This is a genomic window from Dryocola boscaweniae, assembly GCF_025215095.1.
Classification (GTDB): domain Bacteria; phylum Pseudomonadota; class Gammaproteobacteria; order Enterobacterales; family Enterobacteriaceae; genus Dryocola; species Dryocola boscaweniae.
The window spans coordinates 1-57,671 of sequence record NZ_JALHAP010000070.1; the positions used below are offsets into that span (position 1 = coordinate 1).

At 53.0% G+C, this 57,671-nt stretch carries 52 protein-coding genes (1 of these 52 running past the window's edge); 16 read left to right on the forward strand and 36 right to left on the reverse strand.

The features are described from left to right. Positions 1 to 292 precede the first annotated feature (292 nt). A complete protein-coding gene (gene gmhB / locus MUA00_RS03480) occupies positions 293 to 853 on the reverse strand; it encodes a D-glycero-beta-D-manno-heptose 1,7-bisphosphate 7-phosphatase (protein WP_271121940.1) in 561 nt (186 codons plus the stop codon). Positions 854 to 1,041: 188 nt separating this feature from the next. On the opposite strand from gmhB, the gene metN reads away from it, so the two are divergent. The 6 genes from metN (at position 1,042) to proS (ending at position 6,632) form a co-directional block, all read left to right on the forward strand. Continuing rightward, positions 1,042 to 2,073 carry a methionine ABC transporter ATP-binding protein MetN gene (gene metN / locus MUA00_RS03485; protein WP_271121939.1) on the forward strand — a complete coding sequence of 344 codons (1,032 nt, stop codon included), beginning with the start codon at positions 1,042 to 1,044 and terminating at the stop codon, positions 2,071 to 2,073. Continuing rightward, complete coding sequence (locus tag MUA00_RS03490; RefSeq protein WP_271121938.1) at positions 2,066 to 2,719, forward strand: methionine ABC transporter permease MetI; 654 nt, start codon at positions 2,066 to 2,068, stop codon at positions 2,717 to 2,719. The genes metN and MUA00_RS03490 overlap by 8 nt, the downstream gene beginning before the upstream one ends. A 44-nt stretch (positions 2,720 to 2,763) precedes the next feature. Next, positions 2,764 to 3,579, forward strand: a complete 816-nt coding sequence (metQ, locus tag MUA00_RS03495; protein WP_271121937.1) for a methionine ABC transporter substrate-binding lipoprotein MetQ — start codon at positions 2,764 to 2,766, stop codon at positions 3,577 to 3,579. A gap of 114 nt (positions 3,580 to 3,693) precedes the next feature. Continuing rightward, the gene (gene rcsF / locus MUA00_RS03500; protein WP_271121936.1) at positions 3,694 to 4,098 is read left to right on the forward strand and encodes an Rcs stress response system protein RcsF; all 405 of its coding nucleotides are present in this window, start codon (positions 3,694 to 3,696) and stop codon (positions 4,096 to 4,098) included. Next, on the forward strand, positions 4,095 to 4,802 hold the full coding sequence (gene tsaA, locus MUA00_RS03505; protein ID WP_271121935.1) for a tRNA (N6-threonylcarbamoyladenosine(37)-N6)-methyltransferase TrmO: 708 nt from the start codon (positions 4,095 to 4,097) through the stop codon (positions 4,800 to 4,802). Before rcsF ends, tsaA begins: the two co-directional genes overlap by 4 nt. 111 nt (positions 4,803 to 4,913) lie before the next feature. Continuing rightward, positions 4,914 to 6,632 carry a proline--tRNA ligase gene (gene proS / locus MUA00_RS03510; RefSeq protein WP_271121934.1) on the forward strand — a complete coding sequence of 573 codons (1,719 nt, stop codon included), beginning with the start codon at positions 4,914 to 4,916 and terminating at the stop codon, positions 6,630 to 6,632. Positions 6,633 to 6,679: 47 nt separating this feature from the next. Here the strand turns inward: proS and nlpE are convergent, their stop codons facing one another. From nlpE to MUA00_RS03525, 3 genes are read right to left on the reverse strand one after another with little or no spacing between them, the layout of a single operon-like run. After that, positions 6,680 to 7,375 (reverse strand): envelope stress response activation lipoprotein NlpE, encoded by a 696-nt coding sequence (nlpE, locus tag MUA00_RS03515; protein WP_271121933.1) that lies wholly within the window; start codon positions 7,373 to 7,375, stop codon positions 6,680 to 6,682. Between the two features lie 37 nt (positions 7,376 to 7,412). Next, positions 7,413 to 7,832, reverse strand: coding sequence for an alternative ribosome rescue aminoacyl-tRNA hydrolase ArfB (gene arfB / locus MUA00_RS03520; RefSeq protein WP_271121932.1), 420 nt, complete (start codon positions 7,830 to 7,832; stop codon positions 7,413 to 7,415). Beyond that, positions 7,829 to 8,374 carry a YaeQ family protein gene (locus MUA00_RS03525; RefSeq protein ID WP_271121931.1) on the reverse strand — a complete coding sequence of 182 codons (546 nt, stop codon included), beginning with the start codon at positions 8,372 to 8,374 and terminating at the stop codon, positions 7,829 to 7,831. The genes arfB and MUA00_RS03525 overlap by 4 nt, the downstream gene beginning before the upstream one ends. 203 nt (positions 8,375 to 8,577) lie before the next feature. On the opposite strand from MUA00_RS03525, the gene MUA00_RS03530 reads away from it, so the two are divergent. Both MUA00_RS03530 and rof read left to right on the forward strand, forming a co-directional pair. After that, a complete protein-coding gene (locus tag MUA00_RS03530) occupies positions 8,578 to 8,778 on the forward strand; it encodes a YaeP family protein (RefSeq protein WP_271121930.1) in 201 nt (66 codons plus the stop codon). After that, positions 8,765 to 9,025 carry a Rho-binding antiterminator gene (rof, locus tag MUA00_RS03535; protein WP_271121929.1) on the forward strand — a complete coding sequence of 87 codons (261 nt, stop codon included), beginning with the start codon at positions 8,765 to 8,767 and terminating at the stop codon, positions 9,023 to 9,025. Before MUA00_RS03530 ends, rof begins: the two co-directional genes overlap by 14 nt. A gap of 62 nt (positions 9,026 to 9,087) precedes the next feature. Here the strand turns inward: rof and MUA00_RS03540 are convergent, their stop codons facing one another. The 21 genes from MUA00_RS03540 to rpsB all read right to left on the reverse strand — a co-directional run bounded on the left by MUA00_RS03540 (position 9,088) and on the right by rpsB (position 33,019). Next, on the reverse strand, positions 9,088 to 9,399 hold the full coding sequence (locus tag MUA00_RS03540) for a c-type cytochrome (RefSeq protein WP_271121928.1): 312 nt from the start codon (positions 9,397 to 9,399) through the stop codon (positions 9,088 to 9,090). Further along, positions 9,396 to 10,706, reverse strand: a complete 1,311-nt coding sequence (tilS, locus tag MUA00_RS03545) for a tRNA lysidine(34) synthetase TilS (RefSeq protein ID WP_271121945.1) — start codon at positions 10,704 to 10,706, stop codon at positions 9,396 to 9,398. Before tilS ends, MUA00_RS03540 begins: the two co-directional genes overlap by 4 nt. 63 nt (positions 10,707 to 10,769) lie before the next feature. Further along, entirely contained in the window at positions 10,770 to 11,159 is a 390-nt protein-coding gene (locus MUA00_RS03550; RefSeq protein ID WP_271121927.1) for a VOC family protein, read from the reverse strand. Between the two features lie 55 nt (positions 11,160 to 11,214). Then, positions 11,215 to 13,356, reverse strand: coding sequence for a lysine decarboxylase LdcC (locus MUA00_RS03555; RefSeq protein WP_271121926.1), 2,142 nt, complete (start codon positions 13,354 to 13,356; stop codon positions 11,215 to 11,217). A 116-nt stretch (positions 13,357 to 13,472) separates the two neighbouring features. Then, positions 13,473 to 14,432: an acetyl-CoA carboxylase carboxyl transferase subunit alpha gene (gene accA, locus MUA00_RS03560; RefSeq protein WP_271121925.1), complete on the reverse strand. Its 960-nt coding sequence runs from the start codon at positions 14,430 to 14,432 to the stop codon at positions 13,473 to 13,475. Between the two features lie 12 nt (positions 14,433 to 14,444). Then, on the reverse strand, positions 14,445 to 17,927 hold the full coding sequence (gene dnaE / locus MUA00_RS03565) for a DNA polymerase III subunit alpha (RefSeq protein WP_271121924.1): 3,483 nt from the start codon (positions 17,925 to 17,927) through the stop codon (positions 14,445 to 14,447). Between the two features lie 38 nt (positions 17,928 to 17,965). Then, entirely contained in the window at positions 17,966 to 18,562 is a 597-nt protein-coding gene (gene rnhB, locus MUA00_RS03570; protein WP_271121923.1) for a ribonuclease HII, read from the reverse strand. Further along, the gene (gene lpxB / locus MUA00_RS03575) at positions 18,559 to 19,707 is read right to left on the reverse strand and encodes a lipid-A-disaccharide synthase (protein ID WP_271121922.1); all 1,149 of its coding nucleotides are present in this window, start codon (positions 19,705 to 19,707) and stop codon (positions 18,559 to 18,561) included. The genes rnhB and lpxB overlap by 4 nt, the downstream gene beginning before the upstream one ends. Next, the gene (gene lpxA, locus MUA00_RS03580; RefSeq protein WP_271121921.1) at positions 19,708 to 20,496 is read right to left on the reverse strand and encodes an acyl-ACP--UDP-N-acetylglucosamine O-acyltransferase; all 789 of its coding nucleotides are present in this window, start codon (positions 20,494 to 20,496) and stop codon (positions 19,708 to 19,710) included. It abuts the gene before it with no gap. A gap of 3 nt (positions 20,497 to 20,499) precedes the next feature. Next, on the reverse strand, positions 20,500 to 20,955 hold the full coding sequence (gene fabZ / locus MUA00_RS03585; RefSeq protein WP_271121920.1) for a 3-hydroxyacyl-ACP dehydratase FabZ: 456 nt from the start codon (positions 20,953 to 20,955) through the stop codon (positions 20,500 to 20,502). Positions 20,956 to 21,068: 113 nt separating this feature from the next. Beyond that, complete coding sequence (lpxD, locus tag MUA00_RS03590; protein WP_271121919.1) at positions 21,069 to 22,094, reverse strand: UDP-3-O-(3-hydroxymyristoyl)glucosamine N-acyltransferase; 1,026 nt, start codon at positions 22,092 to 22,094, stop codon at positions 21,069 to 21,071. Positions 22,095 to 22,097: 3 nt separating this feature from the next. Further along, complete coding sequence (skp, locus tag MUA00_RS03595) at positions 22,098 to 22,598, reverse strand: molecular chaperone Skp (RefSeq protein WP_271121918.1); 501 nt, start codon at positions 22,596 to 22,598, stop codon at positions 22,098 to 22,100. Between the two features lie 120 nt (positions 22,599 to 22,718). Continuing rightward, the gene (bamA, locus tag MUA00_RS03600) at positions 22,719 to 25,124 is read right to left on the reverse strand and encodes an outer membrane protein assembly factor BamA (protein ID WP_271121917.1); all 2,406 of its coding nucleotides are present in this window, start codon (positions 25,122 to 25,124) and stop codon (positions 22,719 to 22,721) included. Between the two features lie 33 nt (positions 25,125 to 25,157). Next, entirely contained in the window at positions 25,158 to 26,510 is a 1,353-nt protein-coding gene (rseP, locus tag MUA00_RS03605) for a sigma E protease regulator RseP (protein WP_271121916.1), read from the reverse strand. An 11-nt stretch (positions 26,511 to 26,521) separates the two neighbouring features. After that, positions 26,522 to 27,379: a phosphatidate cytidylyltransferase gene (cdsA, locus tag MUA00_RS03610; protein ID WP_271121915.1), complete on the reverse strand. Its 858-nt coding sequence runs from the start codon at positions 27,377 to 27,379 to the stop codon at positions 26,522 to 26,524. An 18-nt stretch (positions 27,380 to 27,397) separates the two neighbouring features. Further along, positions 27,398 to 28,150: a (2E,6E)-farnesyl-diphosphate-specific ditrans,polycis-undecaprenyl-diphosphate synthase gene (ispU, locus tag MUA00_RS03615; RefSeq protein ID WP_271121944.1), complete on the reverse strand. Its 753-nt coding sequence runs from the start codon at positions 28,148 to 28,150 to the stop codon at positions 27,398 to 27,400. A gap of 186 nt (positions 28,151 to 28,336) precedes the next feature. Further along, entirely contained in the window at positions 28,337 to 29,536 is a 1,200-nt protein-coding gene (ispC, locus tag MUA00_RS03620) for a 1-deoxy-D-xylulose-5-phosphate reductoisomerase (RefSeq protein ID WP_271121914.1), read from the reverse strand. 155 nt (positions 29,537 to 29,691) lie between these two features. Continuing rightward, positions 29,692 to 30,249 (reverse strand): ribosome recycling factor, encoded by a 558-nt coding sequence (gene frr / locus MUA00_RS03625; RefSeq protein WP_271121913.1) that lies wholly within the window; start codon positions 30,247 to 30,249, stop codon positions 29,692 to 29,694. Between the two features lie 171 nt (positions 30,250 to 30,420). Next, the gene (gene pyrH / locus MUA00_RS03630; RefSeq protein ID WP_034460858.1) at positions 30,421 to 31,146 is read right to left on the reverse strand and encodes a UMP kinase; all 726 of its coding nucleotides are present in this window, start codon (positions 31,144 to 31,146) and stop codon (positions 30,421 to 30,423) included. A gap of 145 nt (positions 31,147 to 31,291) precedes the next feature. Beyond that, positions 31,292 to 32,143 carry a translation elongation factor Ts gene (tsf, locus tag MUA00_RS03635; RefSeq protein WP_271121912.1) on the reverse strand — a complete coding sequence of 284 codons (852 nt, stop codon included), beginning with the start codon at positions 32,141 to 32,143 and terminating at the stop codon, positions 31,292 to 31,294. Between the two features lie 150 nt (positions 32,144 to 32,293). After that, positions 32,294 to 33,019, reverse strand: a complete 726-nt coding sequence (rpsB, locus tag MUA00_RS03640) for a 30S ribosomal protein S2 (protein WP_167610893.1) — start codon at positions 33,017 to 33,019, stop codon at positions 32,294 to 32,296. Between the two features lie 310 nt (positions 33,020 to 33,329). Here rpsB and map point away from each other — a divergent pair, with 310 nt between their 5' ends. The 4 genes from map to MUA00_RS03660 all read left to right on the forward strand — a co-directional run bounded on the left by map (position 33,330) and on the right by MUA00_RS03660 (position 38,353). Next, positions 33,330 to 34,124 carry a type I methionyl aminopeptidase gene (gene map, locus MUA00_RS03645; RefSeq protein WP_271121911.1) on the forward strand — a complete coding sequence of 265 codons (795 nt, stop codon included), beginning with the start codon at positions 33,330 to 33,332 and terminating at the stop codon, positions 34,122 to 34,124. Between the two features lie 66 nt (positions 34,125 to 34,190). Beyond that, positions 34,191 to 36,863, forward strand: coding sequence for a bifunctional uridylyltransferase/uridylyl-removing protein GlnD (gene glnD / locus MUA00_RS03650; protein ID WP_271121910.1), 2,673 nt, complete (start codon positions 34,191 to 34,193; stop codon positions 36,861 to 36,863). 164 nt (positions 36,864 to 37,027) lie between these two features. Next, positions 37,028 to 37,852, forward strand: a complete 825-nt coding sequence (gene dapD / locus MUA00_RS03655; protein ID WP_271121909.1) for a 2,3,4,5-tetrahydropyridine-2,6-dicarboxylate N-succinyltransferase — start codon at positions 37,028 to 37,030, stop codon at positions 37,850 to 37,852. A gap of 111 nt (positions 37,853 to 37,963) precedes the next feature. Then, on the forward strand, positions 37,964 to 38,353 hold the full coding sequence (locus MUA00_RS03660) for a DUF3461 family protein (protein ID WP_271121908.1): 390 nt from the start codon (positions 37,964 to 37,966) through the stop codon (positions 38,351 to 38,353). A gap of 43 nt (positions 38,354 to 38,396) precedes the next feature. On the opposite strand, the gene cdaR is transcribed toward MUA00_RS03660, so the two are convergent. The 3 genes from cdaR to dgt form a co-directional block, all read right to left on the reverse strand. Further along, positions 38,397 to 39,554 (reverse strand): DNA-binding transcriptional regulator CdaR, encoded by a 1,158-nt coding sequence (cdaR, locus tag MUA00_RS03665; protein ID WP_271121907.1) that lies wholly within the window; start codon positions 39,552 to 39,554, stop codon positions 38,397 to 38,399. 171 nt (positions 39,555 to 39,725) lie between these two features. Next, on the reverse strand, positions 39,726 to 41,165 hold the full coding sequence (gene degP / locus MUA00_RS03670) for a serine endoprotease DegP (RefSeq protein ID WP_271121906.1): 1,440 nt from the start codon (positions 41,163 to 41,165) through the stop codon (positions 39,726 to 39,728). A gap of 140 nt (positions 41,166 to 41,305) precedes the next feature. Next, positions 41,306 to 42,820: a dGTPase gene (gene dgt, locus MUA00_RS03675; protein WP_271121905.1), complete on the reverse strand. Its 1,515-nt coding sequence runs from the start codon at positions 42,818 to 42,820 to the stop codon at positions 41,306 to 41,308. Between the two features lie 94 nt (positions 42,821 to 42,914). Here dgt and mtnN point away from each other — a divergent pair, with 94 nt between their 5' ends. From mtnN to MUA00_RS03690, 3 genes are read left to right on the forward strand one after another with little or no spacing between them, the layout of a single operon-like run. Then, positions 42,915 to 43,613 (forward strand): 5'-methylthioadenosine/S-adenosylhomocysteine nucleosidase, encoded by a 699-nt coding sequence (gene mtnN, locus MUA00_RS03680; protein WP_271121904.1) that lies wholly within the window; start codon positions 42,915 to 42,917, stop codon positions 43,611 to 43,613. Beyond that, positions 43,606 to 44,406: a vitamin B12 ABC transporter substrate-binding protein BtuF gene (btuF, locus tag MUA00_RS03685; protein ID WP_271121903.1), complete on the forward strand. Its 801-nt coding sequence runs from the start codon at positions 43,606 to 43,608 to the stop codon at positions 44,404 to 44,406. Before mtnN ends, btuF begins: the two co-directional genes overlap by 8 nt. A gap of 23 nt (positions 44,407 to 44,429) precedes the next feature. Beyond that, positions 44,430 to 45,050 carry a TRIC cation channel family protein gene (locus MUA00_RS03690; RefSeq protein WP_271121902.1) on the forward strand — a complete coding sequence of 207 codons (621 nt, stop codon included), beginning with the start codon at positions 44,430 to 44,432 and terminating at the stop codon, positions 45,048 to 45,050. A 137-nt stretch (positions 45,051 to 45,187) separates the two neighbouring features. Here the strand turns inward: MUA00_RS03690 and erpA are convergent, their stop codons facing one another. Then, positions 45,188 to 45,532, reverse strand: coding sequence for an iron-sulfur cluster insertion protein ErpA (gene erpA / locus MUA00_RS03695; protein ID WP_271121901.1), 345 nt, complete (start codon positions 45,530 to 45,532; stop codon positions 45,188 to 45,190). Between the two features lie 81 nt (positions 45,533 to 45,613). Then, positions 45,614 to 47,035: a H(+)/Cl(-) exchange transporter ClcA gene (clcA, locus tag MUA00_RS03700; protein ID WP_271121900.1), complete on the reverse strand. Its 1,422-nt coding sequence runs from the start codon at positions 47,033 to 47,035 to the stop codon at positions 45,614 to 45,616. Positions 47,036 to 47,173: 138 nt separating this feature from the next. Here clcA and hemL point away from each other — a divergent pair, with 138 nt between their 5' ends. Then, entirely contained in the window at positions 47,174 to 48,454 is a 1,281-nt protein-coding gene (gene hemL, locus MUA00_RS03705; protein ID WP_271121899.1) for a glutamate-1-semialdehyde 2,1-aminomutase, read from the forward strand. A gap of 43 nt (positions 48,455 to 48,497) precedes the next feature. Here hemL and fhuB read toward each other — a convergent pair whose 3' ends face one another. The 6 genes from fhuB to hrpB all read right to left on the reverse strand — a co-directional run. Next, a complete protein-coding gene (gene fhuB / locus MUA00_RS03710) occupies positions 48,498 to 50,483 on the reverse strand; it encodes a Fe(3+)-hydroxamate ABC transporter permease FhuB (RefSeq protein ID WP_271121898.1) in 1,986 nt (661 codons plus the stop codon). After that, positions 50,480 to 51,370 (reverse strand): Fe(3+)-hydroxamate ABC transporter substrate-binding protein FhuD, encoded by an 891-nt coding sequence (gene fhuD, locus MUA00_RS03715; RefSeq protein ID WP_271121943.1) that lies wholly within the window; start codon positions 51,368 to 51,370, stop codon positions 50,480 to 50,482. The genes fhuB and fhuD overlap by 4 nt, the downstream gene beginning before the upstream one ends. A gap of 8 nt (positions 51,371 to 51,378) precedes the next feature. Continuing rightward, the gene (gene fhuC / locus MUA00_RS03720) at positions 51,379 to 52,176 is read right to left on the reverse strand and encodes a Fe3+-hydroxamate ABC transporter ATP-binding protein FhuC (RefSeq protein ID WP_271121897.1); all 798 of its coding nucleotides are present in this window, start codon (positions 52,174 to 52,176) and stop codon (positions 51,379 to 51,381) included. Between the two features lie 48 nt (positions 52,177 to 52,224). Continuing rightward, positions 52,225 to 54,408 carry a ferrichrome porin FhuA gene (gene fhuA / locus MUA00_RS03725; protein ID WP_271121896.1) on the reverse strand — a complete coding sequence of 728 codons (2,184 nt, stop codon included), beginning with the start codon at positions 54,406 to 54,408 and terminating at the stop codon, positions 52,225 to 52,227. Positions 54,409 to 54,620: 212 nt separating this feature from the next. Then, entirely contained in the window at positions 54,621 to 57,161 is a 2,541-nt protein-coding gene (gene mrcB, locus MUA00_RS03730) for a bifunctional glycosyl transferase/transpeptidase (protein WP_271121895.1), read from the reverse strand. Between the two features lie 80 nt (positions 57,162 to 57,241). Beyond that, positions 57,242 to 57,671: the 3' end of an ATP-dependent helicase HrpB gene (gene hrpB, locus MUA00_RS03735; RefSeq protein ID WP_271121894.1), read on the reverse strand. It continues 2,003 nt past the right edge of the window; the window shows 430 of its 2,433 coding nt (coding positions 2,004-2,433); its start codon lies off the right edge, out of view; the stop codon is at positions 57,242 to 57,244.

A 57,671-nucleotide genomic window follows, 5' to 3' on the forward strand; every position in this document is an offset into this window, starting at 1 on the left:
TGTACCCGAAGGTACTGAGATATCAATCCTGCGAGTGCCCACACAGATTGTCTGATAAATTGTTAAAGAGCAGTGCAATCAGCGGCTAAGCCTGCTGTTGCGAGGTGGCGTATATTACGCTTTCCTCCTGCAGAGTCAAGCGTTTATTTTCGCTTTCGTCCGCCTGACGGGCCGGTTTGTAAGCCGTTGTGCCGTGTCAGTGGAGGCGCAGTATAGGGATTTTTCGGAAGCTGACAACCCCTATTTTCAAAATAATTTCCAACCGCGCATTTTTTAATCGCAAAGCCGATTTTTAGCGCGTTTTAATCGCTTTTGGCAGGTCTGCAAGGCTATTAATGACCAGATCGGCTGCCGCTTCGCCTTCTGCTGTTACAGGCTTACCGCTACGCACCAGCACTTTTGTCCCCACTTTTGCCGCCGCCGCCGCCTGCATGTCTTCTAATTTGTCGCCAACCATATAAGAAGCGGCCATATCAATGTGCAAATACTCAGCGGCGGATAACAACATGCCCGGTTGCGGCTTGCGACAATCGCAGCTCTGACGAAACTCTTCTACTACTGCTTGCGGATGGTGAGGACAATAATAGATACCATCGAGATCTACACCACGGTCAGCCAGGGACCAGTCCATCCATTCGGTCAGATTCTCAAAATCATCTTCTGTGAACATGCCGCGGGCAATCCCCGACTGGTTGGTGACCAGCACCAGCGCATAGCCCATGTCTTTTAATTCACGCATGGCGTCGATTACGCCGTCGATAAACTCAAACTGGTCGACTTCATGAACGTAGCCATGATCAACATTAATAGTGCCATCGCGGTCGAGAAAAATAGCGGGAACTGACTGTGCCACCTGGGAACTCCTGATAATGGATATTTACATCTAGTATCGCATGATTTAACGCGCTGGAGAGAACAGACATCACGCCCTCATTGATTTAGACGTCTGGATGCCTTAACATCCATATTGATGACGGTCATCGCCCGTTATCGGCAGTAGAAAATGCCACGGCTAACTCTTATACGATAATAAATAACCTAATGATTAAACTTTCAAACATCACCAAAGTGTTTCAGCAAGGGAACCGCACCATACAGGCGTTGAATAACGTCAGTCTGCACGTTCCTGCTGGGCAAATTTATGGCGTGATTGGCGCATCCGGGGCGGGTAAAAGTACCCTGATCCGTTGTGTGAACCTGCTTGAACGTCCAACCCAGGGTTCCGTTTTGGTCGATGGCCAGGAACTGACGACGCTGTCTGAAGGTCAATTGACGAAAGCACGCCGCCAGATTGGCATGATCTTCCAGCATTTTAATTTACTCTCTTCCCGTACAGTTTTCGGCAACGTTGCTTTACCGCTGGAGCTGGACAACGCCCCGCGCGAAGAAATTAAGCGCCGCGTAACCGAGCTTCTGGACCTCGTAGGCTTAAGTGAAAAGCATGATGTCTACCCGGCTAACCTTTCCGGCGGGCAGAAACAGCGTGTCGCTATTGCGCGTGCGCTTGCCAGCAATCCGAAAGTTCTGCTGTGCGATGAAGCCACCAGCGCGCTCGATCCGGCCACAACCCGTTCTATTCTTGAATTGCTGAAAGACATTAACCGTCGCCTTGGCTTAACCATTCTTCTTATTACCCATGAAATGGATGTAGTGAAACGCATCTGCGACTGCGTAGCCGTTATCAGCGATGGCGAATTAATAGAACAGGACACCGTAAGCGAAGTGTTCTCTCATCCGAAGACACCGCTTGCCCAGCAGTTTATTCAGTCCACGCTGCATCTGGATATTCCGGAAGATTATGCTCAACGCCTGAGCGCTGAAAAACGCGATGAAGTCGTTCCTTTATTGCGTCTGGAATTTACCGGTCAGTCAGTTGACGCGCCGTTACTTTCCGAGACGGCTCGCACCTTTAATGTAAACAGCAACATTATTAGTGCGCAGATGGATTACGCCGGCGGCGTGAAGTTCGGCATCATGCTGTGCGAAATGCATGGGGAACATCACAACACGGAAGCTGCCATCGCCTGGCTGCAAGAACAACATGTAAAAGTAGAGGTGCTGGGTTATGTCTGAGCCAATGATGTGGTTACTCCTTAAAGGAGTCTATGAAACGCTGGCGATGACCTTTGTGTCTGGCTTCTTTGGTTTTGTTCTCGGTCTGCCGGTGGGCGTGCTGCTTTATATCACTCGTCCGGGCCAGATTAGCGCGAACGCGAAGCTCTACCGCGGCATGTCCGCGCTGGTAAATATCTTCCGTTCGATTCCTTTCATTATCTTGCTGGTATGGATGATTCCCTTCACTCGTGCGATCGTCGGTACGTCCATTGGCCTGCAGGCGGCTATCGTGCCGCTGACCGTCGGTGCCGCGCCGTTCATCGCACGTATGGTGGAAAACGCGCTATTGGAAATTCCATCAGGTCTGATTGAAGCCTCCCGCGCTATGGGCGCCACGCCTATGCAGATTATCCGCAAGGTACTATTGCCTGAAGCGCTACCGGGTCTGGTTAATGCCGCCACTATCACCTTAATCACGCTGGTAGGTTACTCTGCTATGGGCGGTGCGGTCGGCGCCGGCGGCTTAGGCCAGATTGGTTATCAGTATGGTTATATCGGTTATAACGCTACCGTAATGAATACGGTATTAGTGTTATTGGTGGTATTGGTGTATCTAATTCAGCTATCTGGCGATCGTATCGTTCGGGCTGTGACTCACAAATAAGACGTTCAACACAACATCGTTTTTTACTCAAGTAAGGAAGGGATATGTCTTTTAAATTTAAAACCTTTGCGGCAGTTGGTGCTTTGATTGGTTCACTGGCTCTGGTGGGTTGTGGTCAGGACGAAAAAGATCCGAACCATATTAAAGTTGGCGTTATTGTGGGTGCTGAGCAGCAGGTTGCTGAAGTCGCGCAGAAAGTTGCCAAAGAGAAGTATGGCCTCGACGTAGAACTGGTGACCTTCAACGATTACGTGCTGCCAAACGAAGCGCTGAGCAAAGGCGATATCGATGCTAACGCTTTCCAACACAAACCTTATCTCGATCAGCAGATTAAAGATCGCGGCTACAAGCTGGTTTCCGTGGGCAATACTTTCGTTTACCCAATTGCGGGCTACTCCAAAAAAATCAAATCTCTGGATGAGCTGCAAAATGGCGCGCAGGTAGCCCTGCCAAACGATCCAACTAACCTTGGCCGTTCTCTGCTGCTGCTGCAGAAACAGGGTCTGATCAAACTGAAAGACGGCGTTGGTCTGCTGCCAACCGTGCTGGATGTTACTGAGAATCCAAAAAACCTGAAACTGGTTGAGCTGGAAGCGCCTCAGTTGCCACGTTCCCTTGACGATGCTCAGATTGCACTGGCGGTAATCAACACCACTTATGCAAGCCAGATCGGCCTGACCCCGGCAAAAGACGGCATCTTTGTTGAGGATAAAGAATCCCCGTACGTAAACCTGATCGTTACTCGCGAAGATAATAAAGATGCAGAGAACGTGAAGAAATTCGTTGAGGCTTACCAGTCCGACGAAGTTTATGATGCGGCAAATAAAGTCTTCAACGGCGGCGCTGTTAAAGGCTGGTAAATTTCCCTTTTGCAATTTTTACGTAAATAATCTAAGGCGGGCTTATGCCCGTCTTGTTATTTGTGCAAGAGCTTGATTCAATATTCCCGATTTATCATTCATTGAGGAAAAATTATGCGTGCTTTACCGATCTGTTTATTAGCAGTCATGTTGAGCGGCTGTTCTATGCTAAGCAGATCCCCCGTTGAACCCGTTCAAAGCACTGCAACGCCAGCAAAAGCTGAACCTGCTAAACCTAAGGCACCCCGCCCGGCTCCGGTAAAAATTTATACCAACGCCGAAGATTTAGTCGGCAAACCATTCCGCGATCTGGGTGAAGTCAGCGGCGAATCCTGCCAGGCAAGCAATCAGGACTCTCCTCCGAATATCCCAACCGCACGTAAGCGACTGCAGATTAACGCATCAAAAATGAAAGCGAACGCGGTTCTGTTACATAGCTGCGACGTCACCAGCGGTACGCCCGGTTGCTATCGTCAGGCGGTTTGCGTCGGTTCCGCGCTGAATGTTTCGGCGAAATGACAGCATTTTCTTTTGAACAAATTGGTGTAATTCGTTCCCCGTACAAAGAGAAGTTTGCCGTCCCGCGCCAGCCTGGTCTGGTGGCGGATGGAGGCGGCGAACTTCATTTGCTGCCGCCTTTCAATCTGGCCGATGCCGTGCGTGGCCTCGAAGGCTTTAGCCATCTGTGGCTGCTATTTGTCTTCCATCAGACAATGGAAGGCGGCTGGCGGCCAACCGTGCGCCCTCCCCGCCTTGGCGGCAATGCCCGTATGGGCGTTTTTGCCACACGCTCAACCTTCCGCCCGAATCCAATCGGTATGTCGCTGGTTGAATTGAAAGGAATCCGCTGCGTGAAAAACCAGGTGATTCTGGATCTCGGCAGTCTGGATTTGGTTGATGGCACACCGATTGTGGACATCAAACCTTATCTCCCCTTTGCCGAGGCATTACCGGATGCCGTTGCGGGCTACGCCCAGAACGCCCCCGATGCCGATATGCCGGTTTATTTCACCAGGGATGTGCAACAGCAGTTCGCGCGACTCGATAATGCCTACCCAAATATTGCGCGCTTTATTCAACAAGTGTTAGCCCAGGACCCTCGTCCAGCCTATCGTAAAGGCGAAGTTGCGGGCAAAACCTATGCCGTAGCGCTGCTTGATTTTAATGTACGCTGGCGCGTTACAGAGCAGGGTTCTGAAGTGTTTGCCGTCGAAGAGCGCTAATTTATCACCCCTCTCTTTTGACATCCCTGCCACACTGGTAAACTAAACCACTTTTTTGAAGCAGGCTGCCTTGCAGCCGGTTATCAGCCGTTCAAATGGAACCGTAACAACATGCGTACTAGCCAATATCTGCTCTCCACTCTGAAGGAGACACCTGCCGACGCCGAAGTCATCAGCCATCAACTGATGCTGCGCGCCGGGATGATCCGCAAACTCGCCTCCGGTTTATACACCTGGTTGCCGACCGGTTTGCGCGTCCTGAAAAAAGTCGAAAATATCGTGCGTGAAGAGATGAACAACGCCGGTGCAATCGAAGTCTGTATGCCCGTTGTTCAGCCCGCAGATTTGTGGCAGGAGAGCGGCCGTTGGGACCAGTATGGCCCGGAGTTGCTGCGTTTTGTCGATCGTGGCGATCGTCCGTTTGTTCTCGGCCCAACCCACGAAGAGGTCATTACCGATCTGATTCGTAACGAGCTGAGCTCTTACAAACAACTGCCGCTGAACTTCTTCCAGATCCAAACCAAATTCCGTGACGAAGTGCGCCCACGTTTCGGCGTTATGCGTTCCCGCGAATTCCTGATGAAAGACGCCTATTCTTTCCATACAACCCAGGAATCCCTGCAGGAAACTTACGATGCGATGTATCAGGCCTACAGCAAAATCTTCACCCGTATGGGTCTGGATTTCCGTGCTGTTGAAGCTGATACCGGCTCCATCGGCGGCAGCGCTTCCCATGAGTTCCAGGTGCTGGCTCTAAGCGGCGAAGATGATGTGATTTTCTCTACAGAATCAGATTACGCAGCTAATATCGAATTCGCTGAAGCTGTAGCGCCGGCTGGCGGTCGTGCCGCGCCAACGGTAGAAATGACGCAGATAGACACCCCGAATGCGAAAACCATTGCTGACCTGGTAGAACAGTTCAATCTTCCGATTGAGAAAACCGTGAAAACTCTGCTGGTCAAAGCGACCGAAGGCAGCGCTTATCCGCTGGTCGCTCTGCTGGTTCGCGGCGATCATGAACTGAACGAAGTGAAAGCAGAGAAACTGCCGCAGGTTGCAAGCCCGCTGACTTTCGCCACCGAAGCAGAAATCCGCGCCGTAGTTAACGCAGGCCCAGGTTCTCTTGGCCCGGTAAACCTGCCAATCCCGGTAGTCATTGACCGCACCGTAGCGGCAATGAGCGATTTCGCCGCTGGCGCAAACATCGATGACAAACACTTTGTGGGTATCAACTGGGAGCGCGATGTCGCTCTGCCGCAGGTTGCGGATATCCGTAACGTGGTGGAAGGCGATCCAAGCCCGGATGGCAAAGGCACGCTGCTGATTAAACGCGGAATCGAAGTAGGTCACATCTTCCAGCTTGGTACTAAATATTCTGAAGCGATGAAAGCTTCCGTGCAGGGCGAGGATGGTCGTAACCAGACGCTGACCATGGGCTGTTACGGTATCGGTGTTACACGAGTTGTGGCTGCGGCAATTGAGCAGAACAACGACGAACGCGGCATTCTGTGGCCAGATGCGATTGCGCCTTTCCAGGTCGCTATCCTGCCAATGAATATGCATAAATCTTTCCGCGTGAAAGAGCTGGCGGAAGAGCTTTACTCTACTCTGCGCGCCAAAGGCATTGACGTGCTGATGGATGACCGTAAAGAGCGCCCGGGCGTCATGTTTGCGGATATGGAGCTGATCGGCGTTCCGCATACGGTAGTTATCGGCGATCGCAACCTTGATAGCGAAGAAGTCGAATACAAAAACCGCCGCGTCGGTGAAAAGCAGATGATTAAAACCGGTGAAATCATTGATTTCTTACTGAGTCAGATCCAGCGCTAATTTTACCTAAACGCATAAAAATGCCCTGCTTTGCAGGGCATTTTTTATCAGTTGGAACAGTCTTTACCTGATTCGAACTTCGCTGATTTATCCGCCACCAGCGTTTTTTGCAGCTCGCCGCTGTCTGGAGAAGCCTGCAGCGTAAAGTGCGCTTCAATCTTCAGCAGCACCGGCTGCATGTCTTTGCCGCGAGCGGCAGCATAGCCACGCTCCAGTTCGGCATTACTGGCGACGGCGAAGGTGCGGCCGGTTGCGCAATCCTGGAAAATCGCCGCGTCTGCCATGTATTTATACATGCCCTTCATCGCCATTGGCGTAGCGGGAAGCGCGTCGTTTGTTGGTTTCAGCGTATAGTTGAACTGCGACTCGACCGGGTTTCCTTCGCGGTCGAGCATCTCAAGCCCGTCGCCTTTTGGGCGAAAATAAAGTTTCTCGCCGTCGCTTTCTGTCAGCACCAGCTTATCGGCCGTACGTGCCCAGGAGCCATAAGAAGCAAAGACCGACGGTGAGTTCGCGCTCAGGTAGCGCTGATTCATTACCCATGTACCGTCTTTCTCAAGGAATAACGATGTTTCGATGCCTTCGCAATCTGCACAAGGCAGCACGCCCTTGTAGCTCTGCTGCATCGGTTTTAATTCCGCTGCCTGCGTAGGCTGCAGCGTCTGCACTTCAGCGCGATTGTTACACCCAAAAAGGGCAAAAAGGCTGCAAATCGCCCCTGCTGATAATAAAAGTTTCTTCACCGTCTGTTCCTTATGCTGGTTAACTTTGCACCCTTTCTTACTCAGGGCGACGGACCTTTCCGCGTAGCGATTTCGTTGTGGATTTCTGTGCTTTTGACGCCAGACGACGCTCTTTTGAAGCTCGCGTCGGTCTGGTTGCCCGGCGGCTTTTTTGCTCAGCGGTTAATTCTTTAATCAAGGAGACTAAACGTGCAACGGCAGCTTCACGGTTCATCTCCTGGCTGCGGTATTCCTGCGCCTTTATTACCACCACGCCATCGGGCGTTATCAGATGATGGCTCGCCGCAAGTAGCCGCTCCTTGTAATATTCTGGCAAGCTGGAAGCCCGGATGTCAAAACGCAGGTGAATAGCCGTTGAGGTTTTATTCACATGCTGGCCACCCGCGCCCTGCGCCCGAATCGCTGTAATCGTCACTTCTTGATCGGGTATGTCAACCGATCGGGAAAGGCTAATCATGAATGGCGAAGCCACGCGGTAAAGTGAATTTCAACGTTGTTTTCAGCATCCGACAGCCAGATTGCGCCATCCTGAATGGTTGCCTGCAAATTCATGCTGCGGGTACCGAATTCGCTTAACTTAGCCAGTTGCTCATCGTCCAGATACCAGATGCTGAGGTTTTTAAACTGGCTCAGTTTGTTCTGATTTTGCTGCCACCAGATCTGGGCTGCACGACTATTGTAGGTAAACAGCGCGACTTCCGCAGACTGGCTGCAGGCTTTTTTCACCCGACGCTCTTCGGGCAGACCCAGTTCAATCCACAGGTCGATGCCCAGATGATCGTTGCGCTGCCAAACTTCAGGCTCTTCTTCCGCGCTCAGACCGCGGGTAAATTGCAAACGCTCGTCCGCATATTTAATCCACGCCAGTAAGCGTAGCATCATACGTTCTTGCGTTTCAGAAGGATGGCGCGCAAGCGTCAGGTTGCTGTCCAGGAATTTATTGCGATCGAGATCGGCAACATTCACCATCGCTTTATAGATCGTCGCTTTTAACGCCATCACACTTCTCCAGATTTATTTGGCGCTCATTGTAACGAAAACCTCGCTAAAACGCTGTTATGTATTCACAAGGGCAGCTATTCACACTGCTGATATCGGTTTCATGCCTGTGGTATAGTCACCTTGCTAAACAGAGTTTATCTTCGTAGGCTTAAGTTCCATCCACAATTAAGTCTGAAGTCGAGACTCTGACAGGAGGGCATGTGGAAAAGTATTGTGAACTGGTTCGACAACGCTACGCGGAGATCGCGAGCGGGGATTTAGGTTACATTCCGGATGCATTAGGTTGCGTTCTGAAGGCGCTGGATGAGGTGGCCGATAACGAAGCACTGCCAGAATCAATCAGGGAACAGGCGGCGTATGCTGCCGCGAACTTACTGGTGAGCGATTATGTCTTTGAATGATGCCTATCAACCCATCAATTGTGATGACTATGACAATCTCGAGCTCGCCTGCCAGCATCACTTGTTACTGACGCTGGAACTAAAGAGCGGAGAGGTTTTGAAAGCGAAAGCAAGCGACCTTGTGTCTCGTAAAAACGTCGAATATTTGATTATTGATGATGCGGGGAGCACGCGCGAAGTTCGCCTCGATAAAATCACCAGCTTCAGTCATCCTGAAATTGGAACCGTCGTCGTTAGCGAAGAATAGCGGTTAGCGAATCCTGACGCGATAAATGCAAATAAGCGGGCAGCCAGTGGCTGCCCGTTTTTTTATGGTTTCATGGAAGCATAATATGCAGCCAGATTGCTGATGTCTTCATCAGACAGGCCGCTGACATAAGCTTTCATGATTTCCGCCTGTCCGCCGCTGCGCTCACCTTTTTTGTAAGCCTGAAGCGAGTGCTCAAGATATTTTTCGTTTTGCCCGGCGAGGTTTGGGTACATCGGTACGGATACTTTACCGTTCGCGCCATGACAGGCCACGCACATCACTGCTTTTTGCTCCCCCGCCTGCGCATCGCCGTTTGCAAACGCAGGCAAGCTGCACGCCATCAGCCCGACCAGAACTATCGCTTTTTTCATTGCTCATTCTCCTTTTGCCAGTCTATATGCCAGCATGATTGATCCGTTGCCTGCCCCTCACGAGTAACGAAAATGCCCGGAGCGGTAATTAACTGCTCGCCATAAAATATCAGCGGCGTGATATTGCGCTGCCATGATGGGATCTGCAACTCCTGCCAGATTTTCTTCAGGCTTCTGCCCCGATCGCGCCCAACGATATGATGATTACCGCCTGCTTTAAAACGAATAGTGACCGGTTCGTCATGGCGTGGCGCACGAACGGCCTGCCCGTCAGCCGTAAGTTTCAACGTACCGAGACCTGCAGGAAGACTTAGTGGAGCGTAAGGCGCCGCCCAATGCAGAACAGAATCGCCCTGCTCGCTTACCGAGGGCACCCGGTAAAGCGCCCCCTGAAAACGGCGAACTTCGTGGTCACCAAATTTCAGTCGAGGATTGGCATCCTCACGGCTTGACGCAACCTCGTCCCAGACGCGCTGTAATGCAGCCCGTGATGGCATTGCCGCTTTATGGAAAGCAAACCAGCGCCGCAGCAACGCAGCGCGACGGGTTTCGCTCAGGCTGGCCAGCGGTGCGATACGCAAAGCGCCATCTTCCAGCATTAGCGCGGCAAGCTGCTCCGCCAGCAATTCATCCAACAGCGCTTCCTGCTCGCCACAAAGCTCAGCGCTGCGGGCTACGCTGCGGGCAAAATGCGGCCAGCGCTGTTGTAAAACTGGTACAACGCGCAAACGCAGAAAATTTCTGTCGTAAGCGTCGTCCTGATTACTTTCATCTTCAATCCAATTCAGTTGATGAAGCTTAGCCCACTCTTCTAACCTTTCCCGGCTCTGCCCAAGTAAAGGGCGCAGCAAAGTTGTTCCTGAAAAATCGAGGCTCGCCGGCATAGCCGCAAGCCCGGCCGGGCCGCTGCCTCGCTTTAACGCCAGTAAAAAAGTTTCGCACTGATCGTCCAGATGCTGCGCCGTTAGCAATATTTCGCAAGGCCGCAGCTCCTGAGCTAATGCCTGATAGCGAGCCGCACGCGCCTGCGCTTCAATGCCTTTTCCATCATCCGTCAAATGTACATAAGCCACCTGCAGAGATACATTCCACCGCGCGCAAAGCCGCTCGCAATGCTTTACCCATTCATCAGCATTAGGGCTAATGCCATGATGAACATGCATGGCGCGCAGTTGCAGCTCGGGTGCGATAGTTTCGCGCAGCGTGACAAGTTGATGCAGCAAAACCGTAGAATCCAGCCCACCGCTAAACGCCACCAGCAGGTTGCGGTGCGGATGAAGTAATGACAGTAGCGGATGGAGATCCATAATCAGTAACTTACGTGAGGGTTTGCCCGGCACGTTACCGGGCAACGATGAGAGAGGCAAGAGTTACTGCTGGTAAAGTTCCAGCGGCAGGCCGTCAGGATCGGCAAAAAAAGTGAAGCGCTTATCGGTAAACGGGTCAATGCGAACGGGCTCGCAGGTGACGCCGTGCTTTTCCAGATGCTCAATTGCCCGATCAAGATTTTCAACGCTAAACGCCAGATGGCGCAGGCCACAAGCTTCCGGGCGGCTTGGACGCGCGGGTGGGAATGGGAAGGAAAAAAGCTCAATGACATACTGACCGTTCAGAGCCAGATCGCCTTTCCAGGAGTCCCGCTCCTCGCGGTACGCTTCCGCCTGCAAAGTAAAGCCCAGAATATCGCAGTAAAACTGCTTACTCATTTGATAATCCGAGGCGATGATCGCAATGTGATGAACCTGCTTTAAACCCAACATATGAACTCCTTTGTCTTTCGGGCACGTTACCAGCATGCCCCGGCAATTCAAGGCGCTATACCGTTTTTAAGACTCGTACCCGGTATATGCCATCTTCTCCAAGCGTCGCACCGTGTATATCTGTTTCAAATCCGGGGTAATGCTCGCCAACGGAACAAAGCATTAACAGGAAATCCAGCACCGCGCGGCTTTCCGCCGTTATCATCTCACCCGGCATCACAACCGGCACGCCTGGCGGATAAGGCAGGATCATATTCGCCGAAACCCGGTTTAAGAGCTGTTCGATTTCAACCGTTTCAACATGACCTTTTACCTGCTGCTGGTATGCCTGATGCGGCGTCAATTTCATTTCCGGCAGGACATCAAAAGCTCTCAGCATCAGGTCAGGTAAATTATGCTGCCTGATTAACTTATGGATCCCCTGAGCAAGATCCTGAATACGCATGTTGCGGTAGAAATCAGGATCTTCGGCATAAAGATCCGGCAGCATATTTTTGACCCGCAGATTAAGATCGTAGGAACGTTTAAACTCCGTCAGGCCGCGCAACAGGCTGAGCGCTTTGGTTTTGTCTATACCGATACTGAACAGGAACAGCAGGTTATATGGCCCGGTTTTCTCAACCACCACGCCGCGCTCATCAAGAAACTTCGCTACCAGCGCCGCAGGTATCCCTTCGTCAGCCATGTCTCCCAGCTCGCTCATGCCTGGCGTGAGAATAGTGACTTTGATCGGATCAAGGTACATATGGTCGGCATCAGTATCCTTAAAGCCATGCCAGTCCTCATCGCCTGGTGAAATTGGCCAGCAGGCGGCTTCGTCGATATGTTCCGGCTGCCAGATATCAAAGAACCAGTCTTCCGACTCTTCGCGCAGGCGCTGAACCTCACGGCGAAAATGCAGCGCCCGTTCCACGGAGCGGTTAATCAAACGCTTACCCGGATTGCCGCGCAGCATAGCGGCCGCCGTTTCTATCGATGCCACCAGCGGGTAGCTCGGCGAAGTGGTGGTATGCATCATGTAGGCTTCATTAAAGGTTTGCTCGTCATAATCACCTTTAATGTGAATCAGAGATGCCTGGGAAAGGGCCGCCAGTAATTTATGGGTGGACTGCGTTTCGTAAATTACTTTACCCGGCACCCGCTCCCCGCTCATGCCGCTTTTCCCCTGATAAATAGGGTGAAAATTGGTATAGGGAACCCAGGCAGAATCAAAGTGGATTGAGGGAACGTCCAGCTCATGCTTAATGAATTCGGTGTTGTAGAGCAGCCCGTCATAAGTTGAATTGGTGATAACGGCATGTACCGGCCACTGGGCGTCTTTTGTGGCAGCCACTTTTTCTTCAATGCTTTCGCGCAGGAATTCGCGCTTCGGAATACCGCCCAGAATACCTAAGGCATTACACGTGGGCTTTAACCAGATGGGCACCAGATCGGTCATCATCAGCAAATGCGTCAGCGACTTATGACAGTTACGATCGATTAAAACGGTGCTGCCCGAAGGTGCTGCGTACATCCCGACAATTTTATTTGATGTGGACGTGCCGTTGGTGACCATATAGCTTTGCTCCGCGCCAAAGGTACGGGCAATGTATTCTTCGGCTTCCAGGTGCGGGCCGGTATGGTCGAGTAAAGAGCCCAGCTCGGTCACTGAGATCGACACGTCCGCTTTTAACGTATTCCCGCCAAAGAAATCGTAAAACAGGCAGCCTACCGGGCTTTTTTGATAAGCCGTACCCGCCATGTGGCCCGGCGTGCAGAAGGTATATTTACCTTCCTTAACATAGGTGAACAGCGCTCTGGTAAACGGCGGCGTGATATTGTCGAGATACTCGTTGGTGTATTGCTTGATACGCACGGCGATGTCGTCCGCGGCACTGAGGGCATACTCAAAGAACCACAGCGCCATGCGCATCTCATTAACGCTGACGTCCAACGAAGAATGGGTGTTGATAAACGCATACAGCGGCAGATATTCATTCAGCAGATTGATTTCGCTGCACAAATCGAGGCTGTATTCGTCCCAGTCGAAAATCACTCCGCAAATTCTGGGGTTGTGTTCAATGAGCTTCAGCAGGTCGGTGCTGTTGGTTGGATAGATGAGCTGGAAACCCTGTTTCTCCAGTTCCTGGTGCAGCTCTTTAATCGGCTCGTCTTTATAAAAAACGCCCTGCGGTCCCATGATGGCGATAATATTCACAGCTTACCTCCTGGCAAAAGTCTCAGGTAAGCATAGCGCAATGCGTTTTTCAGTGAAGCGATAAACGCAAAAAGGGCCGGAAAATCCGGCCCTTATCGTCAATGTGGAACAAGCAATCAGGCGTAGCCGTAGCTCATCAAACGCTGATAACGGCGGTTAAGCAGTTCGTCTTTGTTCAGCACGTCCAGATCGGCAAGGTCCGCCAGCAACTGAGCTTTTAACGACGCAGCCATCGTTTCCGGATTACGATGCGCGCCGCCCAGAGGTTCAGGGATAACGGTATCGACAAGCTTCAGCTCTTTCAGACGCGGCGCGATAATACCCATAGCTTCAGCAGCCAGAGGCGCCTTATCAGCGCTTTTCCACAGAATGGAAGCGCAGCCTTCCGGAGAGATAACGGAATAGGTGCTGTACTGCAGCATATTCACTTTATCGCCAACGCCGATTGCCAGTGCGCCGCCGGAACCGCCTTCACCAATTACCGTACAGATGACCGGCACTTTCAGGCGAGACATTTCACGCAGGTTGCGTGCAATAGCTTCTGACTGGCCACGCTCTTCCGCACCCACGCCCGGATATGCTCCTGGGGTGTCGATAAAGGTGATGATTGGCATATTGAAACGCTCAGCCATTTCCATCAGACGCAGCGCCTTACGGTAGCCTTCTGGTGCAGGCATACCAAAGTTACGGCGAATCTTTTCCTTGGTTTCACGTCCCTTCTGATGACCAATGACCATTACCGGGCGGCCTTCAAGGCGTGCTATACCGCCGACGATAGCTTTATCATCAGCGTAGGCACGGTCACCCGCCAGTTCGTCAAACTCGTCAAAAGCAAGACGAAGGTAATCGAGCGTATACGGGCGCTGTGGATGGCGCGCCAGTTGGGCAATTTGCCATGCCCCTAAATCGGCGAAGATTTTACGCGTGAGTTCTACGCTTTTTTCACGCAGACGCTGCACTTCTTCGTCCAGATTAATATCCAATTTTTCATCCTGACGGCTAACGGCGGTCAGGGAATCGATTTTCGCTTCCAGCTCTGCAATCGGCTGTTCGAAATCAAGGAAATTCAGACTCATAGTATTCCTGTATTAGTCAAACTCCAGTTCCACCTGCTCCGAACCTATCAGGGTACGCAAATCGTTGAGTAAACGATCGCTGGGTGAAACACGCCATGCTGCGCCAAAGCGCAACCGCGCGCGTGCATCTTCCCTCTGATAGTAGAGATGTACCGGAATCGTCCCCGAACGATGGGGTTCCAGAGACTGACGGAGACGGTTTAAAAGCTGGTCATCAATTTGCCTGTCCGTCAGCGAGATAGCAAGCCCGCGCGCATACTTTTCACGGGCTTCGTCAATGTCCATCAATTCACGAGCGGTCATTTTAAGGCCGCCGCTAAAGTCATCAAAGCTGACCTGTCCGCTGACGATCAGGATACGGTCTTTTTCCAGCAGATGCTGGTACTTTTCTAACGCATCTGTGAATAACATCACTTCCAGACGACCGGAACGATCGTCAAGAGTACAGATGCCAATGCGATTGCCTCGTTTGGTCACCATGACCCGTGAAGCAATCACCAGACCCGCAGCCGTGGTCATTTTACCACGTTCTGTCGGGTGCATCTCTTTCAGGCGCATGCCGCCGACATAGCGCTCAATTTCTTTCAGATACTGGTTGATGGGGTGCCCGGTAAGGTACAGCCCCAGCGTTTCACGCTCGCCTTCCAGTACCGTGTGTTCCGGCCACGGCGTTACGCTTGCGTAGGATTGTTCAATCTGCTCCGGCTCTTCAGCCAGCACGCCAAACATATCCGCCTGACCAATCGCTTCTGCTTTTGCATGCTGATCGGCGGCTTTCAGAGCATCGCCAAGCGCGTTCATCAGCGCGGCACGGTGCGGCCCAAGCCTGTCGAATGCGCCGGACATAATCAGTTTTTCCAGCACCCGGCGGTTTAGTTTCTTCGTGTCCGTGCGGGCACAGAGATCGAACAGCTCGCGGAAATAGCCGTCTTTGTTGCGGGCTTCCAGAATCGCTTCAATGGGGCCTTCGCCCACGCCTTTAATCGCGCCGATGCCGTAAACAATTTCGCCATCGTCATTAACGTGGAAATGGTACAACCCGGAGTTGATGTCCGGCGGCAGGATTTTCAGCCCCATGCGCCAGCATTCGTCCACCAGTCCTACGACTTTTTCGGTGTTATCCATATCGGCGGTCATTACCGCCGCCATGAACTCTGCCGGGTAGTGCGCTTTGAGCCACAGCGTCTGGTAGGAAACCAGCGCATAGGCGGCGGAGTGAGATTTGTTAAATCCATACCCGGCGAATTTCTCTACCAGATCGAAGATTTTAATCGCCAGTTCGCCGTCAATACCGTTCGCTTTGGCTCCATCTTCGAAGCTCGAACGCTGCTTAGCCATCTCTTCCGGTTTCTTTTTACCCATCGCACGACGCAGCATATCCGCGCCGCCAAGGGTGTAACCGGAAAGCACCTGGGCAATCTGCATAACCTGTTCCTGATACAGGATGATGCCATAGGTAGGTTCAAGCACCGGCTTCAGGCTTTCGTGCTGCCACTGAATATCCGGATAGGAAATCGCTTCGCGGCCATGTTTACGGTCGATAAAGTTATCAACCATGCCGGACTGCAAAGGACCCGGACGGAACAGGGCCACCAGGGCTATCATATCTTCGAAGCAGTCGGGCTGCAGACGTTTGATCAGGTCCTTCATGCCGCGGGATTCAAGCTGGAATACCGCTGTGGTCTCCGAGCGCTGCAGCATGTCGAAGCTTTTTTTGTCGTCAAGCGGGATGGCGGCGATATCAATCGGCTCAAGCCCCTGCTTCGCCCGACGCGGGTTAATCATTTTCAGCGCCCAGTCGATAATGGTGAGCGTACGTAAACCCAGGAAGTCGAACTTCACCAGGCCCGCATATTCCACATCGTTTTTATCGAACTGGGTAACCGGGTTTTGCCCCTGGTCATCGCAATAGAGCGGTGCAAAATCGGTGATTTTAGTCGGCGCGATAACCACACCGCCTGCGTGTTTACCGGCGTTACGCGTCACACCTTCCAGCTTGCGCGCCATGTCGATCAGCGCTTTAACTTCTTCGTCCGCTTCGTAAATTTCAGGTAGCTGAGGCTCAGCTTCGAACGCTTTTGCCAGCGTCATGCCAGGATCGGGCGGAATCAGCTTGGAAATACGATCGACAAAGCCGTACGGGTGGCCCAGTACACGGCCCACGTCGCGGATAACCGCTTTTGCAGCCATCGTACCGAAGGTGATGATCTGCGATACCGCGTCGCGCCCGTACATTTCAGCCACGTGATCGATAACCCGATCGCGCTTTTCCATACAGAAATCGATGTCAAAGTCAGGCATCGACACACGTTCCGGGTTCAGGAAGCGTTCGAACAGCAGGTCAAACGCCAGCGGGTCCAGATCGGTAATTTTCAGCGCGTAGGCCACAAGCGATCCCGCGCCTGAACCACGTCCGGGACCTACGGGCACGCCGTTATCCTTCGACCACTGGATAAACTCCATAACGATCAGGAAGTAGCCCGGGAACCCCATCTGGTTAATAACCTGAAGTTCGATATCCAGACGTTCATCGTACGGCGGACGTTTTTCGGCACGCACTTCCGGGTCCGGGAACAGGAACTCTAAACGTTCTTCCAGTCCTTCTTTGGATTTCGCAACAAGAAAATCTTCGGTGGTCATATCGCCTGTCGGGAACTGCGGCAGGAAATACTCGCCTAGCCTGACGGTAACGTTACAACGTCGGGCAATCTCTACGCTGTTTTCTAGCGCTTCCGGGATATCCGAGAACAGCTCGCACATCTCATCTTCGCTGCGCATATACTGCTGCGTGGAATAATTGCGCGGACGTTTTGGATCGTCGAGCGTGAAACCATCGTGGATAGCGACACGGATTTCATGAGCGTCAAAGTCGGTGGCATCAATGAAACGTACGTCGTTGGTGGCGACGACCGGCAGGCCTCGCTCTTCGGCCAGGGCGACGGCGGCATGCAGATAGTTCTCTTCGTCAGCACGGCCTGTACGAATCAGTTCAAGATAAAAGCGATCGGCAAAATATTGCTGGTAGAACGCCAGGCACTGATCGACCTGGGCATGATTGCCACGCAACAAGTTTTTGCCAATATCCCCCATCCGCCCACCGGAAATCAGGATCAAACCTTCGTTTAGTTCAGCCAACCAGCCGCGATCGATAATCGGACCTGCTATGCCGTAACCGCGTTGATAGGCTTTAGATATCAGTAAGGTCAGGTTCTGGTAGCCGACATTGTTGGCGGCAAGGACGGTTAACTGGCTGAGTTCATCGCCCAGCAGTTCGTTGGCGACGTTAAAGTCTGCGCCAATGATCGGCTTAATCCCGGCGCCGTGCGCGCCGCCGTAGAATTTCACCAGGCCACAGAGGTTGGTAAAATCGGTAATAGCTAAAGCTGGCATATTCAGCGCCGCGGCTTTTTTCACCAGCGGCCCGATTTTCGCCAATCCATCAATCATGGAATAATCACTGTGCACCCGCAGGTGAACGAAACGTGGTTCAGCCATTTCTCATTCCGATTAAATGTGTACCCGATACCCGCAGGTCAGGACGCCAGCCCAAGAGCGCGTCTGACCGGAGCAAAACTACGACGATGATGCTCAGTGGCACCGTGTTCAGCCAGCTTTTCGAGGTGAAAAGCCGTTGGGTAGCCCTTATGCCGGGCAAAGCCGTACTGCGGGAAGCTCAAATCCAGCGTGGCCATTTCGCGGTCGCGCGTAACTTTAGCAAGAATTGAAGCGGCGCTGATCTCAGCGACCCTGCTGTCCCCTTTCACTACCGCAAGGGCAGGTACAGGCAGAGCAGGGCAACGATTTCCATCAATAAGCACGTATTCCGGCGCAATGGCCAGGCCCGCAACGGCTCGCTGCATGGCAAGCATGGTTGCGTGCAAAATATTTAACTGGTCGATCTCTTCCGGCTCGGCGCGCCCAAGGCTCCAGGCTAACGCTTTTTCAATGATTTCATCGTAAAGCGCGTTACGTCTTTTTTCCGACAGTTTCTTCGAATCCGCAAGGCCAACGATAGGCTTTGCCGGATCGAGGATGACGGCGGCCGTGACAACGGCGCCGACCAAGGGGCCGCGGCCCACTTCATCCACACCCGCAACCAGGTGCGTGTGCGGATAGATAAATTCCATCATTGTGCTAACTCCAGCACGGCATCTGCCGCCTGAACGTCCGCATTACAGCGAATTTGCTCATGCAGAGCGCGGAAGGTGTCATGCATTTGATGACTTTGCGCGCCGTCTTCAAGCAGCGGTTCGAGTGCGGCCGCTAATGCGACAGGCTCACACTCTTCCTGAAGCAACTCCTTAACTAATTCGCGGCCAGCAAGCAGGTTTGGCAGCGAAACATAATCGGTTTTCACCAGGCGCTTCGCCAGCCAGAAGGTGAACGGTTTCATGCGATAACCAACCACCATCGGACATTTAGCCAGCATACACTCAAGCGCTGCCGTCCCGGATGCCAACAGCGCAGCGTCGCTTGCTACCATCGCCTCGCGGCCCATTCCATCTAATAAATGGACGTGAAGCTCAGGGGCGACTTCGGTTTTAATTTTCTCAAACTGTTCACGCCTTTTGGCGTTCACCAGCGGCACGACGATCTCGAGATCCGGGAAACGACGACGAAGAAGCTGCGCGGTTTTCAGAAAATCGGCGCTTAGCATCTCAACTTCTGCCCCGCGGCTGCCCGGTAACAAAGCCAGGCACTTCACATCAGGCGAAATACCAAGCGTAGCGCGGGCTGCGTTTTTATCCGGGTCCAACGGCATGGCATCCGCCATTGTATGCCCGATAAAACGGCATGGAACGTTAAACCTGTCGTAAAACGCTTTTTCGAAAGGCAGAAAAGCAAGGACGAGATCGGTCGCTCTGCCAATTTTGAAAACGCGTTTTTGCCGCCACGCCCAGACCGATGGGCTGACGTAATGAATAGTGCGGATACCCTGCTTTTTAAGATTGCCTTCCAGGGTGATATTGAAATCAGGCGCATCAATACCGACGAACACATCTGGCTGCAGCTCGGTGAAGCGGCGGGTTAAATCGGCGCGGATATGCAACAAACGACGCAGGCGACCAAGCACTTCAACAATGCCCATGACCGCCAATTCTTCCATTTCATACCAGGCTTCACAGCCTTCGGCCTGCATCCGTGGCCCGGCGACGCCCACAAACCGGGCATCCGGGTGACGCTCTTTCAGAGCGCGGATTAAGCCTGCACCAAGAATATCGCCGGAAGTTTCTCCGGCGACCAGGGCAATCGTAAGGGGACGACCAGGCTTCATTTAGCGAATCAAACCGCGCGTGGAGCGCGCAAAGAATTCAATAAATGCGTTTACTTCCGGATGCTGTTTTGCAAGTTCAGCAATTTCCGGTTTCGCCTCGTCGAGGGTTTTGCCGCTGCGGTACAACAATTTGTAAGCGTTACGAATAGCGTGCAGCGCTTCTTTACTGAAACCACGGCGTTTCAACCCTTCGAAATTAACGCCAAACGGCGTCGCATGGTTGCCCTGCGCGATAACGTACGGCGGAACATCCTGTGCTACGCCGGAGCAGCCGCCAACCATCACGTGCGCACCGATGATGCAGAACTGGTGCACCGCGGTCATGCCACCAATGATCGCGAAATCATCGACGGAAACGTGACCGGCAAGCGTTGCGTTATTAGCGAGGATACAGCGATTCCCGACGGTACAATCGTGCGCCACATGGGCGTTGATCATTAACAGGTTATCGCAGCCCACCTTCGTCAAGCCACCGCCCTGTTCTGTTCCACGATGGATGGTGACGCTTTCGCGAATGCGGTTGCGATCGCCAATTTCCACGCGAGTGGGTTCACCCGCATATTTAAGGTCCTGGTTAACTTCACCAATAGAGGCGAACTGATAAATCTCATTATCACGGCCAATGGTCGTATGACCATTCACCACAACGTGAGACTTCAGCACGGTTCCCTCACCGATCTCAACATGCGGACCAATCACACAAAACGGGCCAATGTGAACGTTGGCACCGATATCGGCGCCTTCTTCCACAATGGATGATGGATGAATAAAGGCGGATTTATCAATCACGTATCAGCTCTCCCGGCTGCGGGCACACATCATGGTTGCTTCGCAGACAATTTTACCGTCAACGGTAGCCACGCCTTTAAAGCGAGTCAGACCACGGCGGGTTTTTTCGAAAGTTACTTCCATGATCATTTGATCACCCGGCACGACAGGACGCTTGAAACGCGCTTCGTCGATACCAGCAAAGTAATAAAGTTCGCCAGGCTCCAGTTTTCCTACGCTTTTGAACGCCAGGATACCGGTGGCTTGCGCCATTGCTTCAAGAATCAAAACGCCCGGGAAAATGGGTTTACCAGGGAAATGCCCCTGGAAAAACGGCTCGTTTACAGAGACATTTTTTACTGCGCGTAGAAAACGACCTTCTTCAAAATCCAGAACACGGTCAACCAGCAAGAACGGGTAACGGTGCGGCAGAAGCTCTAAAATCTCTTCAATGTGCAGAGTATGAGTGTCGGTAGTCAAAATACTCTTCCTGTCCAAATGTACAAAATGACAATAATAACACGGCCTGCGGCTATCACGAGATAGCTTGCAGGCCGCAAATCAGAAGCACTACGCTCAAGGGCTGGCGATGATTAATCTTGTTGATTAACCTTACGTTCGATGGTTTTTAAGCGTTTGCTCATTTCATCGATATTCATCACCAGCGCGGCGGTTTTGCGCCACACTTTATTCGGCTGTAACGGAATACCTGAAGAATAGACTCCAGGCTCAGTGATCGGACGCATTACCATGCCCATGCCAGTTACGGTGACCTTATCGCAGATCTCCATGTGGCCGTTAATCACGCTGGCGCCGCCAATCATGCAGTAACGCCCAATTTTGAGGCTACCGGCCATGATGACGCCGCCCGCGACGGCGGTATTGTCGCCAATCACAACGTTATGCGCAATCTGGCACTGGTTATCAATGATAACACCATTACCAATAATCGTGTCGTCCAGTGCGCCACGGTCAATCGTCGTACAGGCGCCGATTTCAACGCGATCGCCAATGATCACGCGTCCTAACTGAGGGATTTTCACCCAGTTTCCGCGATCGTTGGCATAACCAAAACCATCCGCGCCGATAACCGTGCCTGACTGGATTAAGCACTGCTCGCCAATCTGGATTTCATGGTAAATCGAAACATTCGCCCACAGGCGAGTGCCGGCACCAATGTTGGTATTTTTACCAACAAAGCAGCCAGGGCCGATAATGACGTTATCGCCCAGCACAACGCCGGATTCTATAACAGCATTAGCGCCAATCGCTACATTGTTGCCTAACGACGCAGTCGCATCGACCACCGCGCTTGGCGCGATGTTTTGTGCAGGTTGTGGCGTGGAATCAAGAATTTGCGCCATAAGGGCATACGTCAGGTAAGGATTTTTCACTACCAGCGCTGCGCTTTTGGCAAAAGGGAGGTCGGCTTGAGTCATCACGACGGCAGAAGCCTGGCAAGTTGCCAGTTGTTCATGATAACGAGGGTTAACAATGAACGTGATATGGCCTGCCTGGGCCGAATGCATGGACGCAACGCCGGTGATGACGATATCGCCATCACCGTGCAATTCTGCATCCAACTGCTGGGCTAAATCAGCCAGTCGAATTGAAGACATTACTTATTTAACCTGTTTCAGTACATCTGCAGTGATGTCTTTTACGCTGCTACCGGCATAGGCAACAGTGTTGGTGTCCAGCACGACATCGTAGCCTTTGTCGTCAGCGACTTTCTTCACTGCGCTCTGGATACGAGTAACCAGTTTGCCGCGCTCTTCGCCGGAGCGACGTTGACGATCCTGTTCAAAAGCTTGCGCCTTAGTAGAGAAAGTCTGGCGGCTTGCCATTACGTCTTTTTCCAGTTTGCTACGGTCGCTGGCTTTCATGGTGGAGCCATCACGCTGCAGACGCTGCATCTTAGCTTGCAGATCGTTTTCCATTCCCTGAAGTTCACTGGCACGGCCTTTGAACTCGTTTTCCAGGGTTTTAGAGACGCCAGTATTTTGTGCAACTTGCTGGAACAGGTTGCCCATGTTTACAACGGCGATACTTTCAGCTGCCTGAACGCTGGCTGATGCAGCCATAGCGATGCCAAGACCTGCGGCAAATAACCACTTTTTCACAATAAACTCCTTACCATCCCATATGTGTCCGAAGACACTGTCTTTTGCGTGAACCAGTCCAGCGTTCGTCGGACTGGTATCATCGCGTCACTGCTTATTGCATTCCTTCGCGCAAAACAATTACCAGGTTTTACCAATGTTAAACTGGAACTGTTCTGCTTTGTCGCCATCGTATTTCTTGAACGGCTGGGCATAGGAGAATACCAGCGGCCCCAATGGTGACATCCATTGCAATGCTAAACCTGCAGACATACGAATGTTGCCTGGGTCACTGTAATCTGGCACCCCAGCGGCTTTCATATCGGCGGTATTTTCCCAGTTGGTATCCCAGACGGTACCGGCATCCACGAACAAGGAAGTACGAACGGAGTTTGCGTACTTCTCGCTCAGGAACGGCGTAGGGGTAATCAGCTCAAGGCTTGCCACACCCATGGCGTTACCGCCTACCGCATCGTCGGAACCACAGATATTACCCGTTCCACAGTTATCCTGATTCGGTCCGTAATAAACCGCTTTCGGACCGATGTTGTTTGACTGGAAACCACGAACCGTGCTGGAACCACCGGCATAGAAGTTTTCATAGAACGGCAATTCTTTGCCGCCGAAACCATCGCCGTAACCCCAACGGGTACGACCCAACACAACCCACGTATGGTCGTCATTAATTGGGAAATAGCTCGCTGTATCCAGCGTAACTTTATAGAACTCGTTATCTGAGCCCGGCACGGTGACTTTACCGTTCAGGTTGACACGCGAACCGTCCGTCGGGAAGAAACCGCGATCCAGTTTGTTGTATGTCCAACCATAGTTCAGGGTGAAGTCATCTGCAGCAAAACCATTGTCATCAGATGTTTTAGATGTGTTCTGACCCACAGAATCCAGATAACGCCACATGGCAACCTGCGGCTGCATATTGGACAGGTCGTTATGCACGTAACCTAAGCCCAGACGCAAGGTGTTGTATTCATTAACCGGGAAACCAAGCGTGCCGTCCACACCGTAACTGGTGTTGGTATAGTCGGACAAATCCGCGTCGTCAGCTTTAAAGTCGTTATAGAACAGACGACCGCCGAGGCTCACGCCATCAACGGTGAAGTACGGATCGGTAACGGAAAGTTCAGCGTAGGTCTGATAGTCGTTTTTAGTCCCGTTGATGCCAACAGAGTAACCGGTACCTAACCAGTTATCCTGCTGCACGCCCACCTGGAAGCTCACGCCGCTTTCAGTACCGTAACCGACGCCAAAGTTGAAGCTGCCGGTGTTGCGCTCTTTAACTTTGTAAACGACGTCTACCTGATCAGGGCTTCCGGATACGCGTTGCGTATCCACATCGACCGTTTCAAAGTAGCCGAGACGATTCAGACGCTCTTTACCTTGATCGACGAGATCGCTGCCTAACCAGGCCCCTTCCATCTGGCGCATTTCGCGACGCAGAACGGAATCTTTACTGGTGTCATTGCCTTCAAAACGAACTTTACGCACGTAGTAACGGTTGCCGGAATCAACGCTTACATGCAGTTTTACGGTTTTATCTGCATCGTTGATTTCAGGCTGAGTCTGCACGCGTGGATAGGCATAACCATAGCGACCCAAGAGTTTCTTGATGTCGTCTTCCATCTTGGTCACTTTGGTGCCGTTATAGAGCTCACCTGGCTTGAGTTTGGTCAGGCTCTCGATTTCCGCAGAGTGGCCCGCCAGGTTGCCGTTCACCGTCACGCCAGCAATCTTGTACTGATCGCCTTCGGTGATGTTAACCGTCACGTAAATGCTTTTCTTATCCGGCGTCAGGCTAACCTGAGTGGAATCGATGTTAAAACGGGCGTAACCACGATCCAGATAGTAGCTACGCAACGTTTCGAGGTCGCCCGCCAGCTTCTGTTTCTGATATTTACGATCGCCCACCACGTTCCACCACGGCACTTCATCGCGTAGCTGGAAGTGGGAGATTAACTCTTCGGTAGAGAACGCGTGGTTACCGACGATGTTGATCTGCTGAATTTTGGCGGAAACGCCTTCCTGGAATACCAGTTTCAGGTCAACACGGTTACGCGGCAGTGGCGTAACCACGGCTTTAACGCTGGCGCTGTATTTGCCAACGCTGTAGTAGAAGTCTTCCAGCCCTTTCTCGATATCCGAGAGGGTGGTGCGGTCCAGTGATTCACCGACACGTACGCCAGAAGCCTCAAGGTTCTGCTTAAGCATGTCGTCCTTCACGGACTTGTTACCAGAGAATGTAATACTCGCGATTGTTGGACGTTCTTTTACCTGAACGACCAACGTTTCACCGTCACGCAACACGCGAACATCTTCGAAGTTCCCGGTAGCAAACAGTGAGCGGATAGTATTACTGATATCCTCGTCAGAGACAGTGTCGCCTACGCGAACCGGCATGCTGAGGAGGGCCGCACCGACGGCGACTCGCTGCAGGCCTTCGAAATGAATGTCTTTCACTACGAACCCGTCTGCACCGTATACGGTGGCGCTGCTAAACAGCAGCGACGCTATGAGCAACTTTTTCATCGCCATCGTTGTTATGCGTTCTTCCTAACCTAATTCTCTCTAAAACCGAGAGAAATCATTGAAAAGTGCAAGCCCCATTAACAGCACCAGCAAGATAGAGCCAATGCGATAACTAAAGTCTTGAACTCGCTCGGAAACCGGTCCGCCCTTCAGTTTTTCAATCGCCAAAAAGAGCAGATGCCCGCCGTCCAGAACGGGGAGCGGAAACAGGTTGATAATTCCTAAGTTGACGCTGATAAGCGCCAGGAACATCAGATAGTAAATCAACCCGAATTCCGCCGACATACCTGCCCCTTGAGCTATGGAGATTGGCCCACTGAGGTTGTTCAGTTTTACGTCACCGGTTATTAATTTCCCCAGCATGTTGACCGTCAGCTTCATCAGTTGCCAGGTTTTACCCGTGGCTTCCGCTACAGCGACAAACGGCCCATACTGGCGCACTGTCTTGTACTCATCCGGCAGCGGGATAACCTTTGGTACTACACCCGCAAACCCTTCAGCCTTTGCTTTACCCGGTTTTGTATCCGGTATCAGCGTTAAAGACAAGGGCCGTCCCTGTCTTTCGACTTCAACAGCCAGAGACTGGCCTGGGTTATCACGCACCAGGCTGACAAAATCTGTCCACTGGGCAATAACCGCACCGTTGACTTTAACGATCCTGTCCCCGGCTTGCAAACCTGCCTTGTTGGCTGCTGATTCAGGTTGTACTTCTTCGAGCACCGTCTCAATTTGCGGACCACGCGGCTTGATGCCTAACGAGACGACAGGATCTTCTCTGTCTGGTTCAAACTGCCACTGCCGTAAATCGAGAGTTTTCTCGCTGGTCTGATTGGTGCCAAAAGGCGCCAGACTAACTCGCGCATTTTCATCGCCAATCTTCGCTACCAGAGCAAGACGAACTGCATCCCAATCAGGCGTTTCGATACCATCTATCGCTTTAAGTTCCGTGCCTGGTGCAATTTGTGCCGCCGCCGCTATCGAGTTGGGCGTTATTTCACCAACAACCGGACGAACGGCAGGGACACCGATGATAAACACCAGCCACCAGGCAAACACCGCGAAGATAAAATTGGCAATCGGACCGGCGGCGATAATAGCCGCACGCTGGGAAACAGTTTTGTTGTTGAAGGCGTAATGGCGCAGTTCCGGGCTAACCGGTTCAACACGCTCATCAAGCATTTTGACATAGCCGCCCAGCGGGATGAGGGCGATAACAAACTCAGTGCCGTGGCTGTCTAAACGGCGCCAAAGCGCTTTACCAAAACCAATGGAAAAACGTTCAACGCGCACACCACAACGGCGGGCAACCCAGAAATGGCCGAACTCGTGCACGGTTATCAAAACGCCCAGTGCAACGATAAATGCTGCCAAATTCCAGAGTATGCTCAGCATAAAACCTTCCGTTAAATCGTCCTGAAAACGAGCAAAAGCAGACAGGCAAACACCGGCACCGCCGCTGTCAGACTATCAATGCGATCCAGAATACCACCATGGCCGGGGATCATGTGACCGCTATCTTTAATCCCTGCTTCACGCTTGAACATACTTTCGGTCAAATCACCCAGTACTGACGCAAGCGCTGCGATAACTGAGCACACCAGCAGGATAGTGGGCGCCACTTCCAGATTCGCCCACATGCCGAACATCAATGAGATGACAGCCGAGGTAAACAGCCCGCCGATAAAACCTTGCCAGGTTTTGCCGGGAGAAACTTTTGGCGCGAGCTTATGCTTACCGAACATTTTACCAAACAGGTAAGCGCCGGAATCAGCTCCCCAAACGAGGATCATAACGTACAGCAGCCACAGCGAACCCGTATAGTGGTTGATGTCGTAATGCCAGCTACGTAGCGCAATCATACCCCAGAAAAATGGCACGATAGTCAGTAAACCAAAGATCAGCCGCAACGTTCTGGAGTTACGCCAGATAGCCGCAGAAGCCGGATAGAATAACACTAATAGCAACGCAGCAACCCACCAGACGAGTGACGCCCAAAGCGAAAACTCTATCAAGGGGATATGTACCGTGCGGTGGTATTCCGGTAATGCAAAAAGCATCGCCGCCAACAGCAGCCCACAAAGTACCGCCAACCATACCCGCTGGGATCGCGCTTTAAATCCAGCCAGTTGCCCCCATTCCCACGCGGCCAGCATGCACACGACAAGGGTGGTAATAGCAAAGCCGACCGGCGGAAGCAGGAACAGCGCGGCAATGACAACAGGTATTAAAATAAACGCAGAAATCAGGCGATACTTCAGCAAAAGTGACCCCCAACAGGCTTATTCGCCACCAGGTGCTGTGCCGCCAAAACGACGCTCTCGATTTGCAAAAGCATTTAGCGCACCTTCAAAGTCTTGTTCATCGAAATCAGGCCAAAGAACATCTGTAAAGTAAAGCTCTGCATAGGCGATCTGCCAAATCAGAAAGTTACTGATGCGATGCTCCCCTCCTGTCCTAATTACTAAATCCACGGGGGCCAGTTCATTCATGCAGATCTGCTGACTGAGCAACTCTTCATCAATCTGGTCCGGGCGCAACAACCCTTCCTGCACCTGCTCGGCGAGATGCCGAACTCCCTGAATAATATCCCAACGACCGCCATAATTCGCGGCGATGTTGAGCGTCAAGCCAGTATTTTGACTGGTCAGCGCTTCAGCTTTATTAATACGTTCTTGCAGGCGCGAGTTAAATCGGCTGGTGTCGCCAATGATTCGCAGACGAACATTGTGACGGTGTAAGCTTTTGACTTCGCTGTCTAAAGCCCACACAAACAGCTCCATCAACGCACTCACTTCCTGAGCCGGACGATTCCAGTTTTCACTGCTAAAGGCATAAAGCGTGAGCGCCTCAATACCATTATTTGCCGCAAAACTGACGGCACGGCGGACGGATTTCGCTCCCGCTTTATGACCAAAGACCCTCATTTTCCCTTGTCGTTTAGCCCAACGACCATTGCCATCCATAATAATGGCAACATGGCGCGCGCCATGTGCGGATGCGGTTTCGCTTAATTGTTGGTTTGCTGACAACATAACGCGTAATAATTCCCTGATAAGGATTAAGCGGTACTCGAGAATGACTTCGGTCTTTACACAAAAAAGCCGTGTTTTGACACGGCTTTCCGCCTTTCTATCAGCCATATCCGATGGAAAGGTGGCGCAGACTATATCACTGAAGCACAACGCTAACAAATGGCGGGACGCCAGCCGATTGAATTATCACCGGTAAGCGACACGCGTCACTAGATTTTTGGCGACCTCACGCGCGGTTGCATCTATCACCTGTACCTCTTCGACACTTTGTGGTTCAGTCAGATCGACTTGCTCCAGCACCGCGCGGTTAAGTGCTGCGATATCCGTAAATCGCAGGCGATCGTGCAGGAAAGCATCCACTACGATCTCGTTCGCCGCGTTAAGTACGGTTGTCGCAGCCTGCCCCTGCTCGAAGGCTTCCATCGCAAGCTTAAGGCACGGATAGCGGTGATAATCTGGCTCCATAAAGGTAAAGGTGCCAATCTTACAGAAATCCAATGGCTCAACACCTGAGACTACGCGTTCCGGAAACGCCATCGCGTGAGCGATAGGAGTTCGCATATCCGGCGCGCCTAGCTGAGCCAGCACGCTACCGTCCCGGTAACGCACCATCGAATGAATAACTGACTGCGGATGAATCAGCACTTCCATTTGTTTCGCGTGAGCATTAAACAGCCAACGGGCTTCAATGTACTCGAGACCTTTGTTCATCATGGTGGCTGAATCGACGGAGATTTTTCGCCCCATCGACCAGTTCGGATGGCAACATGCCTGGTCCGGCGACATTGCCGCCAGCTCGCCAATCGGCGTTTCACGAAATGGACCACCAGATCCGGTGAGGATAATGGATGAAACGCCATTATCTTCCAGTTCAGCGTATCCCAGGTTTTGTTGAATTGTTTCCGGTAAACTCTGAAAAATCGCGTTATGTTCGCTATCGATCGGCAATAATTGCGCCCCGCTGCGTTGTACCGCGTCCATAAACAGTCGCCCGCAGGTGACCAGCGATTCTTTATTTGCCAGCAGAACCTGCTTACCCGCAGCGATAGCGGCGAGCGTTGGCAGCAAACCGGCAGCGCCAACGATCGCCGCCATTACCTGATCGACCCCATCCAGCGCAGCCATTTCACAGGCGGCCTTCTGACCCGCCAGCACCTGGGTCGCACTGCCCTGCCCGCGCAGGATTTCACGCAACCGCTGAGCAGAAGCCTCGTCATCCATCACAGCCCAGCTCGGACGAAACTCCAGACACTGCTCCGCCATGCGCGCGACATTTTTCCCGGCAACCAGCGCCGTAACGGAAAACTGCTCAGGATTATGGCGAACAACGCTAAGGGTGCTGGCGCCGATAGAACCGGTGGAACCGAGGATGGTGAGCTGCTTCATGGAGGACTCTGGATTGTAATATTAATAAGGACAAATAAGTGTGCGGCGGCAAACAAAGCTTGTCGATGCCTTTGAGCTAAAAGCAAAACGCCGTAAACAAAACCCGTGAAGCGAATCACGGCCTGTGTACGGCGTTTTATTTGTCACGATGACAATTAGAACTGCATCAGCTCGGCTTCTTTCTCTGCCAGAACTGCATCAACTTTCTTGATAGCAGCATCAGTCATTTTCTGAACGTCATCCTGGGAACGACGATCGTCATCTTCACTGATTTCTTTGTCTTTGAGCAGAGCTTTCACTTTATCATTCGCGTCACGACGCACGTTGCGGACCGCAACGCGTGCACCTTCAGCTTCACCGCGAACAACTTTGATCAGATCTTTACGACGTTCTTCCGTCAGCGCTGGCAGCGGAACACGAATGTCGCTACCGGCAGAGCTTGGGTTCAGACCAAGATCGGAAGCCATAATAGCTTTCTCAACGGCCGGGCCTAAAGAACGATCGAAAACGTTAATCTTCAGCGTACGTGAATCTTCAACCGTCACGCTTGCCAACTGGCGCAGCGGGGTCGGCGTACCGTAATATTCCACGACGATCCCGTCCAGCAGGGCCGGAGAAGCGCGGCCGGTACGGATTTTACCGATTTGGTTTTTGAATGATTCTACGCATTTTTCCATACGCACTTCAGCGTCTTTTCTGATATCGCTAATCACGTTACGAATCCTTGAAAGCAGGTATTAGGGCAGACCACACGTTGCACCGCGAGGTTTACGCTGCGTACTAAGTATAGCCCTGTTTGTTCATGGCGCCCTTTGCAGGGCAACCTGGTCATTTAATGTTTGGGTAGAAAGCCAAATCTTACCCTGAATAAGCCATCACGGACATTACTCAGTGATCAGAGTGCCTTCTTTTTCACCCATAACCACGCGGCGCAGCGCGCCTGGCTTATTCATGTTGAACACACGAATCGGTAATTTGTGGTCACGAGCCAGGGTAAAGGCGGCCAGATCCATAACTTTCAGCTCTTTATCCAGCACTTCCGTGTAGGTCAGTTGCTCATAAAGGGTTGCTGTAGGATCTTTAACCGGATCCGCTGTGAATACACCGTCTACTTTGGTGGCTTTCAGTACCACATCCGCTTCAATCTCGATTCCGCGCAGGCAAGCGGCAGAATCCGTAGTGAAGAATGGGTTGCCGGTACCGGCCGCGAGGATCACCACGCGGTTGTTGCGCAGCAGGCTGATTGCTTCAGCCCAGCTATAGTTGTCGCACACGCCGTTCAATGGAATAGCGGACATCAGGCGGGCGTTCACATAGGCGCGATGGAGCGCGTCGCGCATCGCCAGGCCGTTCATCACGGTCGCCAGCATGCCCATGTGGTCGCCCACAACACGGTTCATGCCGGCTTTCGCCAGACCCGCACCGCGGAATAAGTTGCCACCGCCGATTACCACCCCGACCTGAATACCCAGTTCAACCAGCTCTTTAATTTCCTGAGCCATACGGTCCAGTATGCTAGCATCAATACCGAAACCTTCGGTGCCCTGCAGGGCCTCGCCACTCAGTTTAAGTAGAATGCGTTTATAGACGGGTTTTGCATTGGTAGCCATGTTTCTTTCCTGAGAACAGTAAACGTTTGGGGATGGATAAATCTGGCGACATTGTGCCGCATATCAGCAAGAACTGTATCGGATCAAACTGATATTTGAGGCTGGATAAAAAGGAACCGCCAACTGGCGGCTCCTTTTTTAAAAATTAAGACTGTTTGGACATTGCAGCAACTTCTGCTGCGAAGTCAGTCTCAACTTTCTGGATGCCTTCGCCCACTTCAAAGCGGATGAAGTTAGTCACATCGGCATTGTGCTCTTTCAGGAACTGACCAACGGTTTTGCTTGGGTCAATAACGAAAGGCTGGCCAGTCAGAGAAACTTCGCCGGTGAATTTCTTCATGCGGCCTTCAACCATTTTCTCTGCGATTTCTTTTGGCTTGCCAGACTGCATAGCGATGTCCAACTGAACCTGGTACTCTTTTTCTACCACTTCAGCAGACACATCTTCAGGCTTAACGAATTCTGGCTTGCTTGCAGCAACGTGCATTGCAATTTGCTTAACCAGATCTTCGCTTGCGCCTTTAGCAGCAATCAGAACGCCGATGCGCGCGCCGTGCAGGTAAGAACCCAGCACTTCGCCTTCAAGGGAAGCCACGCGACGGATGTTGATGTTCTCACCGATTTTAGCAACCAGCGCAACACGCTCTTCTTCAAACTGAGCTTTCAGTACTTCAACGTCGGTGATTTTGCCAGCAACAGCGGCATCCAGCACTTTGTCAGCGAACGCCTGGAAACCACCATCTTTAGCAACGAAGTCAGTCTGGCAGTTCACTTCCAGAATCACACCGTAGTTGCCTTCAATCTTGGTTTTGATCACGCCGTCAGCAGCTACGTTGCCTGCTTTCTTAGCAGCTTTGATCGCGCCAGATTTACGCATGTTTTCGATTGCCAGCTCGATGTCGCCGTTAGCTTCAGTCAGTGCTTTTTTGCAATCCATCATGCCTGCGCCAGTACGCTCACGCAGTTCTTTTACCAGAGCAGCGGTAATTTCAGCCATTCTTTAATCCTCGGTTATCTCGTGAAGAGAGATAAGCCCTGGTTCACGTGTTGACGAACCCTGGCTCAAAATAAAAAGGGGGCCTGAGACAGGCCCCCTAACCAAACTATGCAATACCTGGTTAATAAGGGCTCAGGAGAGCGAACCTTATTATTCAGCTTCTACGAAGCTTTCTTCTGCCTGAGCAGCCAGATCCTGAGAACGGCCTTCACGCACGGTAGCTGCAACAGCACCCAGGTACAGGGTAACAGCGCGGATTGCGTCGTCGTTACCTGGGATTACGAAATCAACGCCATCTGGATCGGAGTTGGTATCAACGATAGAGAACACTGGGATGCCCAGGTTGTTAGCTTCTTTGATAGCAATGTGTTCGTGATCTGCATCGATAACGAACAGTGCATCCGGCAGGCCGCCCATGTCTTTGATACCGCCCAGGCTGTTTTCCAGCTTGTCCAGTTCACGGGTGCGCATCAGCGCTTCTTTCTTGGTCAGTTTGTCGAAGGTACCGTCCTGAGACTGAGTTTCCAGATCTTTCAGACGTTTGATGGACTGACGAACGGTTTTCCAGTTAGTCAGCATACCGCCCAACCAGCGATGGTTCACGAAGAACTGATCGCAGCTCAGAGCAGCTTCTTTCACTGGTTCGCTTGCAGCGCGCTTAGTACCAACGAAAAGGATTTTACCTTTACGAGAAGAAATCTTGCTCAGCTCAGCCAGGGCTTCGTTGAACATTGGAACAGTTTTCTCAAGGTTGATGATGTGAACTTTGTTACGTGCGCCGAAGATGAAAGGCTTCATTTTCGGGTTCCAGTAACGGGTCTGGTGACCAAAGTGAACACCAGCCTTGAGCATGTCGCGCATGGAAACAGTTGCCATGTTTAAAACCTCTATATAGTGATTGGGGTTAAGCCTCCACGTATCCCATATTACCGACCCCTAAGGGCACCCCGGAATATGTGTCGATACGTGTGTGTTATTTACACAAAGTGAGAGTGTTGGCCATGCACCGAAAAATCGGCAGCACAGTCCGGCGCGCTTTATACCACAAAAGAGACTCAGATTCCAATAGTTGTTAGCTGACGCGGCGACTGGCCATTCTCAATTTGGCAGCGATCGTACGCCCTGATACCATTAACGTACTCCTGCTCAATTATCGTCGAAAAGTCGACACCTGCGGACCAAATTAATGGCTATCTCAATTAAAACACCTGAAGAAATCGAAAAAATGCGCGTCGCGGGCGCGCTTGCCGCCGAAGTGCTGGAAATGATCGAAGCCCACGTCAAACCCGGCGTGACAACCGGCGAGCTTGACCGCATCTGCGATGATTACATCGTAAATAAGCAACATGCAGTTTCTGCGTGCCTGGGCTATCACGGCTTCCCGAAATCCGTATGCATCTCTATTAACGAGGTGGTTTGCCACGGTATTCCGGACGACGAAAAAGTCCTCAAAGACGGCGATATCGTCAATATCGACGTGACCGTTATCAAAGACGAATATCACGGCGACACCTCTAAAATGTTCATCGTCGGCAAGCCAACTATTCTGGGCGAGCGCCTGTGCCGCATTACCCAGGAAAGCCTGTATCTGGCGCTGCGTATGGTGAAACCAGGCATCCGTCTGCGTACCCTGGGCGCGGCAATTCAGAAATTCGTGGAAGCAGAAGGCTTCTCGGTTGTTCGCGAATACTGCGGGCACGGCATTGGCCGCGTTTTCCACGAAGAACCACAGGTTCTGCATTACGATGCCGATGATGGCGGCGTGGTGCTGCAACCGGGCATGACCTTCACCATTGAACCAATGGTTAACGCCGGCGACTACCGCATTCGCACCATGAAAGACGGCTGGACGGTGAAAACCAAAGATCGCAGCTTGTCTGCACAATACGAGCATACTATTGTGGTGACAGATAACGGCTGCGAAATTCTTACGTTGCGCAAGGATGACACCATCCCGAACGTCATTTCGCATAACGAGTGATTCGCCTGGCGCAAGTCAGCAATCAAAGCCGGCATATAAGCCGGCTTTTTTTATGGATGTCGGAACATGACCCAGAGTTTACCCGAGCAGTTTGCCAACACCGTGCTTCCTGAGATTTCCGGGCAACCTGATTACCCCGCCAGTTGGCCCGAGGCCGATCTCACCTGCGCCCAAATTAAAACCCATCTCGACATTTTTCAGCGCTGGCTGGGCGAGGCTTTTGATAACGGCGTATCAGCCGAGCAGTTAATCGATGCCCGAACCGAATTTATCGACCAGCTATTGCAGCGTCTCTGGCTGTTCTATGGTTTCGGCGAAGTTCCGGATGCCGCTCTGGTCGCCGTCGGCGGCTACGGACGAGGTGAACTGCATCCGCTTTCAGACATCGATTTATTAATTCTCAGCCGTAAAAGATTGACCGACTCGCAGGCGCAAAAAATCGGCGAGCTGCTCACTTTGCTGTGGGATGTGAAGCTGGAAGTCGGCCATAGCGTGCGCACGCTCGAAGAATGCCTGCTGGAAGGGCTGTCGGATTTAACCGTCGCCACCAATCTGATTGAAACCCGCTTGCTGATTGGCGACGTCGCCCTGTTCCTCGAGCTGCAAAAACACGTCTTCAGCGATGGCTTCTGGCCGTCGGCCAAGTTCTTTGCGGCCAAAATTGACGAACAGGAAGAGCGCCACCGGCGCTATCACGGCACCAGCTACAATCTGGAGCCGGATATCAAAAGCAGCCCCGGCGGCCTGCGCGACATCCACACGCTGCAGTGGGTAGCGCGCCGTCACTTTGGGGCGACGTCCATGAGCGAAATGGTCGGCTTCGGCTTTTTAACCGAGGCGGAGCGCAAAGAACTGGATGAGTGCCAGCACCTGCTGTGGCGCATCCGTTTTGCCCTGCATCTGGAGTTGAATCGCTACGACAACCGTCTGCTGTTCGACCGGCAGCTTAGCGTCGCCCGGCGCCTTAACTACAACGGCGAAGGTAACGAACCCGTTGAGCACATGATGAAAGACTTCTATCGCGTCACACGACGCGTCGGCGAGCTTAATCAGATGCTTCTGCAGCTTTTCGATGAGGCAATTCTCGCTCTGGATGCGAGTGAAAAGCCCCGTCCTCTGGACGATGATTTCCAACTGCGCGGCACGCTTATCGACCTGCGCGACGAAACGCTGTTTATGCGCGAACCCCAGGCCATTCTGCGTATGTTTTATATGATGGTGCGCAACCGCGATATCACCGGGATTTACTCCACAACGCTGCGTCACCTGCGCCATGCTCGCCGCCATTTAACGCAGCCTTTGTGTTACATCCCCGAGGCGCGTGAGCTGTTCCTGGTAATACTGCGTCATCCGGGAGCCGTAAGCCGCGCGCTGGTGCCAATGCACCGTCACAGCGTGCTGTGGGCGTACATGCCGCAGTGGTCGCATATCGTCGGCCAGATGCAGTTTGACCTTTTTCACGCCTATACCGTTGATGAGCACACCATCCGCGTACTGCAAAAACTGGAAAGCTTCTCGAAAGAAGAGACGCGTCAGAAACACCCGCTGTGCGTCGATCTCTGGCCACGCCTCTCCCACCCGGAACTTATTCTGATTGCCGCCCTGTTCCACGACATCGCCAAAGGGCGAGGCGGCGACCATTCGGTACTGGGCGCGCAGGACATATTAAAATTTGCCGAGCTGCATGGTCTGAACTCACGAGAAACCCAGCTTGTCGCCTGGCTTGTTCGTCAGCACCTGCTGATGTCCGTTACCGCGCAGCGCCGTGATATTCAGGATCCGGAAGTCATCAAGCAGTTTGCCGAAGAGGTTCAAACGGAAAACCGCCTGCGCTATCTGGTTTGCCTGACGGTGGCGGATATCTGCGCCACCAACGAAACCCTGTGGAATAGCTGGAAACAAAGCCTGCTGCGCGAGCTGTACTTCGCTACAGAAAAGCAGTTGCGCCGTGGGATGCAAAACAGCCCGGATATGCGCGAGCGCGTGCGTCACCACCAACTCCAGGCGCTCGCTCTGCTGCGTATGGATAATATTAATGAGGAAGCGTTGCATAATATCTGGCGACGCTGCCGCGCAAACTACTTTGTTCGCCACACGCCAAACCAACTGGCCTGGCATGCGCGCCATCTGCTCAAGCACGATCTTAATCAGCCGATGATTCTGCTAAGCCCACAGGCTACGCGCGGCGGTACGGAGATCTTTATCTGGAGCCCGGATCGCCCTTACCTGTTTGCCGCAGTTTGCGCCGAACTGGACAGGCGTAACCTGAGCGTTCACGACGCGCAGATCTTTACCACCCGCGACGGAATGGCGATGGACACCTTTATCGTGCTTGAGCCAGACGGCAGCCCTCTTTCCGGCGATCGCCACGAATTAATTCGTCACAGCCTGGAACAGGCCATTACCCAAAGCAGTTGGCAGCCGCCGCAGCCACGCCGCCAGTCGGCGAAACTGCGCCACTTTACCGTCGATACCGAGGTGAATTTCCTGCCGACGCATACCGACAGGCGCACCTTCCTGGAACTGATCGCCCTCGATCAGCCAGGCTTGCTTGCACACGTGGGTGAAGTCTTCGCCGATTTGGGAATTTCGCTGCACGGGGCGAGAATTACGACAATTGGCGAGCGAGTAGAAGATTTATTTATAATCGCCACCGCCGACCGGCGTGCACTTAATAATGCGCTGCAACAAGAGGTGCAACAACGGTTGACAGCGGCCCTTAATCCAAACGATAAATAACGGTCTTTTAAATTTTACCCTTTAGCATTCGAGTTGCAGGTAGGCGGCAAGGGAGCTTATCCCGATGAGCTTACTTAAGTAAGTGATTCGGGTAAGTGAGTGCAGCCAACACCCCTGCAGCTTGAAGGATGAAGGGTAATGTCACCATCAGGAAAAATTTACCAATGCAGCAGCTACAGAATGTAATTGAGTCCGCTTTCGAGCGCCGCGCCGACATCACTCCGGCAAACGTAGATACCGTTACACGCGTTGCGGTAAACCAGGTTATTTCCCTGCTCGACAGCGGTGCGCTGCGCGTTGCCGAAAAGATTGAAGGTCAGTGGGTCACTCACCAGTGGTTGAAGAAGGCCGTTCTGCTCTCTTTTCGTATTAATGACAATCAGGTCATGGAAGGCGCAGAAAGCCGCTACTTCGATAAAGTGCCGATGAAATTCGCCGACTACGACGAAGCGCGCTTCCAGAAAGAAGGCTTCCGCGTTGTGCCGCCAGCGGCCGTTCGTCAGGGCGCATTCATTGCCCGCAACACCGTGCTGATGCCTTCTTATGTGAACATTGGCGCGTATGTTGATGAAGGCACTATGGTTGATACCTGGGCAACAGTCGGTTCTTGCGCGCAGATTGGTAAAAACGTGCATCTGTCCGGCGGCGTCGGCATCGGCGGCGTTCTGGAACCGCTGCAGGCTAACCCAACTATTATTGAAGATAACTGCTTCATCGGCGCGCGTTCAGAAGTGGTGGAAGGCGTTATCGTTGAAGAAGGCTCCGTGATTTCCATGGGCGTATACATCGGCCAGAGCACCCGCATTTACGATCGTGAAACCGGCGAAGTGCATTATGGTCGTGTGCCGGCGGGCTCCGTCGTCGTTTCCGGTAACCTGCCGTCCAAAGATGGCAAATACAGCCTTTACTGTGCGGTTATCGTGAAAAAAGTTGATGCGAAAACTCGCGGAAAAGTGGGCATCAACGAACTGCTTCGCACTATCGACTAAATATAAATGTTCAAAAAGGCGGGGTAACCCGCCTTTTTTGCATACGGGACTGGCGGGAAAGGAATTTTCCGTTGATTATCTATAGGTTAATGATATCGAAAAGGTAACGCTATGTACGATAACCTGAAAAGTCTGGGTATTACCAATCCTGATGAAATCGATCGTTACAGCCTCCGGCAGGAAGCCAACAACGATATCCTGAAAATCTATTTCCAGAAGGATAAAGGCGAGTTCTTTGCCAAAAGCGTGAAGTTTAAGTATCCGCGCCAGCGCAAAACCATCGTCGCCGATGGCGTAGGACAGGGTTACAAAGAAGTGCAGGAAATTAGCCCTAACCTGCGCTACGTGATCGATGAATTAGATCAGCTCTGCCAGCGCGATCGCACCGAAGTGGATCTGAAGCGTAAGATCCTCGACGATCTGCGTCATCTGGAATCGGTAGTAACCAACAAGATCAGCGAAATCGAAGCCGATCTGGAAAAGTTAACCCGTAATAAATAATCCCGATAGTCAGTCGTGTAAGGGGCCGGTTTTCCGGCCCTTTTTATCTTTGTTCGTCCAGCTGCAGCGCAACGTACAGCAACAATCGATCGTCGAAATTCCCCAGGTCCAAACCGGTTAGTTCAGAAATACGATTCAGCCGATATTCAAGCGTATTTCTGTGGATAAACAGCGCCTTAGAAGTTGCCAGCGGCTGCACGTTATGTCGAAACCACGCGCTTAACGTTCTGCGCAGTAATCCGTTGTTATCCATAGTTTTTAAACGCGCCAGCGGACGCGCCAGCTCATTCGCCTGCCAGCCGCCGCGCAGGCTGTCCAGCAGAACCGGCAACATCAAGTCCTGATAGAAATAGCTGCGGTTTTCCGGCATGCGCTGCTTGCCGACCATCATCGTTGTACGAGCAGTGCGATACGAGCGCGCGATACTGCCGGGGCCGGTAAAATAGTTACCAAGCGCCACGCGAAAACGCAGTTGACCGTTCTCTTTCATGCGGCTGATAAGCTGTTCGACGCGCTTGCGATGATCTTCAGCGTCCCAGCGTCCAAACTGATTCAGCGCTGGTTTCAGCACGACCATCTCCGTCAAAGAGACGATGGCGATCAGGTTATTGCGCTCGGGTGTGGTAAGCGCGTTTTGCAGTTGTTGAAGCTCCTCCATGGCGCTATCTACGCCAAGCTGACCGCTATCTACTTCCACTACCGCCACAACGCGGGGCTGATTGAGATCGATACCTAATCTTTGCGCCCATTCTGTCAGCGCCGGAGAGAGCTCTTCTGCCTGAATCAGGTTCATGACCAGCTCTTCACGCAGGCGGCTGTCCTGGGCCAGCAGATGCATAAGCCGGGACTGTTCCAGCATCATCTCGGCGGTCATACAGACCAGCTCGCCGTACTTGCGCAGCGACTCCGGCTCGCCCGTCAGCCCAATAACGCCGACAATTTCACCGTCAATGCGCAGCGGCAGATTGATTCCCTGACGCACGCCGTGCAGATGTCTGGCAACCGCATTATCAATATCCACCACGCGCCCCTGCGAGAGCACCAGCAATGCCCCTTCGTGCAGTTCACCAATACGCTCTTTATCGCCGCTGCCGATGATCCGCCCGCGGGCATCCATGACGTTGATATTGGTGTCGATGATGGTCATCGTGCGCGCCACAATGTCCTGCGCCATTTTGGTATCGAGATGCCAGCCAGCCATTTCTTACTCTCCGGGTCGTGCTAATGGCCCAGCATAAGCGAGATAAATAGCTCCGACATTGTGCAAAAGCCCAAAGCCGCGGGTAATAGTGTGGAGTTGTGGAAAGGTTCACAAAAAATAGGGGCCGCGAAAGCGGCCCCTGGCTACATGGACTAACTCAGTCCGAAATCATTACTGCATCAGCAGATAAATAGTGCTATCGCCGCGCTGAATGTTGAGCGCCATCACCGACGGTTTCGTGTCGAGGACTTTGCGCAGTTCAGCGATGTTGTTCACCGGCTGCTGGTTAATACCGATAATAATATCGCCTTTTTTCAGGCCGATACGCGCAGCCGGAGTATTGCCTTTCACGGAATTAACAATCACGCCTTTCTCATCTTTACCGCTGCGGTTGCTCATTTCAGCGCCTTCAATACCGGTAAAGATGGTTGAGGAATCTACCTGAGTCTGGCTGCTTTGCTGCAGTTCCAGGTTAACAGATACGGGTTTACCGTCGCGCAGCAGGCCAAGGGTAATTTTGCTGCCAACCGGCATAGAACCGACTTCTGCGCGCAATGCTGCAAAGCTGCTGATTGCTTTACCGTTCATAGAAACCACCACGTCACCAGCTTTCACGCCTGCTTTCGCTGCGGAAGAGTTAGGCATAACCTGGCTTACGAACGCACCACGCTGCGCATCGACCTTCATGGCTTTTGCAAGTTCTGAGTTCAGCTCGGTACCCATAATGCCCAGCTCACCACGCTTAACCTGGCCGTACTGCACCATCTGCGCGGTCAGGTTTTTCACCATGTTGCTTGGAATCGCAAAGCCGATACCGATATTGCCGCCGTCCGGAGCAAGGATCGCGGTGTTAATGCCGATCAATTCACCGTTCAGATTAACCAGCGCGCCGCCGGAGTTACCGCGGTTAATCGCAGCATCCGTCTGAATGAAGTTTTCGTAGTTTTCAATATTCAAACCGCTACGGCCAAGCGCTGAGACAATCCCGGATGTCACGGTTTCGCCCAGACCATACGGGTTACCGATTGCCACGGTATAGTCGCCCACGCGCAGGCCGTCGGAATCGGCCATTTTAATCGCCGTCAGGTTTTTCGGATCCTGCAATTGCAGCAGAGCGATATCTGAACGCGGATCTTTACCCACAACTTTTGCTTCAAACTTGCGGCCATCGCTCAGGGAAACTTGAATTTTTGTCGCGTTATCAACAACGTGGTTGTTGGTAACAACATAGCCTTTAGCGGCGTCAATAATTACGCCGGAACCAAGAGCGGCAAATTTCTGCTGCTGCGAGCCGCCGTCAGCCCCGCCGTCAGGGCCAGCCTGACAGAATGGAGAACTCTGGAAGGGTGAACCTTCCTGACAGAATGGCGAATTGTCGCCGAAGAACTGCTGGAAGTTGCGCCCCATGCGCGGAGTATTTACCGTGGTGCTGCCTTCAACGTTAATACTCACCACCGATGGCATCACTTTCTCAAGCATCGGCGCAAGGCTTGGCAGCGGTTGGGCCGCAGATGCGGAAGAAGCCGTCTCAGCGGCGGTGGCAGACATAGGTCCCAGCGCCAAACCCAGACTCAGAGCCAGCGCACTCATTGCTAAAGTGGTTTTTTTCATCTCTTTCATTCTCAAGTTATAAGTCACGCATAATTGCTGTGCAGGTCTATATAGAGTGGAGTTATAGCGCTTAGTTCCACCGATAACTCACTGGAAAAAGTAAAAAAATATTGTTCGTCTTTACAAAACTCAACGACTCGCTATTCCACCGCCATCAGACGTCGGTATTCATCCCATGCGTAGAGATCCGTCATGCCGCTGATATAATCCTGAATCAGCCGGCAACGATAATAATATTCCCAGACGGCATATTCAGGGCTCGCAGGCGTTAAGTCATTTACGGCTTCGATATAAGCAAGCCGGTGTTTGGTCGACAATTTATGATAAAGCCGCGTCTCAATTGGCAGACGTCGCAGGCTCTCTTTTTCCACCAGCTCAGCAAAGTCCTCGGCGGATATATTGAGTAGCGGGCTGTAAATTTCAAGTAAGCCGCCAATCACCCGATAGCCCTGCAACTCTAACTGTTCCACCTCAGGATGGCTGAAGACCTGTTCTACCGCCACCTGCTTATATAATTCCAGCAGGCGCGCGAACGGGCTGTCGTCCTCAAGCAAAGCATGATTAAACTCGCCCGTATAAATTTCCGGAAGATTGTCGATAAAACGCTGGGCCGCATAGGGAACCAGTTGATTTAAAGTATTCACCCGCAAATACATAAAGAACTGATCTTCGGTGCTGCGGCGCATTTGGTTGGTGCTGGATTTACGCCATGCTTCGTTAACGACTTTTTCAAACAGATCGTCCTGCTTGCGCTCGCCCCAGGCCTCGCAAAGATGCTGGTAAAGCCGATCGACGCTAAAAATATTCTTCTCAACGGCATCTTCCAGATCCGCCACGCAATAAGAGATATCGTCCGCTGCTTCCATAATCCATGTAAGAGGAAAGCGACTGAATTCACCTAGCTGCAGCTCCGCACGCAGGCGCTTGATATAGCTCTCTTCTGAAAGATAAAAGCCGGGTTTTTTCATCAAATATGCGTGGCTTTCCGGGGGCTTGCCGACAAACCAGGCCGGGCGGGTATATTTCAGAATGCAGCCAACCTGCGCCCAGGTCAGATTCATGCGCAGCAGGCTATGCACCAGGCGGATCCCCTGCGCATTGCCTTCAAACTGGCAGAGATCCTGGCGCACGTTGCGACGCAGCTCGTTTAACTTATCCTCGCCCTCACGCAGCCGCAGGGCGTCGACTTTGCAGCGATCGTCGCTGCGGGGTTGGCTGCCGGCATCGGCGGGAAACAGGCGCTGGCGAAACCAGTCGTTGATAGCCGATTCGCCAAAATGCCCGAAAGGGGGATTGCCGATGTCGTGCATCAGACAGGCCATTTCGACGATGCTTTCAAAAGGCCCGGTCAGTTCACTCAGACCATACTTTTCGAGGCTTTGCTGCTCTTTAAGGCGGCTGAGAACTTCTTTGGCAATGTAGCGCCCAACCTGCTGAACTTCCATGGAGTGCGTCAACCGCGTACGCACAGAAGCGTTTCGCTCAAGGGGAAAAACCTGCGTTTTTTGCTGCAGGCGGCGGATCGCCGGAGAGTTTACGATCCTTCCGCGATCGCTCTCAAAAATGCGCAAAATCTCATGTTCATTTTTGACGCCGGAAGGCGAGCGGAAACGGCGGTGCCAGTTAATTTTCTTGCGGAAATCTAGTTCACTCATGCCCTCTCCTTCGCCCAAATCAAGAGCGGATTAATTCCTTGATGCTTGCCATGATAGACTATGCATCCTAACTAACACGATTGCGAGTATCTCTATGAAAGCAGGCATTATTGGCGCGATGGAAGAAGAAGTTACGCTTCTGCGTGACAAAATCGAAAATCGCCAAACGCTGAAACTTGCGGGCTGTGAAATTTACACCGGCACCCTGAACGGCGTGGAAGTGGCGTTATTGAAATCCGGCATCGGTAAAGTCGCGGCAGCTTTGGGCGCAACCTTACTGCTTGAGCATTTCAAGCCTGACGTGGTCATCAATACCGGTTCCGCAGGCGGTCTGGCGCCAACGCTGAAAGTGGGTGATATCGTTGTTTCCGACGAAGTGCGCTATCACGACGCGGACGTCACCGCTTTTGGTTATGAATACGGCCAGTTGCCCGGCTGTCCTGCGGGCTTTGCTGCTGATGCAAAACTGATTGCCGCAGCAGAAGAATGCATCAGCGAGCTGAACCTGAACGCGGTACGCGGCCTGGTTGTCAGCGGCGATGCGTTTATCAACGGTTCCGTCGCGCTGGCGAAAATCCGCCATAACTTCCCACAGGCCGTTGCGGTAGAAATGGAAGCCACGGCTGTCGCGCATGTTTGCCACAACTTCGGTACGCCGTTCGTGGTGGTGCGCGCTATTTCTGACGTGGCCGACCAGCAGTCTCACCTGAGCTTCGACGAATTCCTGGCGGTAGCGGCTAAACAGTCCACGCTGATGGTTGAAAATCTGGTGCAGAAACTGGCTCGTGGCTAACAGGACGCTCTGGCGCGGGATAAGCGCCATTCTTTTTTGCTTGCCGTTGCTGCTGTGCGCCGCGCCGCGGGTTATTTCTCTGTCGCCCAGTAATACCGAACTTGCCTTCGCGGCAGGTATTACGCCGGTGGCGGTGAGCGCCTGGTCGGACTACCCAGAAGAAGCCAAAAAACTTGAGCAGGTGGCGAACTGGCAGGGCATGAACCTTGAACGCATCGTGGCGTTAAAGCCGGATGTGGTGCTGGCCTGGCGAGCAGGAAATGCGGAACGGCAGGTAAACCAACTGGCAGCGCTTGGGATAAAAATCGTCTGGTTAGATCCCACAACGGTTGAAGAGGTGATTTCAGCGCTGCGCCAGCTTGGGGCATACAGCCCAACGCCGGAAACAGCGACTAAAGCGGCCGATCAACTGGCGGCAGAATTCCAGGCGTTAAAAGCTCAGTATGCGCAAGCGGCGAAGAAAAAAGTGTTTCTCCAGTTTGGTCAACATCCCCTTTTTACTTCCGGTAAGGGTTCGATTCAGGATGAAATCCTGGCGTTGTGCGGCGGAGAAAATATCTTTGCCGATAGCCGCGTTCCGTGGCCGCAGGTCAGCCGTGAGCAAGTGCTCATCCGTAAACCGCAGGCTATTATCATCACTGGCGACGAAAGCAAAATTCCGCCGGTGCAACAATTCTGGCAGCCCCAGCTAACTATTCCGGTTAAAGCGGTGAATGATGACTGGTTTAGCCGCGCGGGCCCGCGTATTATCCTCGCCGCAAAACAGCTCTGTACGGAGCTGGCAGAAAAATAAGCTTACTTGAGGGTAACTCTTACATGCTCGTTTATTGGCTGGACATCATTGGCACAGCCGTCTTTGCCATCTCCGGCGTGCTGCTTGCCGGCAAACTTCGTATGGACCCGTTTGGCGTGCTGGTGCTGGGCGTTGTCACAGCCGTGGGCGGAGGGACAATACGTGACATGGCTCTGGCGAATGGCCCAGTATTCTGGGTAAAAGATCCGACAGACCTGGTGGTGGCGATGGTCACCTGCCTGCTGACGATCCTGCTGGTGCGCCAGCCTCGCCGCCTGCCGAAGTGGATCTTACCGGTGCTGGATGCCGTCGGGCTTGCGGTATTTGTGGGGATTGGCGTCAACAAAGCCTTCCTGGCAGGCACCAGCCCGCTGATTGCAATTTGCATGGGCGTGCTGACGGGCGTTGGCGGCGGGATTATTCGCGACGTGCTGGCGCGTGAAATCCCCATGATCCTGCGGACGGAAATTTACGCCACCGCCTGTATCATCGGCGGCATCGTGCATGCTACAGCTTTCTATACATTCAAAGTACCGCTGGAGCAGGCAAGCATGATTGGCATGGTGGTTACGCTCACGATACGTCTGGCGGCGATTCGCTGGCACCTCAAACTGCCGACGTTTGCGTTGGATGACCGACAATAGACAATAAAAAAGCCGTGTTAAAAAACACGGCTCAGATTACTGACAAAGGTCGTTAAACGGTTGTTGTAGGGTGGATAAGCGCAAGCGTCATCCACCATTTTTGCCCGTTTTGTCGGATGACGCTTCGCTTATCCGACCTACACGCTAAAGGAAGAACCACACCCGCAGGTGCTTTTTGCATTCGGGTTGGTCACCACGAAGCGAGAACCTTCCAGACCTTCAGTGTAATCCACCGCGCCGCCCACCAGATATTGCAGGCTCATCGGGTCAACCACCAGCGCGACGCCTTGCTTCTCAATGGTCATATCGCCGTCGTTGATCTGGTCATCAAAGGTGAAGCCATACTGGAAGCCGCTGCAACCACCACCGGTGATATAGACGCGCAGCTTGAGATTCGGATTCTCTTCATCTGCGATCAGGCTTTTTACTTTTTTGGCTGCGGCTTCTGTAAACTGCAGCGGCAGCGCTACGTCATCACTCATTTTTTGCTCCCAACGAAATAAGAAATCGGACAAAGATTAACCCGATCTTTAGGGCCATTATCTAATACGCAGTCAAATCGTTCAAGTATTCTCCCCGGCAGGGGTCGGCTGTGCCTTAGCCTGCTTTTCGGCTTCCTGCTTAGCAAGCGTCCGCGCAAGTATCGAGGAGTATAGCGGTTTACCGCCGAGAAATTGTGCTAATAGTGTCGCGCCAAGACAGGTAATGATCATTGGCAAAATGAGCTGATAATTGTCAGTCATTTCCAGAACCAGCACGATACCGGTAAGCGGCGCACGCACCGAGGCGGCAAACAGCGCGCCCATCCCCGCGATAGCAAATGTACCAACATCAAGATGATAAGCCGGGAACCATGCCGCGCTTGCCATACCGAATGCCGTGCCTAGCAGCGTGCCCAACGCAAGCATCGGTGCAAAAATCCCGCCAGGCGCGCCTGAAGAAAAACATAAAAGCGTAGTAATAATGCGGGCGATAAAAATAAACAGCAGCATGCCCAGCGTGTAATTTCCCGCAGCGGCAATAGGTATAAGGTTAAAACCACCGCCCGCCGCCGCAGGCTGGATAAGCCCTAACACGCCGCAAATCCCGCCCAGCAGGCCGCCAATCAGCACCCATTTTTTTATTTCGCCGCCGTGGATACGCTGAAACATATCCTGAGTCCGGAACACCAGCGAGTTAAACAATACGCCCACCACGCCGAATACCATCCCTAATACCAGATACAGCCAGAGCGTATTAACCGGCGCATTAGAAAGTTTGCCCACTTCGATTACTGCGTTTTCACCGTTAAAAATACGGAACACCACGCTCGACATAATCACGCCGATGAAAACCGCTTTAATGGAAATCAGGTTGTAGCGAAACTGCGGACGCATCTCTTCGATAATGAACAAAATACCCGCGAGCGGCGCGTTAAATGCCGCTGAAAGCCCGGCAGCAGCGCCCGTCGCCAGTAAAGAATGCCGTGCTTCCGCCCCACGCAGGCGGAAAATATCCAGCACCATGCGACCAATATTTCCGCCCAGTTGCACCGTCGGACCTTCACGCCCCAGCACCATACCCGCACCGAGCGTACCCATCCCGCCGATAAATTTCACCGGGATCACCCGCCACCAGCGCACCGGCCGCAGCTCTTCCAGCGCGCCTTCAATTTCGGGGATACCTGACCCGCCCGCTTCCGGGGCAAATCGACGCACCAGATAGTAGCCCACCATCGCTAACAGCACTGAACTGATAAACGCCAGCGGCCAGACTATCAGCGAATAATCTGCAACATGCGTCAGCATCGCCAGGCGATTTTGCTGCACCCAGTTAACTGCCTTTTCGAAAGCAACGCCCACAAGCCCGGCCAGCGTTCCGACGATAGCCGCCATAAACAGAATCGCCACCGGCGTTTTGTCCCGGCGAATCAGGCGACGTACCATATCGCCCCTGCGCAATCTGACGGCCTGCTGTGCTTCAAAAGAGGGGTGAGAAGGATTCATTGGTATAATCATTAATAAGTAATACAAATCGAGCAGGCATTCTACTCGCTCGGCGCGCCCGGGCAAAACTTTCATAACCCCGAAGGTTTCCCTTAGAATAGTCCGTTGCCATTCTTTTCACGAATCAGGAGCCGATTCATGAGTAAGTCAGAAAATCTGTACGATGCCGCCCGTAAAGTCATCCCAGGCGGGGTGAACTCGCCGGTACGTGCTTTTACCGGAGTCGGCGGTGTCCCGCTGTTTGTTGAACGCGCCGACGGCGCTTATCTGTTTGATGCCGACGGCAAAGCCTATATCGATTATGTTGGCTCCTGGGGGCCGATGATCCTCGGCCATAACCACCCGGCTATTCGTAACGCGGTCATTGAAGCCGTGGAACGCGGCCTGAGCTTTGGCGCACCGACCGAAATGGAAGTAAAAATGGCGGAGCTGGTGACGGAACTGGTTCCAACCATGGACATGGTCCGCATGGTGAACTCCGGCACTGAAGCCACCATGAGCGCTATTCGCCTGGCGCGCGGTTTCACCGGCCGCGACAAAATCATTAAATTCGAAGGTTGCTATCACGGCCACGCCGACTGCCTGCTGGTGAAAGCGGGTTCCGGCGCACTGACTTTGGGCCAGCCGAACTCGCCTGGCGTGCCTGCAGACTTTGCAAAACACACCCTCACCTGCACCTATAACGATCTCTCCTCAGTACGTGAAGCGTTTGAACTGTACCCGCAGGACGTGGCGTGCATCATCGTTGAACCAGTCGCGGGCAACATGAACTGTATCCCGCCAAACGATGACTTCCTGCCAGGTTTACGCGCGCTGTGTGATGAATTTGGCGCCCTGCTGATTATCGACGAAGTGATGACCGGCTTCCGTGTGGCGCTGGCCGGCGCTCAGTCTTATTACGGCGTTGAGCCGGATCTGACCTGCCTTGGCAAAATCATCGGCGGCGGCATGCCGGTGGGCGCTTTTGGCGGCCGTCGTGAAATCATGGACGCGCTGGCGCCAACCGGCCCGGTTTACCAGGCGGGCACGCTCTCCGGTAACCCAATCGCTATGGCTGCAGGTTATGCCTGTCTGACAGCGGTTGCCCAGCCGGGTATCCACCAGACGTTAACCGAACTCACGGAAATGCTGGCTGATGGCCTGTTGCGCGCGGCAAAAGAAGAGAATATCCCACTGGTCGTCAACAACGTTGGCGGCATGTTCGGCCTGTTCTTTACCGATGCGCCAACCGTGACCAACTACAAGGATGTGATGGCGTGCGACGTGGAGCGCTTTAAGAAGTTCTTCCACCTGATGCTGGAAGAAGGCGTGTACCTGGCGCCGTCCGCATTTGAAGCAGGCTTTATGTCGGTCGCGCACTCGAAGGAAGATATTCAGAAAACCATCGACGCTGCGCGTCGGGTGTTTGCGAAGCTTTAATCACTCTTTGTCCTCTCCCCGACGGGGAGAGGATGCTTATTCACTAGCGGCTTTGCTTACGCAGCAAATAAACGAAATAAGGCGCGCCGATAAACGTCGCCAGCAGCCCGGCCGGCACCTGATCCGGGAACAGCAGCATCCTTCCGCACCAGTCCGCAGCCACCATCAACATCCCACCCAACAGCGCAGCCATAACTAACTGCGGCATCGCACGGCGGAAACCGAGCATGCGCGCAATATGCGGAGCCATTAGCCCGACAAAGCTCAGCGGCCCAACGGTTAACGTCGCAGCGGCGGTCAACGTTGCGGCCAGCAACAGCAACCCAAATCGTGAAGGCGTAAGCGCCATGCCCACCGCACGAGCGGTTGCGCCACCCAGCGGCAGAATCATCAGCCAGCGGCGGCACAGCGGAGTCAGAGCAAACAGCACGATCATCAGCATCAACGTCTTAACCGCCCGATCGCCCGTCACGCTATAGGTTGAGCCGGAAATCCAGGTGAGAATACCCGCCATGCGCGGATCGCCGCTTGCCATCAACAGCATCAGCAGCATGGTAAAGGCGGTGCTCAGCGCCATCCCCGCCAGCAACATGCGCTGCGGCGAGAAGCCCCCGCGTCCTGCCGCCACCATAATTACTAACAGGGTAATCGCCGCGCCAAGACTTCCCGCAGGGAACAGCCAGCCGAAGGCATCTCCCGGCACGATAAACAGCATAATCACCACGCCAAATGCCGCGCCGGAACTGATACCTAATACTTCCGGACTAGCCATCGCGTTTCCCGTCAGACGCTGAATCACGCTCCCCGCCACGGCTAACATCATCCCTGCCGTTAGCGCCGCCAGCATACGCGGCCAGCGCCATGGCAAAAGATGCTGGAACATCTCGCCGTTAACCCAGTTCCAGCCGTGCGCATCGCGCCCCAGCGTAAGCGCGGTAACAACCACCAGCGCCAGCAACCCGCAGCCGATAAGAATCCACCATCCAACATGCTGCCGTTCGGCAGGCACATTATCACCAGCGTTCATGGCAGGCGTGCCCACCGTACGCAGGCGCGGCAGCAACCAGAGCAGCAGCGGCGCGCCAATTAACGCAGTCACGGTACCGGTCGAGATTTCACGCCATGCGCCTGCCAGCCAGATAACAGCCTGGTCCGAAAGCCAGAGGATCAGCGCGCCTATCAACGGCGCGAAGAACAGACGGGTCACAAGACGACGAGCGCCAAGCATTTTCGCCAACAAAGGCGCAAACAGGCCAATAAAACCGATAATCCCCACCGCGTTAACCAGCAGCGCGCTGATCGCGATCGCGAGAATTAATGTCGCAAGGCGTACCAGAGAAAGGGCCAGGCCAAGGTTGCGCGCAACGCCATCGTCCAGGCCCATCAGCGTCAGCGGACGCAACAGCAACAGAGTTAGCAACAATCCGCCGACCAGGCGCGGCCACAGACCATTGACGATGCTCCAGTCCTGCTGGTTCAACGCGCCGGTACTCCACAGAAACATATTCTGTAGCTGGTCGTGATGGAAAATAGCCAGCAGTTGATTGACCGCACCGCAGTAAAGGCTGAGCACTAAGCCCGCCAGGATAAGCGTAACCGGCGACAATCTCTTGCCCCACGCCACGCCAAATACCAGCAGGCCAACAACGCCCGCGCCGATTAGCGCAGCAAACTGTTGCGTCTCAAAGCCGCCCGGAAGCGCCCATAATGTCGCGACGGTCACGCCAAGTTGAGCGCCGCTGGCTACGCCGAGCGTCGTCGGTTCCGCCAGAGGGTTGCGTAAAACCTGCTGGAATAATACGCCGACCAGCCCCAACCCCGCGCCAACCAGTAGCGAAATCGCCAGACGTGGCAGCAGGCTGTAGTGGAACAGCATTTGATTAATATCGTCGATATTGGGTTGCCACCATGCCTTAGCCCACTGCGCCGAGGGCAGTTGTGCATTCAGGTTATGAAGCGTTAGCGCACAGGCAACGGCAAACAATATCGACAGCAGCGCGGCAGGAAACAGAACATGATGACGTCTCACGCAGCGCTCCCTACGGCTTTCGCCAGCATTTTAGTGAAGTTCATGGCGGAAATAGTTGCGCCGTATAGCCACACGGCCGGCACGCGCTGGAAACGGTTCTGGCGTACAAACGGCATTGCTTTCCATAATGGCGTCGCCATCACTTTTTCCATTTCGGCGTCGTTATTGTGATCAAAACAAATCACATCCGCATTTTTAATCACCGCAAGTCGCTCGAGCCCAACAACGGCAGTGCCCCAGAAGTTGGTTTCGCCATGCCAGGCATTTTTTACGCCCAGCAGATCCATCACTTCCTGAAACAGGCTGTTTTGCCCAACGATTAATGCGTGACGCGGATCGAGCAGCGTTATCAGCAATACCGGCCGATCGCTTCGCTGCGCAAAGCGCGGTTTCATCTCAGCAATGAATTGATCAAAGTGGGCCAGATGATCTTTTGCCGCCTGCTGCATGCCCAGCTTTTCCCCTAGCTCGGTCAGGGAATGGCGCGCAACGGTCAGCGGCTTGCCTGAGCCATCGTTAAAGTTAAAACCGAGTCCTGGCGCGATGCGCGTCATTTTCTCAGGCGAAGGCCCATAACCGGCGGAATAGAGAATCAGCGACGGTTTAAGCTGGGTAAGCAGTTCCAGATTAGGTTCAGTACGCAGGCCAACGTCAATAACGCTGGCTGGCAATGCCGGCTCGCCTACCCAGGCGCGATAGTTGTTCATATCGGCTACCGCCATCGGCGTGGCGCCAAGCGCGAGCATCAACTCTGCGGGCAGCCATTCGAGGGCGACGACTCGATGAGGATCGATGGACGCGGCATGCGCACGGCCCATTTTGAATAACAGTGGCGATAACGCCAGGGCCGTCACAAGCTGGCGACGGCTAATTGAGGGGTTAATCAGTTCAGCCATCAGTAAACAAAGCTCACCGGCGCCGCGCCCGCAGGGTGCTGCAAAATGCCCATCGGAATGCCGTAGATATGCTCAAGCGTTGCGCTTTGCATTATCTCAGCCGGGCTGCCCTGAGCAATCATTTCGCCGCCGCGCAGCGCCACCAGATGGTCGCAATAGCGCGCGGCCATATTAATATCGTGCAGCACAGCAATTACCGTTAAGCCGCGCTCCTGGCTCAGACGATGGATTAACGCCAGCACGTCAACCTGATGGGCGATATCCAGCGCGGAAGTCGGTTCATCAAGCAGCAAACAGCGGCTGTCCTGCGCCACCAGCATCGCAATCCATGCGCGCTGACGCTCGCCGCCGGAAAGACTGTCCACCAGCCGATGAGCAAAAGGCTTCAGGCCAACCAGCGTAATCGCTTCTTCCACAAGCTCCCTGTCCGCAACACCAAAACGCCCTAACGCGCCGTGCCATGGATAACGGCCAATGGCGACCAGCTCACGAACCGTCATCCCTTCCGCTGCGGGAAGCTGCTGCGGTAAATAGGCCACCTGCCGGGCAAACGCCTTACTGCTCCAACTGTCGAGCGGCTGTTCGTTTAAGCGAATCTCGCCCTTCGTTGGCTTCTGGTGGCGACCAAGCATTTTCAGCAGCGTAGATTTACCCGAGCCGTTATGGCCAATCAGGCCGGTGACTTTTCCAACGGGAAAGGAGAGCGACAGCGGATGAAGCAATGTGCGACCAGGCACACGGAAGGTGACGTCAGTAAGGCTAAAGGTGGTATCAGGATGGGAGAGTTTGTCGTGCATAATAGCCCAACTTGTTGAAGGGCACGGCGAACCGTGCCCGGAATACAATTAGAAGCGGAAGGTCGCGGTCGCAACCACCTGACGTTCGGCGCCCCAGAAGCAGCCATAAGTCTGGAAGCAACTGGCAACGTATTCACGATCGAGCAGGTTATTAACGTTTACCGCAATGCTGGAACCGTTCATGCCAAAACGACCCAGATCGTATTTGACCACGGCATCCATCACAGCAGCACTGCCGACTTCAAAGGAGTTCGCCGGATCGCCGTAACTTTTACCAATGAAGCGACCGCCGGTGCCCAGAGTCAGACCACTCAGCGCACCTTCGTTAAAGGTGTAATCACCCCACAGAGAAGCCATGTGCTCCGGCACCTGTTCTGGCGTATTACCTTTCAGATTGGTGTCTTTGGTGTACTCCGCATCGGTATAGGTATAAGAAGCGATTACGTTGATATTGGCATTAATCGCCGCTTTCGCTTCCAGCTCCACACCACGAGCACGGATTTCACCCGCCGGAATCTGGCCTAACGGATTGCTCGGGTCAGCGGTCAGATTGTTAGTTTTGGTCAACTGATAGACAGCGCCAGTAATAACAACCGGCATATTTTTCGGTACATACTTCACGCCAGCTTCGTACTGTTCGCCTTTAGACGGAGCATAAGAAGTGCGTGGATTGCTCCAGAGATCGAATGCGCTTGGTTCGAAGGACTGGCTGTAGCTGAAGTAAGGGCTAATGCCATTGTCAAACAGGTAGTTTACACCGCCACGCCAGGTGAATTTCTTGTCATTACGTTCAATATAGCCGCCGCCATCGCCACGAACCGTCGTCGCTTGCTCAGACCAGTCATAACGGCCGCCCAGAGTCATAACCCACTTATCCCACTCAGCCTGATCCTGAACGTAAATACCGGTCTGCTTGCTTTCGTTCATTTGATACGGAGCGGCATCGCCGAAATCAAAATCTTCCATGGTTGGATTGTAAAGATCCAACTGAGGCGCGCTACCGAAGGTTGCGTTGATGTCGTTACGCATGCGCATGTAATCAACGCCCGTCAGCAGGGTATGCTCAAGAGCGCCCGTTGCGAATTTACTTTCCAGTTGGGTATCTACGCTGAAGTTTTGCAGACGTTCGTTATCCACAACCGTACCGCGGTTAAGCATATGACCATTTGTCGCATCGATACCTGTACCGTAAACGCTTTGTTGAGCAGTTTTCATCTCGGTAAAGCGCAGGTTCTGACGCACGGTAAAGGTGTCATCGAAGCCGTGTTCGAAGCTATAGCCAACCATTTTCTGGTTACGGGAATAGGTATTATTGGTTGCGCCTTCGTTGAAGCTGGTTGGCAAACGTGAACCATCTGGTAAAGGCTCAACCGTGCCTTCTTTTGGTAACCAGCCGTAGTAACCGGTTTCTGGCTCATTCTGGAAGTAGGACAAGAAAGTGAAATTAGTCTTGTCATCCGGACGCCATGAGAAAGATGGAGCGATAGTATAACGCTGCTGCTTAGCATTTTGCTGCTGCTCGTTATTAGAGCGAGCCAAACCAGTCAGACGATAGGAGTACACGCCGTCATCATCCAGCGCATCGCTGAAGTCAAATCCGGTCTGGAATAGATTGTCCGTACCCATCTTAAACTGAACTTCATGCAGCGGTTCTGTGGTCGGACGCTTGCTGACCATAGAGATAATGCCGCCCGGGTTGCTCTTACCGTAGAGAACAGATGTTGGGCCGCGCATCAGCTCAACACGTTCTAACATATATGGATCAATGACCGCGTCATTATAAAAGTTACCCTGGAGTTTCAAGCCATCCAGATAGTTGTTTTGGTTCAGACCCACGGAGGAGAAGCCACGAATGATAACGAAATCATAAGTGCTGGAAGCCCCACGGCTGTTAACAGTAACGCCAGGGGTATAACCCAGCGCCTCTTTAACAGACTTAGGTTGATGCATCTGCATCTCTTCGTTAGTCACAACAGAAATAGACTGCGGGGTCTTTTCAATCGGGGTATCTGTTTTAGTTGCGGTTGCCGCATGTTTCGCAGCAATTGTCGGAGCCGGTCCCCACGCGCTTTCCTGCGGAGCCGCAGCAGAAACAGTGATGGTGTCTTCTTTTTTAGCCGTGTTGTCTGCTGCAAAACTTGACGCGCTGATGCTGCCGACAGCGGCCGCAACAAGCAGGGCAAGCTTACGAATAGAGGTGTTGACTGGTTGTCCAGTGATTGAACGCGCCATTGTGTGATCTCTGATGATGTGAGGAATGATAACGTAAACGATAATTATTATTATGCCCGCGGGATAATAGTCGAAACGGAAAGTGCATAGCAAGCGGATCACGTCCCTATAAAGGTCGAGGGAATAATAATTAACCAGAGGGACTATCAGGGATTTACCAAAAAGAAAAACCCCCGTTACAAACGGGGGTTTTGTATTACGAATATTGCAAATTAGTTATTACCGAACATGTCCTTAATCCAGCCCGCAACGCCATCGCTTTTTTCTTGCTGCTGAGGCTGTTGCTGTTGCTGCTGTTGTTGTGGCTGTTGAGATTCGCCGGACGATTGATCGAACGGATTGTTCATCTGCTGCTGCTGCAGACTTTGCTGACACAGCGCATCCGGATTAGTCGTCCAGACAGGCAGAGTACGAGTCGCACCGCCTGCGCACTGGAAGTTACCCGCGTCATCTATCCCCATATCGACGATATCTTCCGGGGCCGTCAACGTCAGCGGAATTGGCGTCTGGTTTGCCAGATAACGCTGATAAAGCGCCATCGCGCCGCTCGCACCGTACAGCTTGGTCGGCTGGTTGTTATCGCGTCCAACCCAGGTGATGGTCACTTTTTTACCATCTATACCCGCAAACCAGGTATCCACATTGTTGTTGGTGGTCCCCGTTTTACCGGCCAGGTGCAGGTTAGGGTATTTGCCGCCCAGCGCACGCCCGGTACCCCGGTTCATTACCTGCTGCATGGTGTAGAGCGTCATATAGGCCGCTTGCGCCGGTACCGCCTGCTCCGCCTGTGGGAAGCTCTGATAAAGCACCGTACCGTCTTCCGCAATCACCGAACGTAGAGCAGAAAGCGTGGCGCGATTACCGCCGCTGGCGATAGTCTGGAACGCCTGCGCGACCTGAATCGGCGTCAGGTTCAACGCGCCCAGAATCATAGCAGGAACCGGATTAAGCTGATCCCTTGGCACGCCAAGTTTCGTCCATGTTTCCGTCACGGCTGGCAGCCCAAGCGCCATGCCAAGATTAACGGTTGGCACGTTCATAGAGCGAGTTAACGCATCCACCAGCATGACCTGCCCGCTAAAGCGACGATCGTCGTTCTGCGGCGACCAGACCTGGCCATTTGGCTGACGCAAAGAGATTGGCGCATCCGCAATCCAGGTATTCAGGCGATAGCTGTCCGGCTGGCTTAATGCCGTCAGATAGGTTGCTGGTTTCGCCAGTGAACCAATGGAACGACGCGCCTGCATCGCACGGTTGAAGCCTGCAAACTGAGTTTCAGCCCCACCGACCATCGCGCGTACTTCACCGGTATATCTGTCGACAATCACCATCGCCGCTTCAAGGTCTTTGAGCTTACGGGAAGCACGCAGAACCGGCACGCCTTCGCTAACTGCTTTTTCCGCCGCATCCTGAGAAACCGAGTCGAAGGTGGTGAAGATCTTCACGCCGGAGAGATCTTTTACCTTGTCACCCAGTTTCGCCTGCAGCTCGTTGCGCACCATCTGCATGAACGCAGGCTGCGGAGTAATTACCCCGCCGCGCGGCTGCACGCCCAGAGGACGAGCGCTCAGCATGTCGTACAGCTCCTGATCGATAACCTTTTGCTCTTGCAGCAGGCGTAACACCAGGTTGCGGCGCTCCAGGGCCAGTTTCGGGTTGCGCCACGGGTTATAAATTGACGCGCCTTTCACCATCCCCACCAGCAGCGCCTGCTGATCGAGGCTCAGTTCTTCCACCGGACGACCAAAGTAATAGAGGCTCGCCAGCGGGAAACCGCGGATTTCATTATCGCCGCTCTGACCGAGATACACTTCGTTCAGATACAGTTCCAGAATGCGATCTTTGCCGTAGCGGGCATCCATGATCAGCGCCATGTACGCTTCGTTCGCCTTACGCCAGTAGGTTCTTTTACTGGTAAGGAACAGGTTTTTTACTAACTGCTGGGTCAGCGTACTCGCGCCCTGCACCGTGCGCCCTGCTGTCAGGTTCGCCAGCATTGCACGGCCTATGGAATAGACGCTGATGCCGTCATGCTCATAGAAGTGACGGTCTTCCGTGGCGATAAGCGTGTCGACCAGCAAATCCGGGAAGCCCGTGCGCGGCACAAACAGGCGCTGTTCGCCGTTTGGCGATGACAGCATGGTTATCAGGCGCGGATCCAGGCGGAAGAAACCGAAGCTGCGGTTGCTGTCCATATTCTGGATCGACTCCAGACTCCCGCCATTAAACACCAGGCGTGCGCGGATCTGCCCTTCTTTACTGTCAGGGAAATCAAACGGACGACGAATCATTTCTATGCTGTTGGCCTGCACGGTAAACTCGCCCGGACGCGTCATACGCGTGACCTGGCGATACTGCGTAGCTTCCAGCAGATTGATCATCTCTTTTTTGCTGTACGGCATGTCCGGCTCAAGGTTCACCATGCGGCCATACACCGCCGCCGGGAGCTGCCAGACTTTGCCGTCAATACGGCTGCGAATCTGCTGATCCAGGTAGACGCCGTAAATCACAAACAGCACCACAAAGACGACAAACAGCTTCAATAAGAACCATAGCCAGCGGTGTTTTTTACGTGGTGGACGGCCATTACCACCCCCCTTTCCTTTACGTGGCGGCATCGGTTCCTCGTCATCAAAATCATCACCGTAATCGTCGTAGTCTTCTTCCCTGAGTCGACGCTGGCTCACCTTCTCTTTCGCGGGACGAGTTGGTTTCCCTTTACGTCCAATAGGTTCGCGGTCATTCCCCGCCATTGCTTTCTCCACCAAAAAATGAGGCGCACGGCCTGATTCTCCTTCCTTCCGCACCTTGCGGAAGAAGAAATCTCTCAAAGTCACTGATATTTTTTCGTACGCCGCGTCGGCAGCGCTGTAGCCGGTGAGTCCGGCCAGACATGCTTCGGGTAGCGTCCTTTCATCTCTTTTTGCACCTCCCGGTACGCCCCGTTCCAGAACGCCGTTAAATCACGCGTAATCTGTAAAGGACGCTGCGCGGGAGAGAGCAACTCAAGCACTAACGGTACGCGCCCCTCGGCAATGGCCGGGGTTTGCGCTTCGCCAAACATTTCCTGCATTCGCACCGCCAGCACTGGCGGATTATCTTCATCGTAGCGAATAGCAATCTGGCTTCCGGTCGGCACAGTGTAATGAGTTGGCAGCGCACTATCCAGACGTTGACGCTGCGACCAACCGAGCCAGTTGTGAATCGCCCGGCTGAGATCGATATTTTTCAAGGCGCGCAGCGAGTGAACGCCGTTCATTTCC

Excerpts from the sequence above, each read along its gene's own strand:
- metN (WP_271121939.1), top strand. The coding sequence starts at position 1,042 with ATGATTAAACTTTCAAACATCACCAAAGTGTTTCAGCAAGGGAACCGC.
- MUA00_RS03490 (WP_271121938.1), top strand. The coding sequence starts at position 2,066 with ATGTCTGAGCCAATGATGTGGTTACTCCTTAAAGGAGTCTATGAAACG.
- metQ (WP_271121937.1), top strand. The coding sequence starts at position 2,764 with ATGTCTTTTAAATTTAAAACCTTTGCGGCAGTTGGTGCTTTGATTGGT.
- rcsF (WP_271121936.1), top strand. The coding sequence starts at position 3,694 with ATGCGTGCTTTACCGATCTGTTTATTAGCAGTCATGTTGAGCGGCTGT.
- tsaA (WP_271121935.1), top strand. The coding sequence starts at position 4,095 with ATGACAGCATTTTCTTTTGAACAAATTGGTGTAATTCGTTCCCCGTAC.
- proS (WP_271121934.1), top strand. The coding sequence starts at position 4,914 with ATGCGTACTAGCCAATATCTGCTCTCCACTCTGAAGGAGACACCTGCC.
- arfB (WP_271121932.1), bottom strand. The coding sequence starts at position 7,832 with ATGATTAGCCTTTCCCGATCGGTTGACATACCCGATCAAGAAGTGACG.
- MUA00_RS03525 (WP_271121931.1), bottom strand. The coding sequence starts at position 8,374 with ATGGCGTTAAAAGCGACGATCTATAAAGCGATGGTGAATGTTGCCGAT.
- rof (WP_271121929.1), top strand. The coding sequence starts at position 8,765 with ATGTCTTTGAATGATGCCTATCAACCCATCAATTGTGATGACTATGAC.
- MUA00_RS03540 (WP_271121928.1), bottom strand. The coding sequence starts at position 9,399 with ATGAAAAAAGCGATAGTTCTGGTCGGGCTGATGGCGTGCAGCTTGCCT.
- tilS (WP_271121945.1), bottom strand. The coding sequence starts at position 10,706 with ATGGATCTCCATCCGCTACTGTCATTACTTCATCCGCACCGCAACCTG.
- MUA00_RS03550 (WP_271121927.1), bottom strand. The coding sequence starts at position 11,159 with ATGTTGGGTTTAAAGCAGGTTCATCACATTGCGATCATCGCCTCGGAT.
- accA (WP_271121925.1), bottom strand. The coding sequence starts at position 14,432 with ATGAGTCTGAATTTCCTTGATTTCGAACAGCCGATTGCAGAGCTGGAA.
- dnaE (WP_271121924.1), bottom strand. The coding sequence starts at position 17,927 with ATGGCTGAACCACGTTTCGTTCACCTGCGGGTGCACAGTGATTATTCC.
- rnhB (WP_271121923.1), bottom strand. The coding sequence starts at position 18,562 with ATGATGGAATTTATCTATCCGCACACGCACCTGGTTGCGGGTGTGGAT.
- lpxB (WP_271121922.1), bottom strand. The coding sequence starts at position 19,707 with ATGAAGCCTGGTCGTCCCCTTACGATTGCCCTGGTCGCCGGAGAAACT.
- lpxD (WP_271121919.1), bottom strand. The coding sequence starts at position 22,094 with ATGTCTTCAATTCGACTGGCTGATTTAGCCCAGCAGTTGGATGCAGAA.
- bamA (WP_271121917.1), bottom strand. The coding sequence starts at position 25,124 with ATGGCGATGAAAAAGTTGCTCATAGCGTCGCTGCTGTTTAGCAGCGCC.
- rseP (WP_271121916.1), bottom strand. The coding sequence starts at position 26,510 with ATGCTGAGCATACTCTGGAATTTGGCAGCATTTATCGTTGCACTGGGC.
- ispU (WP_271121944.1), bottom strand. The coding sequence starts at position 28,150 with ATGTTGTCAGCAAACCAACAATTAAGCGAAACCGCATCCGCACATGGC.
- ispC (WP_271121914.1), bottom strand. The coding sequence starts at position 29,536 with ATGAAGCAGCTCACCATCCTCGGTTCCACCGGTTCTATCGGCGCCAGC.
- pyrH (WP_034460858.1), bottom strand. The coding sequence starts at position 31,146 with ATGGCTACCAATGCAAAACCCGTCTATAAACGCATTCTACTTAAACTG.
- tsf (WP_271121912.1), bottom strand. The coding sequence starts at position 32,143 with ATGGCTGAAATTACCGCTGCTCTGGTAAAAGAACTGCGTGAGCGTACT.
- rpsB (WP_167610893.1), bottom strand. The coding sequence starts at position 33,019 with ATGGCAACTGTTTCCATGCGCGACATGCTCAAGGCTGGTGTTCACTTT.
- map (WP_271121911.1), top strand. The coding sequence starts at position 33,330 with ATGGCTATCTCAATTAAAACACCTGAAGAAATCGAAAAAATGCGCGTC.
- glnD (WP_271121910.1), top strand. The coding sequence starts at position 34,191 with ATGACCCAGAGTTTACCCGAGCAGTTTGCCAACACCGTGCTTCCTGAG.
- dapD (WP_271121909.1), top strand. The coding sequence starts at position 37,028 with ATGCAGCAGCTACAGAATGTAATTGAGTCCGCTTTCGAGCGCCGCGCC.
- MUA00_RS03660 (WP_271121908.1), top strand. The coding sequence starts at position 37,964 with ATGTACGATAACCTGAAAAGTCTGGGTATTACCAATCCTGATGAAATC.
- cdaR (WP_271121907.1), bottom strand. The coding sequence starts at position 39,554 with ATGGCTGGCTGGCATCTCGATACCAAAATGGCGCAGGACATTGTGGCG.
- degP (WP_271121906.1), bottom strand. The coding sequence starts at position 41,165 with ATGAAAAAAACCACTTTAGCAATGAGTGCGCTGGCTCTGAGTCTGGGT.
- dgt (WP_271121905.1), bottom strand. The coding sequence starts at position 42,820 with ATGAGTGAACTAGATTTCCGCAAGAAAATTAACTGGCACCGCCGTTTC.
- mtnN (WP_271121904.1), top strand. The coding sequence starts at position 42,915 with ATGAAAGCAGGCATTATTGGCGCGATGGAAGAAGAAGTTACGCTTCTG.
- MUA00_RS03690 (WP_271121902.1), top strand. The coding sequence starts at position 44,430 with ATGCTCGTTTATTGGCTGGACATCATTGGCACAGCCGTCTTTGCCATC.
- erpA (WP_271121901.1), bottom strand. The coding sequence starts at position 45,532 with ATGAGTGATGACGTAGCGCTGCCGCTGCAGTTTACAGAAGCCGCAGCC.
- clcA (WP_271121900.1), bottom strand. The coding sequence starts at position 47,035 with ATGAATCCTTCTCACCCCTCTTTTGAAGCACAGCAGGCCGTCAGATTG.
- hemL (WP_271121899.1), top strand. The coding sequence starts at position 47,174 with ATGAGTAAGTCAGAAAATCTGTACGATGCCGCCCGTAAAGTCATCCCA.
- fhuC (WP_271121897.1), bottom strand. The coding sequence starts at position 52,176 with ATGCACGACAAACTCTCCCATCCTGATACCACCTTTAGCCTTACTGAC.
- fhuA (WP_271121896.1), bottom strand. The coding sequence starts at position 54,408 with ATGGCGCGTTCAATCACTGGACAACCAGTCAACACCTCTATTCGTAAG.
- mrcB (WP_271121895.1), bottom strand. The coding sequence starts at position 57,161 with ATGGCGGGGAATGACCGCGAACCTATTGGACGTAAAGGGAAACCAACT.